Annotated in this window: 31 protein-coding genes (1 of these 31 running past the window's edge); 24 read left to right on the top strand and 7 right to left on the bottom strand. The window is 71.4% G+C overall.

The window, feature by feature from the left end; genetic code table 11:
* On the bottom strand, positions 1-3,092 hold the 5' end (the start) of the coding sequence (locus ACZ52C_RS21295; protein WP_469076196.1) for an actin cross-linking domain-containing toxin. The gene continues 8,992 nt to the left of window position 1, outside the view; 3,092 of the gene's 12,084 nt are visible here — the first part of the coding sequence; the start codon lies at positions 3,090-3,092; its stop codon lies off the left edge, out of view.
* Between the two features lie 250 nt (positions 3,093-3,342).
* On the opposite strand from ACZ52C_RS21295, the gene ACZ52C_RS21300 reads away from it, so the two are divergent.
* The 7 genes from ACZ52C_RS21300 (at position 3,343) to ACZ52C_RS21330 (ending at position 15,338) form a co-directional block, all read left to right on the top strand.
* A complete protein-coding gene (locus ACZ52C_RS21300; RefSeq protein ID WP_469076197.1) occupies positions 3,343-5,586 on the top strand; it encodes a coiled-coil domain-containing protein in 2,244 nt (747 codons plus the stop codon).
* 89 nt (positions 5,587-5,675) lie between these two features.
* A complete protein-coding gene (locus ACZ52C_RS21305) occupies positions 5,676-5,975 on the top strand; it encodes a hypothetical protein (protein ID WP_469076198.1) in 300 nt (99 codons plus the stop codon).
* Between the two features lie 403 nt (positions 5,976-6,378).
* A complete protein-coding gene (locus ACZ52C_RS21310) occupies positions 6,379-6,930 on the top strand; it encodes a sigma-70 family RNA polymerase sigma factor (protein WP_469076199.1) in 552 nt (183 codons plus the stop codon).
* The gene (locus tag ACZ52C_RS21315; RefSeq protein ID WP_469076200.1) at positions 6,927-8,222 is read left to right on the top strand and encodes a hypothetical protein; all 1,296 of its coding nucleotides are present in this window, start codon (positions 6,927-6,929) and stop codon (positions 8,220-8,222) included. The genes ACZ52C_RS21310 and ACZ52C_RS21315 overlap by 4 nt, the downstream gene beginning before the upstream one ends.
* Positions 8,223-8,280: 58 nt before the next feature.
* Positions 8,281-12,921 carry an FtsK/SpoIIIE domain-containing protein gene (locus ACZ52C_RS21320; RefSeq protein ID WP_469076201.1) on the top strand — a complete coding sequence of 1,547 codons (4,641 nt, stop codon included), beginning with the start codon at positions 8,281-8,283 and terminating at the stop codon, positions 12,919-12,921.
* A gap of 54 nt (positions 12,922-12,975) precedes the next feature.
* On the top strand, positions 12,976-14,502 hold the full coding sequence (miaB, locus tag ACZ52C_RS21325; RefSeq protein WP_469076202.1) for a tRNA (N6-isopentenyl adenosine(37)-C2)-methylthiotransferase MiaB: 1,527 nt from the start codon (positions 12,976-12,978) through the stop codon (positions 14,500-14,502).
* 125 nt (positions 14,503-14,627) lie between these two features.
* Positions 14,628-15,338, top strand: a complete 711-nt coding sequence (locus ACZ52C_RS21330) for a class III extradiol dioxygenase subunit B-like domain-containing protein (protein ID WP_469076203.1) — start codon at positions 14,628-14,630, stop codon at positions 15,336-15,338.
* Between the two features lie 67 nt (positions 15,339-15,405).
* On the opposite strand, the gene ACZ52C_RS21335 is transcribed toward ACZ52C_RS21330, so the two are convergent.
* Both ACZ52C_RS21335 and ACZ52C_RS21340 read right to left on the bottom strand, forming a co-directional pair.
* Positions 15,406-15,702: an antitoxin gene (locus ACZ52C_RS21335; protein WP_469076204.1), complete on the bottom strand. Its 297-nt coding sequence runs from the start codon at positions 15,700-15,702 to the stop codon at positions 15,406-15,408.
* A 23-nt stretch (positions 15,703-15,725) separates the two neighbouring features.
* Positions 15,726-16,013 carry a hypothetical protein gene (locus ACZ52C_RS21340; RefSeq protein ID WP_469076205.1) on the bottom strand — a complete coding sequence of 96 codons (288 nt, stop codon included), beginning with the start codon at positions 16,011-16,013 and terminating at the stop codon, positions 15,726-15,728.
* Positions 16,014-16,194: 181 nt separating this feature from the next.
* Between ACZ52C_RS21340 and miaA the strand changes: the two genes are divergently transcribed.
* The 6 genes from miaA to hflX all read left to right on the top strand — a co-directional run bounded on the left by miaA (position 16,195) and on the right by hflX (position 24,582).
* Complete coding sequence (gene miaA / locus ACZ52C_RS21345) at positions 16,195-17,133, top strand: tRNA (adenosine(37)-N6)-dimethylallyltransferase MiaA (protein WP_086803219.1); 939 nt, start codon at positions 16,195-16,197, stop codon at positions 17,131-17,133.
* Positions 17,134-17,235: 102 nt separating this feature from the next.
* Complete coding sequence (locus ACZ52C_RS21350) at positions 17,236-17,766, top strand: hypothetical protein (RefSeq protein ID WP_469076206.1); 531 nt, start codon at positions 17,236-17,238, stop codon at positions 17,764-17,766.
* A gap of 117 nt (positions 17,767-17,883) precedes the next feature.
* Complete coding sequence (gene dapF, locus ACZ52C_RS21355) at positions 17,884-18,753, top strand: diaminopimelate epimerase (RefSeq protein WP_469076207.1); 870 nt, start codon at positions 17,884-17,886, stop codon at positions 18,751-18,753.
* Positions 18,754-19,050: 297 nt separating this feature from the next.
* A complete protein-coding gene (locus ACZ52C_RS21360; RefSeq protein WP_469076208.1) occupies positions 19,051-21,219 on the top strand; it encodes a RelA/SpoT family protein in 2,169 nt (722 codons plus the stop codon).
* Positions 21,220-21,379: 160 nt separating this feature from the next.
* Positions 21,380-22,861, top strand: coding sequence for a M1 family metallopeptidase (locus ACZ52C_RS21365; protein ID WP_469076209.1), 1,482 nt, complete (start codon positions 21,380-21,382; stop codon positions 22,859-22,861).
* A gap of 221 nt (positions 22,862-23,082) precedes the next feature.
* Positions 23,083-24,582, top strand: coding sequence for a GTPase HflX (gene hflX, locus ACZ52C_RS21370; protein WP_469076210.1), 1,500 nt, complete (start codon positions 23,083-23,085; stop codon positions 24,580-24,582).
* A 21-nt stretch (positions 24,583-24,603) separates the two neighbouring features.
* Here hflX and ACZ52C_RS21375 read toward each other — a convergent pair whose 3' ends face one another.
* Entirely contained in the window at positions 24,604-24,873 is a 270-nt protein-coding gene (locus ACZ52C_RS21375; protein WP_469076211.1) for a hypothetical protein, read from the bottom strand.
* Positions 24,874-24,986: 113 nt separating this feature from the next.
* On the bottom strand, positions 24,987-26,219 hold the full coding sequence (locus tag ACZ52C_RS21380; RefSeq protein WP_469076212.1) for a trypsin-like serine peptidase: 1,233 nt from the start codon (positions 26,217-26,219) through the stop codon (positions 24,987-24,989).
* Positions 26,220-26,674: 455 nt separating this feature from the next.
* Between ACZ52C_RS21380 and ACZ52C_RS21385 the strand changes: the two genes are divergently transcribed.
* The 5 genes from ACZ52C_RS21385 (at position 26,675) to ACZ52C_RS21405 (ending at position 35,370) form a co-directional block, all read left to right on the top strand.
* A complete protein-coding gene (locus ACZ52C_RS21385) occupies positions 26,675-27,493 on the top strand; it encodes an SAM-dependent methyltransferase (RefSeq protein WP_469076213.1) in 819 nt (272 codons plus the stop codon).
* A 267-nt stretch (positions 27,494-27,760) separates the two neighbouring features.
* Positions 27,761-29,263: a diaminobutyrate--2-oxoglutarate transaminase family protein gene (locus tag ACZ52C_RS21390; RefSeq protein ID WP_469076214.1), complete on the top strand. Its 1,503-nt coding sequence runs from the start codon at positions 27,761-27,763 to the stop codon at positions 29,261-29,263.
* Positions 29,264-30,223: 960 nt separating this feature from the next.
* A complete protein-coding gene (locus tag ACZ52C_RS21395) occupies positions 30,224-32,143 on the top strand; it encodes an IucA/IucC family protein (RefSeq protein ID WP_469076501.1) in 1,920 nt (639 codons plus the stop codon).
* A 136-nt stretch (positions 32,144-32,279) separates the two neighbouring features.
* Entirely contained in the window at positions 32,280-33,029 is a 750-nt protein-coding gene (locus ACZ52C_RS21400; protein WP_469076215.1) for a GNAT family N-acetyltransferase, read from the top strand.
* Positions 33,030-33,342: 313 nt separating this feature from the next.
* A complete protein-coding gene (locus ACZ52C_RS21405) occupies positions 33,343-35,370 on the top strand; it encodes an ATP-dependent DNA helicase (RefSeq protein WP_469076216.1) in 2,028 nt (675 codons plus the stop codon).
* A gap of 218 nt (positions 35,371-35,588) precedes the next feature.
* Here ACZ52C_RS21405 and lexA read toward each other — a convergent pair whose 3' ends face one another.
* On the bottom strand, positions 35,589-36,365 hold the full coding sequence (gene lexA, locus ACZ52C_RS21410) for a transcriptional repressor LexA (protein ID WP_045561107.1): 777 nt from the start codon (positions 36,363-36,365) through the stop codon (positions 35,589-35,591).
* 537 nt (positions 36,366-36,902) lie between these two features.
* Between lexA and nrdR the strand changes: the two genes are divergently transcribed.
* Both nrdR and ACZ52C_RS21420 read left to right on the top strand, forming a co-directional pair.
* A complete protein-coding gene (gene nrdR / locus ACZ52C_RS21415) occupies positions 36,903-37,466 on the top strand; it encodes a transcriptional regulator NrdR (protein ID WP_469076217.1) in 564 nt (187 codons plus the stop codon).
* Between the two features lie 159 nt (positions 37,467-37,625).
* Positions 37,626-40,517: a vitamin B12-dependent ribonucleotide reductase gene (locus tag ACZ52C_RS21420; protein WP_469076218.1), complete on the top strand. Its 2,892-nt coding sequence runs from the start codon at positions 37,626-37,628 to the stop codon at positions 40,515-40,517.
* Positions 40,518-40,671: 154 nt separating this feature from the next.
* Here ACZ52C_RS21420 and ACZ52C_RS21425 read toward each other — a convergent pair whose 3' ends face one another.
* Complete coding sequence (locus ACZ52C_RS21425; protein ID WP_469076219.1) at positions 40,672-41,205, bottom strand: TerD family protein; 534 nt, start codon at positions 41,203-41,205, stop codon at positions 40,672-40,674.
* Between the two features lie 153 nt (positions 41,206-41,358).
* On the opposite strand from ACZ52C_RS21425, the gene ACZ52C_RS21430 reads away from it, so the two are divergent.
* The 4 genes from ACZ52C_RS21430 (at position 41,359) to ACZ52C_RS21445 (ending at position 45,613) form a co-directional block, all read left to right on the top strand.
* Complete coding sequence (locus ACZ52C_RS21430) at positions 41,359-41,964, top strand: YdbC family protein (protein ID WP_469076220.1); 606 nt, start codon at positions 41,359-41,361, stop codon at positions 41,962-41,964.
* Positions 41,965-42,104: 140 nt separating this feature from the next.
* Complete coding sequence (locus tag ACZ52C_RS21435; RefSeq protein WP_319100584.1) at positions 42,105-42,764, top strand: histidine phosphatase family protein; 660 nt, start codon at positions 42,105-42,107, stop codon at positions 42,762-42,764.
* Positions 42,765-42,776: 12 nt separating this feature from the next.
* Entirely contained in the window at positions 42,777-43,679 is a 903-nt protein-coding gene (locus tag ACZ52C_RS21440; protein ID WP_469076221.1) for an ADP-ribosylglycohydrolase family protein, read from the top strand.
* Positions 43,680-43,963: 284 nt separating this feature from the next.
* Positions 43,964-45,613, top strand: coding sequence for a DUF4153 domain-containing protein (locus ACZ52C_RS21445; RefSeq protein ID WP_469076222.1), 1,650 nt, complete (start codon positions 43,964-43,966; stop codon positions 45,611-45,613).
* Positions 45,614-45,748 lie beyond the last annotated feature (135 nt).

The following is a 45,748-nucleotide window of genomic DNA, read 5'->3' on the forward strand; positions in this document are numbered from 1 at the left end:
GGGATCCACTCCAGCAGGTTCTGCTGGGCGTCCATCCGGTACGCGCCCCGGATGAACTCGGAGGCGATACCGCCGGGGAAGGCGATCTCGTTCTCCGCCGCCCAGCCCGAGGCACGCCAGGCATCGGTGCCCATGGAGCGCTCGAAGGTCCGTCCGACGTCGATGCCGCCGGACGCCTCGATCTCGAACTTGTAGATCCCGTCCCAGACGAGGTTCCGGTCGGTCGTCGTGCTGACGAACGCGGACGGCTGACCGGTCCTGACCATGACGTCGAGGTTGGTCTCCAGCGGATCGCGGACGGTGAACCCCTCGCGGAAGATCTGGTCGAGGGGCCGTCTGCCGCCGATGCGCCACAGCGTCTCGTCGGTCGCACGCCAGACCGGGGCCGGGGTGATGGCCCGGATGTCGACGGACCGGTCGGCGGCGAAGGCCAGCCGGTCCGGGAGCCCGGCGGCGCCGAACCGGGTGACGGCACCCTCGGGTCCGGTGACGGTGAAGCCCCCGTCGACCATCCGCACCTCGACGTCGGGGACGATCCCGGCGTCCGTCCTGAGCACCCAGGTGACGTTCCGGCCCGGTTCCATGGTGATCCAGCGGCCGGTGGGCGTCCCGAGGTCGTCCAGGAGCCGCAGTTCACCGGTGGGCAGGGCGGCGACCAGGCCGTCGGTCCGGGCCGTCATCACCACGACGTCCCGGCGGACCGTGTCCAGGTTCATCCCCAGCCGGTCGAACGCGATCCGGGCCCGGTCGAGGTCGAGTCGCGCGGCGCTCAGGTCCAGCTCCGCCCGCGCGCGGCTGAGCGGCGGGACGTCGGTCAGCCCGTCGAGGTCGCCGAGCCTGCGCCCCGCGGTGTCCAGCTGCAGTTGGGCGTCCTGGGCGCGCAGCCAGGTCTGGAAGCGCTCGGTGGCGAGTCTGCCGGTGGCGCCGCCGGTGACGATGTCCCGCAGGGTCAGCGCGGTGAAGGGCCTGGTGGCCGGGGGAGCGGTGACCTCGGTGCGGACCGGGCCCAGGCCGAGCAGGTCGCGGGCGGTGCGGGAGCCGTCGCCGGTGTCGGGCAGCAGCCGGGTGAGGTCGTCGAGCTTGATGCCGAGGTCGTCGAGGCCTTCGGCGCCCTTCGTGGCGTTCCAGGTGGGGACGCGGGGGTCGGCAGGGCCGAGGGCCTCGATCGTCACCCCGTCCTTCAACCCCACCCGGACGTCGATCGGGTCGGTCTTCCCGATGCGCAGGACCACCCCGTCGGGGGTGACGCGCACCAGATCGATCTCGCCGTCCAGGACCTGACGCACCTGCGTCTCGGTCAGTCCGCCCAGCCTGCCGTCGAGGCTCAGTCCGGCCAGGTCGTCGAGGGGGCGCAGCAGACCGGCCGGGGTGCGCTCCATGCCGGTGAGGGCGTCGAGGTCCCGCAGTTCGTCGAGCACGGTGGGCGGCGGCAGCAGGTCGTCGCCGACGCGGTCGGTCACCGGGTCGAGCAGCCGGAGGCGCTCGTTCACGGGGGTGAGCAGGCCGAGGCGCTGTCCACCGGGGACGGTGCCGACCGGCAGGCCCACCGTGTCGAGGTTGTCGAGGACGTTGAGCCGTACGCCCACGTCGTCGAGGCGGCCCGGCGTCCGGACGGGGGCCGGGCCCGGCAGCGAGCTGAAGCCCGGGGTGCGGGGCGCGGTCACCGGGGTCACCGAGATGTCGGCCAGTTCGTCGAGGGTGTCGTTGAACTCGGGTGTGCCGGGGACGGCGAGCCTGTCGGAGCCGGTGCGGTCGAACGGGCGCAGGGTGCCGCCCCGGTCGAGGTCGCGGCCCGGCAGGTCCAGCAGGTCGCCGGTCAGGGAACCCCCCCTGCTGAGGAGGCCGGCGCCTCGGGGGGAGAAGTGCAGACCCCGGTCGATGAATCCCATCCGGGCCGCGCCCCGGTAGCCGAACCGGGCGATCTCGGAGTACCGCATCGGCAGCAGCGCCGAGGTCGTGAGCCGGCCGAGGCCCATGACCGTGAAGACGCCCAGTTTGCTTCCCAGGCCGCCGGTGACGAACGCGGTCGACTGGTAGAAGTCGCGGCTCAGCGCGGACCAGCCCTGCCGGACGGTGCCGCGGGCGAAGCCGCCCATGAACCGCAGGGCCGACCCCAGCATCGCGGGCGTCTTCGACAGCAGCCGGGGCAGCGCCGTCAGCCCGCTGCCCGCGCGACTCGCCAGCGCTCCGCCGAACCGGACCAGCCCCTGTCCCGCCAGCGACAGCAGGCGGCCGGGGGAGGACATCAGCGCCCTGCCGCCGCGGAACAGCAGACGCCCGCTCGCGGAGAGGGCGCCGCCGAGGGCCTTCCCACCCGAGGAGCCCAGCCGGAGCAGTCCGCCGAGGGTCGTCAGGCCCTTCGTCGAGGGGAACAGGATGCCCAGGAACGCGAGGCCGAGGCTCAGGGCGTTGCCGTTGCCCGTGGCGTAGTCGACGAGGGCCTTGGCGAAGAGCACCGCGCCCAGTGCGAAGGCCACCAGCCCCAGCGGGCCGCCGATGACGGCCGCGACGAGGGTGATGACCAGCGCGACGATCTCCAGCACCTTGAAGAACGTCGACACGAACCGCTTCCAGAAGCCCTTCTTCGGCTTCTTCACGGGCTTCGACACCAGCCGGGACGCCTCGTGCAGGGCGTCCTCCAGGATCTTCGCCTCGGCCTGGACGGCGTCCCGCTCCGCGTCGACCTCGCCGCGGGCGCGGGACATCTCCGGATCGTTGTCGGCCAGCGGCGAGCCGCCGACCCGCTCCAGGGCGGCCACGGTGTCCGCCGCGTTCTCGGCCCGGTCCTGCGCGTCCCCGAGGGCGCGGGCGTAGCGGGCGGTGGCGTCGGCGGCCATCTCGAACGAGCGGTTGATGTTCGCCATGTACGTCTTCAGCTCGTCCTTGACGTACGTCCGCAGCGCGTCCGCGGTCCGCCCCTCGAAGCCGCCGTCCTCGGCCTTGGTCAGCAGGGTGTCGAGGCCGGCGCTGACCCGTCCGGCCAGATCGCCGAGGTCGCGCAGCTCCTTGCTGATGCCTTCGAGGACGCCCGGGTTCCCGGTCACCGGATTGCCGGTGAAACCGACTCTGCTCCACTCGTCGGAGGTGGCCAACGAATCCTCCACGCGGTCCGGGACTTGGGGTACCGAAAGCAGACGTACCTGGGTGGCTTGAGAGTTCAAGAAAGTGGCGCACGCCACATTTCCCCCGGTCAGGGCGGTGCGGCCGAAATTTTTTTGAACCATCCGGGCCCGGCGCCTCGTCTACAGGGCGGCTCGGCACCGAACCCCGGCACGGGCCGCGGAATCGTTCCCGGCGCCCGGTCGCCTGCCACACGACCGCTTCGAGGAAAGGACGGCGGACATGGTGCGCGTCTCCTACGACTACGACCTGATGACCCTCCTCGCGCGGCATCTGTGGCACCTCCGCGACGAGCTGGACGTCACCTCGCAGACGGACAAGACGTTCGCCCCCGGGGACATCGGCCCCCGCCGGGAGACGGCCGAGGCGCTGGAGGACTTCTACGGGGCCTGGAAGAAGTCGTTCCAGGAGGGCTGGCAGGCCATGACCGACCTCGGCAACCTCCTCGACCGGGCCGGCAAGGCCTTCTACGACCAGGACGCCGCCCACGCCGCCGGCGCCGCCCAGCAGGTCACCTCCCAGGTGCGTGACGAGGCGACCCGGCAGAACGAGGTGCGCAAGCAGACGCTGGACAGTAAACGGCGCGCGTCGCTGGCCCGCCGTCTGGAGGCCGGCTACCAGAGGGAGCGGGCCCGTCTGAAGAAGGAGCAGGAGGCCCTCGTCGAGAAGCGGAACAAGCTCGACGAGCGGATCGCGGCCCAGGACAAGCGGCAGCAGGAGCTCAACCGGCAGCAGGAGGAACTCGCCGCGAAGCGGGAGCCCCTGCTCAAGCGGCAGGACGAACTCGAGGCCAGGCAGCGCCAGCTGTGGCAGGAGGAGAAGGAACTCCTCAGGCAGCGCGAGGAGAAGCTCCAGGCGAAGCGCGACGAACTGCAGAAGCAGTCCGACGCCCTTCGTGCGGAACAGGAACCCCTGGTCAAGCGGCAGGAGGAGCTCCAGCGCAAGCAGCAGCAGCTCTGGGAGGACGAGAAGGCCCTCCGCGCCGAGCAGGAGGCGGCGATGGAGAAGAAGGTCACCGCCCTCGAACAGGAGCAGAAGGCCTACGACGCCAAGCAGGACGCCCTCCAGGAGCGGCAGGAAGCCCTCCGGCGCAAGCGGGAGGCCCTGCTGGCCGGGGACGGTGTCACCCAGGCCGACCTCGACGCCTGGCAGCGCGAGCAGGACGCCCTCGACAAGGAACGTGAGGCCCTGTGGGAGTCGGAGGGCAAGGGCCTGGAGGCGCGCTGGGACGCGCTGGAGCAGGAGCAGCGCGACCAGCTGAAGGCGTTCGACCCGCTGAACGAGCGGCAGAAGGAGATCGACGCCGAGCGCGACGCGCTGGCCGCCGACCAGAAGCCCCTCGCCGAGCGCCAGGACGAGCTCCAACGGAAGCAGAAGGACCTCTGGGCCGTGGAGCGGTCCACCCAGCAGGAGGTCGAGGACGCCATGAAGGGCAAGCAGGACGCCCTCGACGCCGACCGCGCCGACCTCCAGTCGCGGCTGGCTCCCCTGGACCGGGAGGCCGCCGACCTCCGGACCCGCCAGCAGGAGCTGTGGGACGACCAGGCCGACACCGAGGACGAGCAGACCCGGCTGACCGAGGAGGAGAAGCCCCTCCAGCAGCGGCAGCAGGACCTCGAGGAGGGCTTCGGCAAGGCGTACGACGAGATCCGCGACCGGGACTTCGACAAGGACGAGGACCTCGGCCAGCTCCGGGGCATGCGCGGCGAGCTGGACGATCTGCCGCCCGAGGCCTTCGTGCCCAAGGGCTACACGATGGAGGACGAGAACAGCACCACCACGGTGTCGTTCCAGCTCGACGAGAACGGTGAGATCAAGGTCGACGCGAACGGTGACCCCGTGGAGACGACCACCACCGTCACCAACAAGAACACGGGCCTGTCGTACTCGGAGACGTACCACCCGCTCTCCGGCGAGGGCGACTCCGTGACGACGATCCGCAGCTCCGACGGCACCGTCACCAAGGTCTACACGGACGTCGACGCCGACGGGTCCGCGACGCGTTACGTCACCGACGCGACCGGCCGGGACACCCAGCAGATCTGGAGCAAGACGGCCGACGGCGACTGGGTGCTGCGGATGGACAAGGAGACCTACCTCGACTCCGAGGCCGGCAAGGAGGACGACCAGCAGTTCCTGGACCGTCCCCCCGCCTACCTGACGGTGGAGAACCCGGTCGTCGACGCCGACGGCCACCCGTCCCAGAACTCCTCCGCCCCGGGGACGACGACCCAGGTGCAGGACGGGGTCACGCGGACGAACTACACCGAGCCGGACGGCTCCGTCCTGAAGGTCGTCACCGACGAGAACTCGGGACAGCGCTTCGTGGCCGGAGAGAACAACGAGATCCAGGAGATCTGGCAGCGCCGCGAGGACGGGACCTGGTACCTGAAGGAATCCGTCACCCAGCACGAGCGCTACGGCGACGAACCTCCCCTGGGGACGCTCGGCGAGAACTGGCGCTGACCCCCCGCGGGTGCTGCGGCGCCCGCCCCGAAGCTCCCCGGGCGCTCTTCCCGCGCTGCCGGGTCCATCAACAGAGAACGAGGTGCACCATGCCGAAGAACGTCATCGACGACGAGGAAGTCGAGCGGACCGCCAAGAAGCTCGACTCCGCCGTCAGCGACACCCTGGTCCCCCAGCTGTCCTCGCTGCAGGCCGACGTAGAGAGCCTGCTCCAGGGCGGCCTGCTGCTGACGGCCACCAGCCCGAAGATGCAGACCTCCTACGCCAACTTCAACAAGTCGTTGACGGAGGCAGTGAACAACATCACGCAGTTCTCCAAGCAGTTCCGTGACATCTGCAACGCGGTGAACAATCTCGACTCGCAGATCGCGGGCGGCATCCCCGCCTGATCCACCCCCGAGACAGGGTGCCGGCCCCTCAACTCCCCCTCCGCCGGCACCCGTTGGGCAGGGGCGCCGGTCCTTCCCCCGGACCGGCGCCCCTGTCGCTTTTCACCCCGTCGTTCGACGAATCGAACCCCTCGGCCGCCGCCGGTTCTCCGGCCATCCGCCAGGAATGTTTCCTTCCCGTCAGTAACCTCAGGTTCTTCTCAGGAACCCTTGAAACATCCGGAAGCGCTCATAGACTCCCAGCGGAACCTCACCTTCCACCCATGAACCGTGAGGTCACCCGGGTACCCGTGCTCAGCTCCTTAGTCAGCCAACGCCGCCGCCGCGGCGCCCGACCGGACCGGCCCAGAGATCCACGCCGGCCCTGGGGGAATCCATGAGAACGCCCAGACCCAGTACCGCCATGTCCGGGAGCACCCCGGATTCCGGCGAGGCCACGCCCTCCTCCCACGACGGTTCCGTCCGCAAACTCTACGAAGAGCACCACGGCCCCCTGCTGCGCTATGTGGCGGGTCTCATCCGGGGGGACCGCCAGCGGGCCGAGGACTTCGTCCAGGAGACCCTGGTCCGCGCCTGGTTGAGCACCGCGACCCAGCCCCCGGGCTGGTCACCGTCCCGGGCCTGGCTGATGAGGGTGGCGCACAACCTGGTCATCGACTGGTCCCGCCGCGAGCGCGTGCACACCGACATCCCGCACGAACACACCCTGGACAAGCACCTCGAACCGGTGGACCCGATGAGCCAGGCCGTCCAGCGCCGTTTCATGGTCCACGCCCTCTCCCGGCTCTCCCACCCCCACCGCGAGGTCCTCTTCTACGTCTACGTCCTCGGCTGCACCGGAACCGACGCCGCCGACGCCCTCGGCATCCCCCCGGGCACCGTCAAGTCCCGCACCCATCACGCGATACGGGAACTGCGCCGCCGGCACCCCGAACACGCCCTGGCGGCGGCGTGACCGGGCCCGTCGCGACCGGCGCCGACGTGACGGCACACGGCAGCCGGCTGGTCGCGATCGGCAAGCCCGGCGACTCGGTCCTCACCGTCGTCATCGTCGCCGCGGTCGTCCTGATCCTGCTCGTGCTGCTGCTGCGGCACCTGATCCGCAAGCGGGGCGGCTGGCGCCGGTTCCGGCGCGGCGTCGGCCGGGAACTGACCCTCACCCGGCGGGCCTTCGGCGAGCCGCTGCGCGCCTACCGCCGCCACCGCCGAGGCGTCCGGGCCCTCGCCCGGCAGCTCTCCGACCCCCGGGGCGGACTGCTCGTACGACGGCTGTTCGACGCGGCGGCGGCCGCCCTCGCGGATGTCCCCGGCGCCGTGGCGCACGCCGTGCGGCTCGAACCCGGCTGGGCCTCCGTGCAGATCGCCGCCCGCCGGCTGCCGGAACCGCCCGCGCCGTGGGAGACCGCCGTCGAACCCGGCCCGCAGCGCTGGGAGCTGCCGTCGGACGAGGCGGACGCACTGCCGCAGGGCCGCACCCGCGCCGGTGCGGCCAGGCCGCTGCCGGTCGCCGTCGGGATGGCGGACGACGCCTGTGTCCACGTCGACCTGGCCGCCGGACCACGGCTGATCACCGTCGAGGGCGACACCGCCGCCCGCGGCCTGCTGTTCCAGGCACTCGCCGCCCAGCTGGACCGGCCCGGCAGCGGAGCCTCGGTGGTCGTCGCCGACGGGGTCCATCCGCAGCACCGGGGCCGACGGCTCGACGCGCTGCTGACGGAGCTGGAGACGGCCGCCGCCCCCGACGGTCGGAGCGCCGCCGAAGCAGCCGCAGCCCGGGAGCCCGACGACATCGGGGAGCCGGGACGCGCCGCCACCACCGTGGTCGTCTGCGCGGCCCCCACCCCGGACCAGGCCCGCCGGCTCGCCGCCCTCGCCGCCTCCGGTGCCGTCGTCTGTCTGGTCGACGGCCGGGTCGCCGGGCACACCTGGGCCCTCCGCGTGGACGGCCGGGGCCGGGTGACCGCGCCGGAGCTGGACCTGGACGCCGACTCGGGCCCCCTGGGCCGTGCCGTCGTGGCCGCCGTGCGCGCCGACCGGCGCCGCCTGCGCCGCGAGCCGCCGCCGGCCCGCCCGCGCCCGAGCCGCCCCGAGGAGCCCCGTCCGCACCTCCTGGACGAGACCACACCCCTCCGCGAACAGCCGGCGGAACCCGTCGTGCCCACCACCACCGGCACCGACCTGCTCGCGGAACCGGCCACCGCCCGCGAACGCCCCACGGCGGCCTCCTCCACCACCAGGGACGACTGACCGACAGGCCAGCTCCCGCACCATCCCCCCGCCCCCCGAACCACCCGCAAGGGGAGAAGTGAAACTCCTCATCACCACAGTCGACGGCGGCGATTCCCGCGGCAGCCAGGACGTTCTGCTCACCGCGTCCGGCAGCACCCCCGTCGAGGACGTCGCCGCGCACCTGGCAAGGCTGCGCGCCGGGGACACGGACGCGACCGACGGCGCGTTCCCCGCGCCCGGCCCCGCCCCCGCCTGCTTCCTGGGCGACGAGCCCCTCGCACCGGGCACCCCGCTCGCCGAAACCCGCCTCATGGACGGCAGTGTCGTCGCCCTGGGGCACCCGCGGGCCCCGGCCGTCACCGCGTACGGGCCCGAGCGCGACGCGATGCCGCAGCCGCACCGGCCGGACCACGCGGCCGTGGTCGAACTCCAGGTGGTGGGCGGCCCCGACGCCGGACGCGTGTACGCCCTCGGCCTCGGCACCCACGGCATCGGCCCCCTGGAGGACGCCGCCGTGCCCCTCGAAGGCCGCGGCCTGCCCGCCGAGGGCATCCGGGTGACCGTACGCCCGGACGGCTCGGCCGTCGTGGAGCTCCGCGAGGGCGGGCCCGCCCGGCTGTCCGTGCCGGAACCGCCGGAGCACCGGGGGCGGCCCAACACCCCGCTGCTGCCCCTGGCGGAGCAGGACGAGGAGGACGAGGGCGAGGACGCCCGGCCCGAGGAGGACACCGAGAACCCGGCACTCCCCGACGGCTGGCAGCCGTGGGCCGTCGGGGCCGAGCTGTCGGTCGGCGAGTATCTGCTGCGGCTGACCGAGCCGACCCCCAGGGACGCCGCCGTGGTGCCCTCCGAGGGCGGCGGCGGCCTCGACTACAACCGGCCGCCGCGCATCCTGCCCCACCTGGCACCCGAGCGGTTCCGGCTGCCCGGCCCGCCCGACCCGCCGGCCCGCAGACCGATCCCGCTGATGGTCTCGCTCGCCCCGATGGTCTTCGGCGTGGCCATGATGCTGTTCTGGAACTCGTACTTCTATCTGCTCTTCATGTTCCTCTCGCCGGTGCTGATGGCGGCGAACTACCTCAGCGGACGGCGCCAGGCCCGCAAGGACTACGAGGAGCGGTCCCGCGTCTACCGGCAGCGCCGGGCCTCCCTGGAGGAGGACATCCGCGAGAAGGTCGCCACCGAACGGCGGCTGCGCACCGAGAGCGCACCCGACCCGGCGGTCGCCGGACTGTGGGCGGTCGGCCCCGGCCGGCGGCTCTGGGAGCGCCGGCGCGGCGACCCGGACCACCTCGCCCTGCGCATCGGCACCGCGCCCCAGCCCTCGCTGCTCGGCATCGACGACACAGCCCGCGAGGACAACCACACCGCCGTCCACTGGACGATCCCGGACGCCCCCGTGAGCGTCGGCCTGGTCGACAGCGGCGTGGTCGGGCTGGCCGGAGCGCCCGGACCCGTGCAGGCGCTGGCCCGCTGGATGACGGCCCAGGCCGCCGTCCTGCACACCCCGCGCGACCTGCGGATCGTCGTCCTCACCGACAAGGGTTCCCAGGACTCCTGGAACTGGGCCCGCTGGCTGCCGCACTCCCGCGACGGCCTGCCCGGCACCCGCGGCGGCGCCGTCACCCTCATCGGCAACGACCCCGAGACGGTCGCCAACCGTGTCGCCGAGCTGGTCTCCACCCTGCGCACCCGCCAGCGGGCCGCCGAGTCCACCATGAGCAAGGCGCTGCTGAGCGAGCCGGACGTCCTCGTGGTCATGGACGGCGCCCGGCGACTGCGCGACGTGCCGGGTGTGGTGTCCATCCTCAGGGAGGGCCCCGGCGTGCGGATCTTCCCGCTCTGCCTGGACCAGGAGGAACGGCTCCTGCCGGAGGAGTGCACCGCCGTCGTCCGCCACGAGAACCACCGGCTGACCCTGCGCCGCACCGGGCTGCCCGACATCCCCGACATCCGCCCCGACCTGGTCGAGCCCGACTGGTGCGAGCGCGCCGCCCGCGGCATCGCCCCGATCCGTGACGTCACCCCGGACGCCTCCGAGGGCCTGCCCGGCGAGGTGGGGCTGCTGGACCTGCTCGGACTGCCGCAGCCGGACGCCGCGCTGATCACCGCCCGCTGGGCGCGGCGCCCGGCGTCCACCGGCGTCCTGCTGGGCGCCGGCTACGACGGACCGGTCGCCTTCGACCTGGTCAAGGACGGACCGCACGGACTCGTCGCCGGCACCACCGGCTCCGGCAAGTCCGAACTGCTGCAGACCTTCGTGGCCTCCCTCGCCGCGATGAACCGCCCCGACGAGCTCACCTTCGTGCTCGTCGACTACAAGGGCGGCAGCGCCTTCAAGGACTGCGTCGACCTGCCCCACACCCTCGGCATGGTCACCGACCTCGACAGCCACCTCGTGCAGCGCGCGCTCACCTCGCTCTCCGCCGAACTCACCCGCCGCGAGCACCTCCTGGCCGAGGCCGGCGCCAAGGACCTGCCCGAGTACCAGGGCATGCGCCGCCGGACCCCCGAACTGGCGCCGGTGCCCCGACTGGTGATCGTCATCGACGAGTTCGCCACCCTCTACCGGGAGATCCCCGACTTCATCCCGGGCCTCGTCAGCATCGCCCAGCGCGGCCGCTCCCTCGGCATCCACCTGATCCTGGCCACCCAGCGCCCCGCCGGGGTCGTCAACTCCGACATCCGCGCCAACACCAACCTGCGCATCGCGCTCCGGGTCACCGACTCCTCGGAGAGCATGGACGTCATCGACACCAAGGACGCCGTCAGCATCTCCCCGGCGACCCCCGGGCGCGCCCTGGCCAGGCTCGGCCACGGCACCGTCGTCCCCTTCCAGACCGCGTACGCCGGCACCCCCAGGCCCGTCGCCGAGCCCTCCGCCGAGGCCCGGGCCCGCCAGGAACGGCAGGCGGCCGAAGAGGCCCGGATCTGGGGCACCGCACTCCACTGGCAGCGCCTCGGCCGAGCCGTCGCCCGGCCCGGAGGCCCCGAGGGGGAGCAGGGCCCGGACCCGGTGGACCTGACGGCCGAGGAGGCGCCCACCGACCTCAACGCCCTGGTGGAGGCCCTGTCCGAGGCCGCACGGCTCGCCGACTGCGTCCCGCAGCCCAGCCCCTGGCTGCCCGCGCTCGGCCAGCAGGTCCTGATCGACGACCTGCCCCAGCCGGACACGTCGGGCGGCGCCCGCCCCGCCCCCGTCTCCTGGGCGCTCTCGGACATCCCCGAGGCCCAGGCACAGCTGCCGGTCCGGCTGGACCTCGCCGAATTCGGACACCTGTACGTCGTCGGGGTCCCGCGCTCGGGCCGCTCCCAGGTGCTGCGCACCATGGCCGGAGCACTGGCCCGCGCCCACTCCAGCGCCGACGTCCACCTCTACGGCGTCGACTACGCCGGCGGCGCGCTCACCGCGCTGGGCGTGCTCCCGAACACCGGGGCCGTGGTCCCCCGCGGTGACGTCGAGCGCCTGGAGCGGCTGTTCGCCAGGCTCGACACGGATCTGGAGCGCCGTCAGGAACTGCTCACCCGCCACCACGCCGGCAACCTCACCGAACTGCGCGAACTGGTCGCCGCCGGGGACCGCCCGGCGCACGTGATGCTGTTCATCGACGGCTGGGACGCCCTGATCGAGGCCGTCGCCGACCACAACGGCGGACGCCTGGTCGAACAGCTCAACCGCCTCCTGCGGGAAGGTGCCGCGGCGGGCATCCACCTCGTCGCCACCTCCGAGCGCGCCCTGCTGTCCGGGCGGGCCACCGCCCTCAACGACAACAAACTGCTGCTGCGCCTGAACGACCGCACCGACTACCACGCCGTCGGCAAGCGGGCCCGCGACATCCCCGACCTCGTCCTGCCCGGCCGCGGCTTCACCTCCGACGGCGGCACCGAGATCCAGGTCGCCCTGCTCGCCCCCGGCGCCTCCGGCCAGGAGCAGGCGGAGGCACTGCGCCGGATCGGAGCCGAGGCCACCCGCCGTGACGCCGGACTCCCGGCCGACCGCCGCCCCGCCCGCATCGGCACCCTGCCGGTCAAGGTCACGTTCACCGACGCCTACGAGAAGGTGGGGGAGGAGCTCCGCCGGCCGATGTGGGGCCTGCTGGGCCTCGGCGGCGACGACGTCTCCCCGGTCGGCGTCGACTTCGCGGACACCTCGCCCACCTTCTCGGTGGTCGGCCCGCCCGGCTCCGGCCGCAGCACGACCTTGGCCGCCCTCGCCGTCTCCCTGCTGGCCGCCGGCACCCGCCTGGTGATCCTCGCCCCGCGCGAGTCGCCGCTGCGCACCCTGGGGAGCCACCCCGGCGTACGGCTGATCACCGCGACGGAACCCACGGTCGAGGAGTTCACCGAGGCCCTGGAGGCCGGCGGCGGACCCCGGGTGGTCATGGTGGACGACGCCGACCTGTTCGTCCTGCCGGACATCGACCAGAACCTGCGCTCGCTGGCCCAGTCCGGCCGGGACCACGGCATCGGCATCGTCATCGCGGCCACCGCCGAGACCATGACGGGCGCGATGGGCTGGCTCAGCGCCCTGAAACGGCACCGCAAGGGCGTCCTCCTCGGCCCGCAGAGCGTCCTGGAGGGCGACTTCGTCGGCGCCCGCCTCGCCCACGCCCACCTGCGCGGCCGCAAACCCGGCCGGGGCCTCACCGTCGACCAGCGCACCGGCGAACTGATCAACGTGCAGATCCCGGAGACCGTGCTCGACGCGGACCACTGAGACCGCGGCGCCCGGGGGACGAGGGCTCCCCGGGCGCTGCCTTAGGCTTACGGAGTGACCAACAGCAGCGACCGGAGTCAGGCAGTGGACGTCAGGACATACGAAGTGCGTACGTATGGATGTCAGATGAACGTCCATGACTCCGAACGCCTGTCAGGTCTCCTGGAGGACGCCGGCTACGTCCGCGCCCCCGAGGACGCGGGCGAGGGCAACGCGGACGTCGTGGTCTTCAACACCTGCGCCGTACGGGAGAACGCCGACAACCGCCTCTACGGCAACCTCGGCCGCCTCGCCCCGATGAAGACCGCCCGCCCCGGCATGCAGATCGCCGTCGGCGGCTGCCTGGCCCAGAAGGACCGGGACACCATCGTCAAGAAGGCGCCCTGGGTCGACGTCGTCTTCGGCACCCACAACATCGGCAAGCTGCCCGTCCTGCTGGAGCGCGCCCGCGTCCAGGACGAGGCCCAGGTCGAGATCGCCGAGTCCCTGGAGGCCTTCCCCTCCACGCTGCCGACCCGCCGCGAGAGCGCCTACGCCGCCTGGGTCTCCATCTCCGTCGGCTGCAACAACACCTGCACGTTCTGCATCGTCCCGGCCCTGCGCGGCAAGGAGAAGGACCGCCGTACCGGCGACATCCTCGCCGAGATCGAGGCCCTGGTCGGCGAGGGCGTCTCCGAGATCACCCTGCTCGGCCAGAACGTGAACGCCTACGGCTCCGACATCGGCGACCGCGAGGCGTTCAGCAAGCTGCTGCGGGCCTGCGGGAAGATCGAGGGCCTGGAGCGCGTCCGCTTCACCTCCCCGCACCCCCGCGACTTCACCGACGACGTCATCGCCGCCATGGCCGAGACGCCGAACGTGATGCCGCAGCTGCACATGCCGCTCCAGTCCGGCTCGGACACGGTCCTGAAGGCGATGCGCCGCTCGTACCGCCAGGAGCGCTACCTCGGGATCATCGAGAAGGTCCGCGCGTCCATCCCGCACGCGGCCATCACCACCGACATCATCGTGGGCTTCCCCGGCGAGACCGAGGAGGACTTCGAGCAGACCATGCACGTGGTCCGCGAGGCCCGCTTCACGCAGGCGTTCACCTTCCAGTACTCCAAGCGCCCCGGCACCCCCGCCGCCACCATGGAGGACCAGATCCCCAAGGCGGTCGTCCAGCAGCGCTACGAGCGCCTCGTCGCCCTCCAGGAGGAGATCTCCTGGGAGGAGAACAAGAAGCAGGTCGGCCGCACCCTGGAGCTGATGGTCGCCGAGGGCGAGGGCCGCAAGGACGGCGCCACCCACCGCCTCTCCGGCCGTGCCCCCGACAACCGTCTCGTCCACTTCACCAAGCCGGACCAGGAGGTCCGCCCCGGCGACGTGGTGACCGTCGAGATCACCTACGCCGCGCCGCACCACCTGCTGGCCGAGGGCGCGGTCCTGGACGTACGGCGGACGCGGGCGGGCGACGCCTGGGAGAAGCGGAACGGCCTGCCGGCGGAGAAGCCGGGGGGTGTGTTGCTCGGGCTGCCGAAGATCGGGGTTCCGGAGCCGTTGCCGGTGGCCACCACCGGTGGGTGCGGGGTTTCTCGGTAGCGGGTTCGGTTCGGTTCGTCCGGTTGTTCGCGGGCTGCCGGTGAGTGGGGGTTGTTCGCGCAGTTCCCCGCGCCCCTTCAGGGCGCGGGTGTCACCCCCGGGCTGCGGAAGTTACCCTGCGCACCATGCTTGTCGCCGCCGCCGTCTGCCCCTGTCCGCCGCTGCTCGTGCCCGAGGTCGCCGCCGGGGCCGCGCCCGAGCTGGATCCGGTGCGGGACGCGTGCGCGGACGCGCTCGGAGTGCTCGCAGCCGCCCGGCCGGACCGGCTGGTGGTCGTGGGTCCCGCCGGGCAGGAGGCGTCCTACCCCGAAGGCACCCCTGGCTCGTTCCGGGGCTTCGGCGTCGCTCTCGACGTCCGTCTGGGGCGCGACGGCGGCACGACGGCCCCCGCGGCGCGGCTGCCCGCCTCCCTCGCCGTCGCCGCCTGGCTGCTCGGCCGCACGGGCTGGGCCGACGCCCCCGTGGAAGGGCTCGGGGTGGCGGAACCGATCACGGTCCAGCGGTGTATCCAGGTCGGAAGGGAAACCGCCGGAGTGGCCGAGCGGGTGGCTCTGCTGGTGATGGGCGACGCCAGTGCCTGCCGCACGCTGAAGGCCCCGGGGTACCTGGACGACCGCGCGGCCGGTTTCGACGCGCGGGTCGCGCGGGCGCTCGCCGACGCCGACACCGAGGCCCTGAAGGGGCTGGACCCCGGGCTCGCCCGCGAACTGCAGGCCTCCGGGCGCGCTCCCTGGCAGATCCTCGCCGGCGCCGCGCAGGGCACAGGCCTGGGCGGCAGCCTGCTCTACGACGACGCGCCGTACGGCGTGGGCTATCTGGTGGCTGCCTGGTCGTAGACCTGGGACCGGACGCGGCGGACGGCCGGGAGCGCCTGGCTCCGCGGCCGTCCGACGAGATGCGTGTTCAGGAAGCCGGCGGCGGGGGTGCGGTGCCGCCGCCGGGGGGCGGGGGTGTGGTGCTGCCACCCGGGGACGGGGGTGTGTGACCGCCGTCGTGGTGCGCGAGTCGGTCCATGGCGTGCTTCGCCCTGCCCGTGCCCGACTGGATCCTGTCGCTGTACTTGCCCTTGGTCTTCCTGTCGACCGTGTGCGCGGCCTTGTCGAGACCGTGCTGGATCTTGCCCTCGTGCTTCTGCGCGAGGTGCGCGACCCTGTCCCTGGCCGGGGAGAGTTTGGATTTCACGTTATCCAGCAGGTGCATGATTCACCTTCCCGCGCGGGCAGTCACTTGCGGGCGTTCTCACTGGACTCGTTGTCCGCCGCCTGGTCGGCCGTCTGCTGCTTCGGGATCTCCACGTCGTCCGCCGCGTCGACGGTCTCCGCCGCCGGCTCGGCCGCGTCGTCCTTCGGCTCGGCCTCGGACGTGCTCCCGGCCTCCGGGCGGGCGGACTCGGTGGCTCCCTTCGCCTCCTCCGGCTCCTTCGCCTCCGTCTCGGCGTCCGGCTCGGGCGCCGTCACGGCGGCCTCGTCCGCGTCCTTCGCCTTACGACGGAACAGTGAGAAAACGCCCATATCAACCTCAATGCTAATCATGCGGGCTAATTCCCGCCCTCTCCCGGAGCGTCCGATTGCGTCATCCGGGTCGCCGGCACTCGAAACCGGCGCTGCGAACACGCAACACGCAACGACTCCGGCCCTCCCGCGTCACGTAGCTCGTTCGAGAATCGGGCCCGGGATTTGCGAGACTGGGGCGGTGAGCAACGCAGTTCCCCCATCGCGGGTCATCGCCGTCGTCGGACCCACCGCGGCCGGAAAGTCCGATCTGGGCGTCTTTCTGGCGCAGCGCCTCGGCGGCGAGGTCGTCAACGCCGACTCCATGCAGCTCTACCGGGGGATGGACATCGGCACCGCCAAGCTGACCCCCGAGGAGCGTCGCGGAGTCCCGCACCACCTGCTGGACATCTGGGACGTCACGGCCGCCGCCAGCGTCGCCGAGTACCAGCGGCTCGCCCGCGCCCGCATCGACGCCCTGCTCGCCGACGGCCGCTGGCCGATCCTGGTGGGCGGCTCCGGGCTGTACGTCCGGGGCGCCGTCGACAACCTGGAGTTCCCCGGGACGGACCCCGAGATCCGCGCCCGGCTGGAGGAGGAGCTGACCCTGCGCGGCTCCGGCGCGCTGCATGCCCGGCTCGCCGCCGCCGACCCCGAGGCCGCCCACGCGATCCTGCCCAGCAACGGCCGCCGCATCGTCCGCGCCCTCGAAGTGATCGAGATCACCGGAAAGCCGTTCACGGCGAACCTGCCGGGCCATGACGCGGTCTACGACACCGTCCAGATCGGCGTCGACGTGGCACGGCCCGAACTCGACGAGCGCATCGCCCGCCGGGTCGACCGCATGTGGGACGCCGGACTGGTCGAAGAAGTGCGCTCACTGACGGCGCAGGGGTTGCGCGAGGGGCGTACGGCGTCGCGCGCGCTCGGCTACCAGCAGGTCCTCGCGGCACTGGCCGGGCAGTGCACCATGGACGAGGCGCGTGCCGAGACCGTCCGTGCCACCAAGCGCTTCGCGCGCCGCCAGGATTCATGGTTCAGGCGGGACCCTCGGGTGCATTGGCTCAAGGGAGGGCTCGCCGACCTGACGGAACTCCCGCAGCTCGCACTGGCGTTGGTCGAACGACCGGTCACAGCCTGATCACGTCATGGCATCGGGTCGCCCCGCCGGTCATCCGGGCTCGCGGGAGCGTGCCATCATCGAGCTTCGATCGACCAAGTGGAGTCCGAGTTGGGAGGGCGCGTGGCGATGGAGGCCGGCCCTCGCGACACCGCACAAAGTACGGAGCAGGGCACCGCGCAGGACGCGGACCAGCTGGTTACCGAGGGGTACGCACTGGATTCCGAAGGTGATCCGCTGAGCCCTGACGGGCCGGAGGACCAGAGTCCCGGCGGCGTCAGCGACGACGGACCGGAACCGGACGACATGACCGGTCCGGAGGTCGAGGTCGAGCTGCGCCCCCAGCGCAGGCTGCGGCTGTGGCAGCTCGCCCCGATCGTGGGCCTCGGCGCGGTCGGCTCCCTGATGTTCGCCTTCCCGCTCGCCTTCGAGTTCGGGGACGGCGGCGCCGTGGTCGCCATGCTCGGTCTGCTGATCTGCGCCACCGCGGCCGGCTGGGGCATGATGGCCGCCCGCCGGGTCGGTTACACGTGGCCCGGGCTGCCCGCCCGCGGCTCCGGCCGCCGCCCGGACTGGCGCCTCGTCCTCGCCTACGCCCTGGTCGTCGCCGCGGTCGCCTTCCTGGCCGTCTGGCGAGTGGCGCGGCTCCGTTAGAGCGCCCCGCAAGGGGCGCGGGGAACTGCGCGACCAGCCACGATCGACCCGCGCGGCCCCTCCACACGCAAGCCCGCCCCCGGCCCTCCGAGCGGAGCGCTCCCGTACGATCGGGGCATGAGCACGCGGATCGCCTTCCTCAAGGGGCACGGGACCGAGAACGACTTCGTGATCGTCCCGGACCCCGAGAACGCCATCGACCTCTCCCCGGCCGCCGTCGCCGCCCTGTGCGACCGCCGCGCGGGCATCGGTGCCGACGGCGTGCTGCACGTCGTCCGGTCCGCCGCCCACCCCGAGGCGCGGACGCTGGCCGCCGAGGCGGAGTGGTTCATGGACTACCGCAACGGCGACGGCTCGATCGCGGAGATGTGCGGCAACGGCGTCCGGGTCTTCGCGCGCTACCTCCTGCACGCCGGGCACATCACCGAGGGCGACCTGACCGTCGCCACGCGCGGGGGCGTGAAGAAGGTCCACATCGACAAGGGCGGCGACGTCACCGTCGGCATGGGCAGCGCCCGTCTCCCCGAGGGCGACGTGACGGTGAGCGTCGGCGAGCAGAGCTGGCCCGCGCGCAACGTCAACATGGGCAACCCGCACGCGGTGGCGTTCGTCGACGACCTCGCGGACGCCGGCGATCTCCTCGCCGCGCCCCCCTTCAGCCCCGCCTCCGCCTACCCGAACGGCGTCAACGTCGAGTTCGTGGTCGACCGGGGCCCCCGGCACGTGGCGATGCGCGTCCATGAGCGCGGCTCCGGCGAGACCCGCTCCTGCGGCACCGGCGCGTGCGCCGTCGCCGTGGCCGCCGCCCGGCGCGACGGCGCCGACCCGGCGGTCACGGGGACCCCGGCCACCTACACCGTCGACGTGCCCGGCGGCACGCTGGTGATCACCGAACGGCCCGACGGCGAGATCGAGATGACCGGCCCCGCGGTGATCGTCGCCGAGGGTGAGATCGACGCCAAGTGGCTGGAAAACGCGGTGCGTTGAGATGTGATAGGGCTTCAGATCAAGGCGTCTGGGGTGCCGACGCTGTAGGGATCCAAGCCCACCATGTGTTCAGGGGTGCGAATCCATGGCGCACCCCAAGTGGGGTGGCCGAAAACCGTAAACCTCGGAACCTTCGCTCGAATGGGTGATCCGTTTCACGCTCGGCGAGAGGCGGTCGGACGGGCGTGATGGGCTCGGTAGCATCAAGCACCGGCACGGACGGGGGAACGACACGATCCCCGAGCCGCCGCACGCCCTGGGGCACCCGTCCGCCGGTCCACGCAGCCGGAGGTGCCCATGAGCGCGGAGGCCACGAACCCCGCCGTATCGCCCGCCCCTGCGCCGCCGCCAGCGCACCGCAGGAAGGGCCGACCTCGAATCGACCTGCGCCGTCTGGGCCGCGCCGCACTCCTGGGCCCGACGACCCGCGACCGGTTGCCCGACGCGATCAGCCATGTCGCCGAGGCGCACCGCGCCCACCATCCCGACGCCGACCTGGAGCCGTTGCGCCGGGCGTACGTCCTCGCCGAGTCCTCGCACCGCGGCCAGATGCGCAAGAGCGGTGAGCCGTACATCACCCACCCGCTCGCCGTGACGCTGATCCTCGCCGAACTGGGCGCGGAGACCACGACCCTGACGGCCTCTCTGCTCCACGACACCGTCGAGGACACCGAGGTGACCCTCGATCAGGTGCGCGACGAGTTCGGCGAGGAGGTGTGCTTCATCGTCGACGGCGTCACCAAGCTGGAGAAGGTCGACTACGGCGCCGCCGCCGAGCCCGAGACCTTCCGCAAGATGCTCGTCGCCACGGGCAACGACGTCCGCGTGATGTCGATCAAACTCGCCGACCGGCTGCACAACATGCGCACCCTCGGCGTGATGCGCCCCGAGAAGCAGGAACGCATCGCCAAGGTCACCCGGGACGTCCTGATCCCGCTCGCCGAACGACTCGGCGTGCAGGCGCTCAAGACGGAGCTGGAGGACCTCGTCTTCGCGATCCTGCACCCCGAGGAGTACGCCCACACCCGCGAACTCATCGCGGACAACGCCGCACAGGCCACCGACCCGCTCGCCGAGATCGCCGACGAGGTCCGCGGCGTTCTGCGCGAGGCGGGCATCCAGGCCGAAGTCCTCATCAGGCCGCGCCACTTCGTCTCCCTGCACCGCGTCTCCCGCAAACGCGGACGGCTGCGCGGCACCGACTTCGGCCGGATCCTGGTCCTCGTCGGCGAGGACGCCGACTGCTACGCCGTCCTCGGCGAACTGCACACCTGCCTCACGCCCGTGGTCTCGGAGTTCAAGGACTTCATCGCCGTACCGAAGTTCAACCTGTACCAGTCGCTGCACACCGCCGTCGCGCGCGGCGACGGCCAGGTCGCCGAAGTCCTCATCCGCACCCACCGGATGCACCAGGCCGCCGAGGCCGGTGTGGTGGCGCTCGGCAATCCGTACGCCGCTCCCGCGGAGGAACAGCCCGAGGGGCGGCGGACCGACGGCGAGGGCGAGCGCATCGACCCCACCCGTCCCGGCTGGCTCTCCCGGCTCCTCGACTGGCAGGAGGCGGCCCCGGACGCCGACATGTTCTGGTCGACCCTGCGCGAGGACCTCGCCCAGGACCGGGAGATCACCGTGTTCCGGCCCGACGGGGGCACGTTGGGGCTCCCCGAGGGCGCCAGTTGCGTGGACGCGGCGTACGCGCAGTACGGCGAGGACGCCCACGCCTGTATCGGCGCCCGCGTCAACGGCCGTCTGGCGACGCTCAGCACAGTTCTGAAGGACGGTGACACCGTCCAGCTCCTGATGGGCCAGGACCCGGCCTCCGAGCCCTCCAGAGAGTGGCTGGAGCACGCCCACACGCCCGCCGCGCGCATCGCCATCCAGCGCTGGCTCGCCACCCACCCGTCACCCGCAGCCGAAGAGCACCAGGAGCGCGAGAGCGCCCGCGAGGACGAGACACCCGCCCTGCGCCCCGCCCTCGACGAGCCCGCCACCTCCGGCTCCGACTCCGTCGGCGCCGTGGTCGTCGTCGACCGGCCCGAGGCGACCGTCCGGCTCGCCGGCTGCTGCACCCCCGTACCGCCCGACGAGGTCACCGGGTTCGCCGTGCGCGGGGGAGTGGTGACCGTGCACCGCGTCGAATGCGCCGCCGTGACACGGATGAAGGGGCTGGGGCGCCCCGAGATCGACGTGCGCTGGGGCGACACCACCGAGTTCCGGGTCACCCTCGTCGCCGAGTCCTTCCAGCGCCCCCATCTGCTGGCCGACCTCACCGAGGCCATCGCACTAGAAGGCGTCGACATCGTCACCGCCACCGTCGAACCCCCGACCCAGCAGCGCGTCCGCCACACCTACACCCTGCAACTCCCGGACGCCGCCCATCTCCCCGCCCTGATGCGCGCCATGCGGAACGTGGCCGGCGTGTACGACGTGGGCCGGGCCCAGCACCAGGCGGTGGCCGCCCACTGAGCCGAGCGGGACGGGCGGGGGCGGTCCGGCGGACGGGGGCGGTTCGGCGGACGGGGGCTGTTCGGCGGACGGGCGGCTCGGAGGACCGTGAGCCGCTCGTTCGAGTGGGCCCGCTGCGCGTCGGCCGCACGGAGCGGGAGCGCGCTGGTAGCGGTGGTCCATGCCGCTCACCCCACGCTTCAGGAGCCGCCGCGTCCAGGCCGCGCTGCTCGCCTCCGCCGTCTCCGTCTGCCTGATCGCCGCGAGCGCCCCGTCCCCCGCCGTCCCGCTGGGCGTCGGCGACCGGCTCTTCCCGCACCTCGGCAACCCGGGGTACGACGTGCGGTCGTACGACCTCGACTTCACCTACCCCGGCAGCAACAGCCGGCCGCTCACCGCCGTCACCACCATCGACGCCCTGACGACCTCCCCGCTGGAGCGGATCAACCTCGACTTCGCCCACGGCAAGGTCGACTCCGTCGAGGTCGACGGGGCGCCCGCCGCCTTCACCGGGGCGGGCGAGGACCTGGTGATCACCCCCCGGGAGCCGCTGCCCGAGGGGAGCCGGACACGCGTCACCGTGCGGCACACCAGCGACCCGGTCTACACCGGCGACACGGAGGGCGGCTGGGTACGGACCGCCGACGGACTGGCGATGGCCAACCAGGCGGACGCGGCGCACGTCGTCTTTCCCTGCAACGACCACCCCTCCGACAAGGCCATGTTCACCGTCCGCGTCACCGTCCCCGACGGCTACACGGCCGTCTCCAACGGTCTCGCCACCGGCACCGACCGCGCCGCCGGCACCACCACCTGGACGTACCGCACCCAGCACCCCATGGCCACCGAGCTGGCCCAGGTCTCCATCGGCCGCTCCGCCGTCCTGCGCCGGACCGGACCCCACCGCCTGCCGGTGCGCGACGTGGTCCCCGCCAAGGACCGCGAGAAGCTCGAACCGTGGCTCGCGAAGACCCCTGCCCAGATCGAGTGGATGGAGGGCAAGGTCGGCCGCTACCCCTTCGAGACGTACGGGGTGCTGATCGCGGAGGCGCAGACCGGGTTCGAGCTGGAGACACAGACACTGTCGCTCTTCGAGCGGGCGCTGTTCGTCCGGCCCGAGTACCCCCGGTGGTACGTCGAGTCGATCATGGTCCATGAGCTGGCCCACCAGTGGTTCGGCAACAGCGTCAGCCCCCGCACCTGGTCCGACCTGTGGCTGAACGAAGGGCACGCCACCTGGTACGAGGCCCTGTACGCCGAGGAGACCGCCGGCCGGCCCATGGCCGCGCGCATGAAGGCCGCGTACGGAGCCTCCGACCGCTGGCGCGCTGCCGGAGGACCCCCGGCCGCGCCCAAGAAGCCCAAGAACGGTCAGAAGATCGGCATCTTCCGGGCGAACGTCTACGACGGCGCCGCCCTCTTCCTCTACGCCCTGCGCCAGGAGATCGGCGCCTCCGCCTTCGGCCTGCTGCAACGGGCCTGGGTGACCGTCCACCGGGACGGCGTCGCGTCCACCGCCGACTTCCAAGACCTCGCATCCCGGATCGCCGGACGCGACCTGGGCGACTTCTTCCACGCCTGGCTCTACGAGGTGCGGACACCGCCCATGCCGGGGCACCCCGACTGGACGTCGGCCCCGGTGGAGGCCCCGGCCCGGCGATGACCCGGATCCGCACGGGTGTGACCCCCGTGCGGACGGGAAATAACCCGGGTGACGAGACGGGGCGTGCCGTGCGACCATCATCGGGTCGACGACGGCGAACTCCGGGAATCCCCGGACGGCCCCGGACGTTGTCACCGGTGACGGATCGGAATCCGTGACGAACGGATCGGGATCATGAAGATCCGCCGCCCTTCGGTATCCCCCATCGACGTAAGGACCCAATGACCTCCTCTTCTTCCCCTTCCCAGGCCGCGCAGCGCGCCTTCGCGCAGAACAACCCCGAAGGTCTTCGGGCCGATGCCCTGATGGAAGAGGACGTCGCCTGGAGCTTCGAGATCGACGGAGAGCGGGACGGCGACCAGTTCGACCGCTCCGACCGCGCGGCCCTGCGCCGCGTGGCGGGCCTCTCCACCGAACTCGAGGACGTCACCGAGGTCGAGTACCGACAGCTCCGCCTGGAGCGCGTCGTGCTCGTCGGTGTCTGGACCACGGGAACCTCGCGGGACGCGGAGAACTCGCTGGCCGAGCTCGCCGCCCTCGCGGAGACCGCGGGCGCGCTCGTGCTCGACGGCGTGATCCAGCGCCGCGACAAGCCGGACGCGGCCACCTACATCGGCTCCGGCAAGGCCAACGAGCTGCGGGACATCGTCATCGAATCGGGCGCGGACACCGTCATCTGCGACGGTGAGCTGAGCCCGGGCCAGCTCATCCACCTCGAAGACGTCGTCAAGGTCAAGGTCATCGACCGTACGGCCCTGATCCTCGACATCTTCGCCCAGCACGCCAAGTCCCGGGAGGGCAAGGCGCAAGTCGCGCTCGCGCAGATGCAGTACATGCTGCCGAGGCTGCGAGGCTGGGGTCAGTCGCTGTCCCGTCAGATGGGCGGCGGCAAGGGCGGCGGCCTCGCCACCCGTGGTCCCGGTGAGACCAAGATCGAGACTGACCGGCGCCGGATCCGCGAGAAGATGGCGAAGATGCGCCGGGAGATCGCGGAGATGAAGACCGGCCGCGAGATCAAGCGCCAGGAGCGCCGACGGAACAAGGTGCCCTCGGTCGCCATCGCGGGCTACACCAACGCGGGCAAGTCCTCCCTGCTCAACCGGCTCACCGGCGCGGGCGTCCTGGTCGAGAACGCCCTGTTCGCGACCCTCGACCCGACCGTGCGCCGGGCCGAGACCCCGAGCGGGCGGCTGTACACGCTGGCGGACACCGTCGGCTTCGTACGCCACCTGCCGCACCACCTGGTCGAGGCGTTCCGCTCCACGATGGAGGAGGTCGGCGACTCCGACCTGATCCTGCACGTGGTCGACGGTTCGCACCCCGACCCGGAGGAGCAGCTGGCCGCCGTGCGCGAGGTCATCCGTGACGTGGGCGCCACGAACGTGCCCGAGATCGTGGTGATCAACAAGGCGGACGCGGCCGACCCGCTGACGCTCCAGCGGCTGCTGCGGATCGAGAAGCGCTCCATCGCGGTCTCGGCCCGCTCCGGCCAGGGCATCGAGAAACTGCTCGCCCTCATCGACGACGAACTGCCGCGCCCCTCGGTCGAGATCGAGGCGCTCGTGCCGTACACCCACGGCAAGCTCGTCGCCCGCGCCCACACCGAGGGCGAGGTGATCTCCGAGGAGCACACCCCGGAGGGCACCCTGCTCAAGGCCCGGGTGCACGAGGAACTGGCGGCCGACCTGGCACCGTACGTGCCGTCGACGACCACGGCCTGACCGCCGGGCCGGGCCGGACCGTCAGGCGGTTGAGCTGACTGTTCGGCCGCGCCGTTCGCGCAGGCGTACCCGCAGGCCCGCACCCTCCGCCGAGGGGCGGGCCTTCGGTTTGTGCGGGGGCACCGGCCGCTTGGTGCCCCCGCGCACCCCACGTCCGTCCCCCGTACTACGGGTCTTCTCCTCGACCTCGTAGCCGGGGGAGGTCTCCAGCTCGCTCTCGGCCATCGAGCGGGGCACGACGTCCCCGTCGTGACCGTCCGGGCCGCCCTCACCGCCGAACTCCGCTGTCACGCCCACTATGCGGGGGCGCCGGGGGACGGTCGGAGGGCGCGCGACCGGAATTTCCGAGGGGCGCCGCCCCGGTGCCGCCCCTCCCGGGGCGGCACCACCTGATCAGCCGGACGTCACTGCGACGCGAACTTGTCGCTCACCGCCCGGTACACGCCCTGGGCCTCCTTGCCCAGCCGCGGCCCTGCCAGCCAACCGGCGCTCACCGGGCCGATGGAGGTGTTGGACACCAATGCGGGCTCACCGTCCGCACCGGTCGCCACCCAGCCACCACCGGAGGAGCCACCCGTCATCGAGCAGCCGATGCGGTACATCGTCGGGTCGGACTCGACGAGCGAGAGCCGCCCCGGCTTGTCCGTGCACTGGTACATCGTCTCGCCGTCGTACGGAGCCCCGGCGGGGTAGCCGGTCGCCGTGATGCTCTCCACCTGCGCGACGGCGGGCGCGTCGAAGTCCACCGGCAGCGCCGAACCGACCATCTCCTCCAGCGACTTGCCCCCGCTGCCCTCCTCCGGCGTCACATGGATCACCGCGAAGTCGTACGGCGCCCCGTCCCCGCCCGTCTGACCACCCTGCTCGATCCACTGGTCCGAGGTCTGCGCCCAGTCACCCCACCAGACGCCGTACGGGGCGACCTCTTCCTTCGTGGCCGTCTGCGACTCCGACGCCGCCATGGCACTGTCGTTGTACGAGGGCACGAAGGCGATGTTGCGGTACCAGCCGCCCGACTTGCCGGCGTGCACACAGTGACCAGCGGTCCACACGAGGTTGGACTTGCCCGGGTTGGCCGGGTCCTGCACCACCGTCGCCGAGCAGACCATCGTGCCCTCGGGCGCGTCGAAGAAGACCTTGCCCGCCTCGGGCACGTTGGCGTGGTACTGCGCCGCCACCGCCTTCGCGTCGACGGGCTCCGGCGCGGGGTCGGTCACGCCCTGGTCACCGGTGAGGTCGCCCTCGTCGACCTCCTTCTCCGGCTCCTCGGCGTCCCGCATCCGGTCCGGGTCCCACAGGTCCTTGATGATCGGGTTGACGTAGTCCTCGGCCTCGCGCAGCCAGTCGTCCTTGTCCCAGTTCTTCCAGGCCCCGCCCCGCCACTTGTCGAGGTCGATCCCGTGTTCCTTGAGCTTGTCCTTGATGTCGTCCGGGATTCTGATCTTGCCGTCGCCCCCGCTGCCGGTGTCCTGAGCGGACGCCGACGCCTCCGCGTTCGCCGTCGTGTCACCCGAGCCGCACGCGGTGGCGGTCAACGACAGAACCGTGGCCAGGCCGACCGCGGCCAGAACGTGGGGAGTCGTGCGGCGCGTGCTCCTCCCACGACGAGCGGCGAAGAGCGGTCGTATGGGTCGCATGGTTTGAACTCCCCCTGGGGCGTATGAGTCTGTGGTGCCGAAACGGACAGTGCGCGACTCCTCCGCGCGCCGGCCGCCTCCTTGTACGTAGCCGACACGTCATTCGCGCGGCTCCGCACCTCTGTTTCTTCGTACGTATCTGCGTACGCAGTGCCGTCCCCGGCCTGGTGTCAGCCACCGAGCCGCGTCCTTCGGAACGGCACCACACACTATGCGGTCGTTGTGGGGGACATCCGATGGAACGGCAACGGTTTCGCTACGAGCCGACGCATACGCGGAACCGAGCGCGGCCACATGTCCTGGGTGTTCTCCTTGGCGGCCGTCCGCCACCTCACCGCCGTCAGGCGGGGCGGCGACCGATCTGGTCAAATGACCTTTCCCCTGCGGTAGTTGAACGACTGTGCCTAGGTTGGGGACGGAACTCGTCGCTCATGTTTCGAAGGAGACCACGCCGCATGTCCGACCCCTCCCACCGGGACGAAAGTGGCGTACGCACCAACCCGATCCGCACGAACGTCAGCCATTCCGCGCGGATCTGGAACTACTGGTTGGGAGGCAAGGACCACTACGAGGTCGACGAGGAGGTCGGCGACCAGATCCTCGGCTTCGTGCCCGAGCTTCCCCGCTCCGCCATAGCCGACCGCCGCTTCCTGGCCCGCTCGGTCCGCTTTCTGGCCGAGGAGGCGGGCATCCGGCAGTTCCTGGACATCGGCACCGGTCTGCCCACCGCGGACAACACCCACGAGGTCGCCCAACGCGTCGACCCGACATGCAAGATCGTCTATGTCGACAACGACCCGATCGTCCTCGCGCACGCCCATGCTCTGCTCAACAGCACGCCGGAGGGCGCCACCGACTACATAGACGCTGACGTCCATGACCCCGACACGATCCTCAGGGGCGCCGCGAGCACCCTCGACTTCGATCAACCGATCGCGATCACCATGCTCGGCGTCCTGAACTTCGTCATGGACACCGACCAAGCGGTCGCCGTCGTACGGCGGCTCGTGGACGCCGTACCGTCCGGCAGCCACCTCGTCATCTCCCATCCCACCACCGAGGTCGACGGCGAAGCGATGACCCAGGCGGTGGCCTACTGGAACGGACAGGGCTCGGCGCCGATGACCCTGCGCAGCCATGCCGACCTGGTGCGTCTCTTCGGCGACGTCGAGGTCCTGCCCCCGGGCATCGTCTCCTGCTCCCGCTGGCGCCCCGAAGCCGGCGACGAGGACGTTGACGTCACGCACTTCGGCGGCGTCGGACGGAAGCGATAACCCACGGCGGGAGCCCAGCCGTAGTCCACGACCGTGCTGACCCGGCCGCGGTGGCACCGCCCGTGGCCCAGTCGGAGGGGACAGGGACGGGACAGAGACGGGACAGAGGCGGATCGGACCGCACACGCAGCCTTTGTGCCGAGGCACAGATTTTCGTCCTACCCGCTTCCCCTTACCGGTCGCGTCGTTGGTACGTGCGGGGGACCCGCCGATGTTCGGTGACCCCTGCCGACTTGCCTCTGATGAGCCGTGGGAGGAAGTGCAGCAGTGGCGGTGACCGAGTCTGCTGTGGCGCCGGTGGGGCGTGAGCCCGAGCGTGCGCGTTCGGGACCCGAGAGCGAACGTGCGCGCCCACGACGGGAGCCCGCCTGGGCGCGCGCGGTGGGGTCGGGGCACAGGGGGATCCCACGACCACAGGCCGCCCGCGACTCGGCCGCACGCACCTATGCGCGGTCCCTTCCCGTCGTGCCCGTACGCGCACGGGGGCTGACCATCGAGGACGCCGACGGCCGCCGCTACCTCGACTGTCTGTCCGGCGCGGGCACCCTGGCCCTCGGCCACAACCACCCCGTCGTCCTCGCGGCGATCCGCAAAGCGCTCGACTCGGGCGCTCCCCTGAACGTCCTCGACCTCGCCACCCCGGCCAAGGACGCCTTCACCACCGAACTCCTCCGCACCCTGCCGCCAGAACTCGCCGCCCGCGCCCGCGTCCGCTTCTGCGGCCCCTCGGGCGCGGACGCCGTCGAGGTCGCCTGCAACCTGGTCCGGGCCGCGACCGGACGCTCCGGCCTGCTCGCCTTCACCGGCGCCCACGCGGGCCCGACCACCGGGCCTCTGGAAACGCCCACACCCGCCCGCGACATCCGGTCGGCCCGCCTGCCCTACCCGCAGGACTACCGCTGCCCGTTCGGTATCGGCGGCGAACGGGGTGCCGAACTCGCCGCCCGCTGGACCGAGTCCCTCCTCGACGACGCCGAACTCGGAGCACCACTGCCCGCCGGCATGATCCTCGAACCCGTCCAGGGCGAGGGCGGTGTCCTTCCCGCGCCGGACGGCTGGCTGCGCCGTATGCGCGCGATCACCGCCGCACGCTCGATCCCGCTGATCGCCGACGAGGTCCGGACAGGCGTGGGACGCACCGGACGCTTCTGGGCCGTCGAGCACAGCGGCGTCGTCCCCGACGTCATGGTCCTGTCCCAGGCCATCGGCGGTAGCCTGCCGCTCGCCGTCGTGGTCCACCGCGATGACCTCGATGTATGGCGGCCCGGCACCCACGCGGGCACCTTCCGCGGCAACCAGCTCGCCATGGCCGCGGGCGCCGCCACCCTCGCCCACGTCCGCGAGAACGGCCTCGCCCGACGCGCCGATACCCTGGGCGCCCGCATCCTCGCCCAACTCCACCCCCTCACCGAGCGCTTCGCCTGCGTCGGTGACGTCCGGGGACGGGGGCTGATGATCGGCATCGAGATGGTCACCCCGGACGCGCCCCCCGGCTCCGACGACCACGGCCCGCCTCCACCCGCCCCCTCCCTCGCCACCGCGGTCCAGCGCGAGTGCCTTCGCCGAGGCCTGATCGTCGATCTCGGCGACCGCCACGCCGGTGTCGTACGCCTCCTCCCGCCCCTCACGATCACCGACGAACAGACGAACGCCGTGCTCGACCGTCTGACGGACGCGATCGCCTCGGTGGCGGCCACGGCATCGGCGCGAGTCGCAGCACCCCCGCCTCTGGCCCGAGCCGGAGGGCTCGCACGCAGCTCGGGTGGATGACCACCACCCCCACCCGAGCAGCCGCCCACCCCGCCACGTCCGCACCAGCCCCGCACGCAGGGCATCGCCCCGCCACCGCCCGGCACGCCCGTCCGACACCGCACTCCACATCACCACCGACCCACACCCCTTCCACACCAGCCCCACCCCCGCTCGCCCGCACACACCCGCGACTGCCCTCCCGCACGAGCAACCCCAGGAACCGCCGTGAACCCGCCGCCCACCCCCGGGGCCCCCACCCACCGCCAGGCCCCGGAAGCCGAAACCCTCCAGCGCCCCGGCCAGTTCAGTGCTGAACCACCCCCCGGCCGCCCTGAACCATCGCCCGGCCGGAGCGAGCCGGGACAACAGTCGCCCGATCACGCCGAGCCGCAACAGCCTGAACCCAGCGAAGGGCAACCCGGGCCCGGCCAAGGCCAGGTTGGGCCCAGCCAGGACGAGCCCGGGCCCAGTCAGGGGCAGCTTGTCCCCAACGAGGACCAGCCTGGACTCAGCCAGGGCGAGCCAGGGCCCAGCCAGCACGAGCCGGTGCCCAGCGAGGGCGAGCCGGGGCCCAGCCAGGGGCAGCTTGTCCCCAGCGAGGATCAGCCTGGACTCAGCCAGGGCGCGCCGGAGCTCAGTGAGGGCGCGCCGGGGCTAAGTAAGGGGCAACTTGGGCCCCGCCAGGACGAGTCAGAGCCCAGCCAGGGCCAGCTTGGGCCCAGCCAGGACCAGCCTGGACCCAGCCAGGACCAGCCTGGACCCAGCCAGGGCGAGGCGTTGCCCCGTCAGGTCGAGCGGGGTTCCGATCTTCTGGAGTCGGGGTTCAGCCCGGTCGAGCCGTCGCAGCGCCCAGCCGGCCCCCGCTCCGGTGGGCCCGCGCGGCTCCCGCGCCCCACTCAGCCATTTTCTCGACGATCCGCGCTTCCCCACCTTCCGACTGAGCCAAGCCATGAGCGCGGTCGGCCCGCCCCTCACCCAATCGCTCACAGCACCCAGGCCACCGAACTCTCGCCCGCCCCCGGCCTCGACGCCGACCCCCTGCACCACCCCGACCCCCACACGGCCGCCCAGGCGGCAGCGGTCGATAACCTCCTGCGCTGCTGGGTACGCGAACACGACCTCACCCCTCCCCAAGACCACGGCGGCATCCTCGCCATCCCTCTCCCCGCCACCGGCACGACCCTCCTCGCCCCGGTGCACTACTGGTCCCCGACCGGCTGGCACCGCTTCGGCCTCCCCCTTCTCGCCGGCACCCCCGACGCCGCACCCCCTGTCGACGCGGTCACACTGGCGGCCCTCCTGGCCCGCGAAGCGACCACACGAGCCCCACAGGGCACAGCACCCCACCCCCACCCCACAGCCGAGCCCACCCAGCCCACCGGGACCGTCCAGCCCGTCGGGCCCACCCAGCCCACCGGGCGCCTTCAGCGTGATCAACCGGACCTGATCGGCAGGGTCGCCGACTCCGCCCGCCGCGTCGCCGTGTTCATCACGGAGCGCCGAGCTCGCCCCGCCGACCACCCCGATGGATTCCTGGCCGCCGAACAGTCCCTCCTCCTCGGCCACCCCCTGCACCCCACCCCCAAGAGCAGAGAAGGACTCTCCGAGGCCGAAGAGCGGCTGTACTCACCCGAGTTGCGTGGCTCCTTCCCTCTGCACTGGATGGCGATCGCCCCCTCCGTCCTGTCGACCGACTCGGCGTGGACCGAGCGCGGTCGTGTCGTCCCCGCCGGACAGCTGACCGCCAGGCTCGCCGGCCCGGCATTGCCGCTGCCCGACGGCTTCACCGCTCTGCCCCTGCACCCCTGGCAATTCCGCGAGGTCCGCCACCGCCCTGCCGTAGCCGCTCTGCTCGACGCCGGACTGCTGCGCGACCTGGGTCCGCACGGCGCCGCCTGGCACCCCACCTCCTCCGTTCGTACCGTTCACCGCACCGGTGCCCCCGCGATGCTGAAACTCTCGCTGGGCCTGCGCATCACCAACTCCCGTCGTGAGAACCTCCGCAAGGAACTCCACCGCGGCGTCGAGGTGCACCGCCTGCTGCGCACCGGCCTGGCCGAGCAGTGGCGGGCGGCCCACCCCGGGTTCGATGTCGTCCGCGACCCGGCCTGGTTGGCGGTCACCGCACCCGACGGCGACCCCTTGGCGGGCTTGGACGTGGTCATCCGGCACAACCCGTTCGGCCCTGCGGACGACGTGTCCTGTATCGCCGGCCTCGTGTCCCCCAGGCCGTACCCCCATGACGAACGCCATCCCGGCGACGACGAGCCTCTCCTCATGCGGTCGCGGCTCCAGGAGGTCGTCACCCGCCTTGCCGGGCGCACCGGGCGTCCCCGTAGCGCCGTGGCCATCGAGTGGTTCCTGCGTTACCTGGAGCAGGTCGTGCGGCCCGTGCTGTGGCTCGACAGCGAGGCCGGGATCGCTCTCGAAGCACACCAACAGAACACGCTCGTCCTTCTGGACCCCGACGGCTGGCCCGTCGGCGGGCGGTACCGCGACAACCAGGGCTACTACTTCCGCCAATCCCGCCGCGCGGATCTCCGCTCCCGGCTGCCCGGCATCGGAGAGCGCAGCGACACGTTCGTCTCCGACGAGGTCACCGACGAACGCTTCGCCTACTACCTCGGCATCAACAACGTGCTCGGCCTCATCGGCGCGTTCGGCTCCCAGCGTCTCGCCGACGAGCGCGTTCTTCTCGCCGCCTTCCGCCGCTTCCTCACGGACGTGGCCACCGGCCCCGCCCGGCTGAACACCACCCTGCCGGCCCGACTGCTCGACTCACCCGTCCTGCGCTGCAAGGCCAACCTCCTGACCCGTCTCCACGGCCTCGACGAACTCGTCGGCCCGGTCGACACCCAGTCCGTCTACGTCACCGTCACCAACCCCCTCCACCCATGACCGGCCACTCCGCCCCGCCTCGGCGCAGCCGTCCGGCCCACTCGTCCGCGTAAATGCGACCCACTCGTCCGCGTACTTCGACTCCCTTCAGCCCCGAGGAACATGACCCACCCGATCTCCTGAGAGGAGCGTCGCCGTGCCTTCCACCGACGCGAGCACCCACGCGAGCACCGACACCGGCACTGCCTCTGCCCCCAGCAACGAGGACACACTCGAACTGCGCCTGACCGACGACTTCCTCGCGCTCCTGTCCGAGGACACCGACCCCTGCGGCGGCAGCACCGAGGCAGGTCAGACGGAACCCCCGGCCAATGGCGAGTTGCTCGACCACCTCGCGAACTGGGGGCCGGTCGTCACCCCGGCAGGCACCCTGCATCTGGTCCCGGTGCGCCTCGAACGGGACCTTCCGCTGATCTCCCGCTGGATGAACGACTCAGCCGTGGACTCCTACTGGAAGCTCGGCGGCACCGAGGACGTGACCGCGCACCACCTACGGACCCAGCTCGGCGGAGACGGCCGCAGCATGCCCTGCCTCGGACTGCTGAACGGCACCCCGCTGAGCTACTGGGAGATCTACCGGGCGGATCTCGACCCCCTCGCCCGCCACTACCCCGCCCGCCCCCACGACACCGGGATCCATCTGCTCATCGGACCCGTGGCCGAACGAGGGCGCGGTCTCGGCTCCACCCTGCTCCGCGCCGTAGCCGATCTCGTCCTCGACAGAAGACCCTCCTGTGCCCGCGTCGTCGCGGAACCCGACCTTCGCAACTTTCCCTCCGTCTCCGCATTCCTCAGCGCCGGCTTCCGGTACTCCGCGGAGGTCGACCTGCCCGACAAGCGGGCCGCCCTCATGTGCAGAGATCGGCTGCTGCGCGATCTGATGTAGACCCGACCTAAATCGGACCTGGATGGGACCTGGAACCCCACCTGGGTCCAGGATGGATCTGCCGTGGTCCTGCTGTGGTCCTGTGTGGTCCTGCTGTCGATCTGCTGTGATGCCGTCATATCTGGTACACCGCCCGAGCCGATCCGGTTCCCGGTCGAACCGACTCGATGTCCGGCGAATCGACTCGGTGTCCAGGCTCCCCGAGACCCCTCCCACCCCGTCGAAGAGAACACGTCTTGATTCCGCCTCCCAGATCCCATGCGTCCGCCGCGATCACACGTTTGTCAGTCGTGACCCGTAGGGTGGTCGCGCTATGACGAAGCCCTCACTCCACGAACTCCTGCATGCCGCCGTCACCGCTGTCGGCGGCACGGAGCGCCCCGGCCAGGTGACCATGGCCGAAGCCGTCGCGGAGGCGATCGACGACGGCTCCCACCTGCTGGTCCAGGCAGGCACCGGCACAGGAAAGTCCCTCGGTTACCTGGTGCCCGCGCTCGCCCAGGGCGAGCGCGTCGTCGTCGCCACGGCGACCCTCGCCCTCCAGCGGCAGCTCGTGGAGCGGGACCTGCCGAGAACGGTCGACGCGCTGCACCCCCTCCTGCGCCGCCGCCCGGAGTTCGCGATGCTCAAGGGCCGGTCGAACTACATGTGCCTGCACCGGCTGAACGAAGGCGTGCCGCAGGACGAGGAGGAGGGCCTCTTCGACCAGTTCGAGGCGGCCGCGCCCAGCAGCAAGCTGGGCCAGGACCTGCTGCGGCTGCGGGACTGGTCGCAGGAGACCGAGACCGGCGACCGGGACGACCTCACCCCCGGTGTGTCCGACCGTGCCTGGGCCCAGATCTCGGTGTCGTCGAGGGAGTGCCTGGGCGCCACGAAGTGCGCGTACGGCGCCGAGTGCTTCGCCGAGATGGCCAGGGAGCGGGCCAAGCTCGCCGAGGTCGTCGTCACCAACCACGCGCTGCTCGCGATCGACGCCATCGAGGGCGCTCCGGTGCTCCCGCAGCACGAGGTCCTGATCGTGGACGAGGCGCACGAACTCGTCTCCCGGGTGACCGGCGTGGCGACCGGCGAGCTCACGCCGGGCCAGGTCAACCGCGCCGTGAAGCGGGCGGCGAAGCTCGTGAACGAGAAGGTCGCGGACCAGCTCCAGACGGCCGCCGAGGGGTTCGAGCGGATCATGGAGCTGGCTCTGCCGGGTCGGCTGGAGGAGATCCCCGAGGATCTGGCGTACGTCCTGATGGCGCTCCGCGATGCCGCCCGCGCGGTGATCTCGGCGATCGGCAGCACCCGCGACAAGTCCGTCCAGGACGAGGACGCCGTCCGCAAACAGGCACTGGCGGCCGTGGAGAGCGTGCACGACGTGGCGGAGCGGATCAGCAACGGCTCCGAGTGGGACGTCGTCTGGTACGAACGCCATGACCGTTTCGGCGCGTCCCTGCGCGTCGCCCCGATGTCCGTCTCGGGTCTCCTGCGGGAGAAGCTCTTCGCGGACCGCTCGGTCACCCTGACCTCCGCCACGCTGAAGCTGGGCGGCGACTTCAACGGCGTAGGGGCGTCTCTGGGACTGGCCCCCGAGGGCACCCAGGGGGACGACCTGCCGCAGTGGAAGGGCGTGGACGTCGGATCGCCGTTCGACTACCCGAGGCAGGGCATCCTCTATGTAGCCAAGCATCTGTCACGTCCCGCGCGGGACGGCGACCGGGCGGACATGCTGGACGAGCTCACGGAGCTGATCCAGGCGGCCGGCGGCCGGACGCTCGGGCTGTTCTCGTCCATGCGGGCCGCCCAGCTGGCGGCGGAGGAGTTGCGCGTCCGTATCCCCGAGTACCCGATCCTGCTGCAGGGCGAGGAGACGCTCGGCGAGTTGATCAAGGGCTTCGCGGCCGACCCGAAGACCTGTCTCTTCGGCACCCTCTCGCTCTGGCAGGGCGTCGACGTGCCCGGTCCCAGCTGTCAGCTGGTCGTGATGGACAAGATCCCGTTCCCCCGGCCCGACGACCCGCTGATGAGCGCTCGCCAGAAGGCCGTCGAGGAGGCGGGCGGCAACGGCTTCATGGCCGTCGCCGCCACCCACGCGGCCCTGCTGATGGCTCAGGGAGCCGGCCGTCTCGTACGGGCACAGGGAGATCGTGGCGTCGTGGCCGTACTGGACCAGCGGCTCGCGACCGCGCGGTATGGCAGCTATCTGAAGGCCTCGCTGCCCGACTTCTGGTACACGACGGACCGGAACCAGGTCCGCAGGTCGCTCGCCGCGATCGACAGTGCCGCGAAGGACAGGGAAGAGGCTGCACAGCAGGAAGAAGCGGCACAGCAGGGCGAAGCGGCGAAAGCTGAGGCATGACGAACGGCCGGTGGCCTGACCCCATGCTGCATGGGGTCAGGCCACCGGCCGTAACGCGCACGGGCTCGGGCTCGCGCACCGGCACGGGCTCGGGTCTCGGGCCCGGCCGTGGAGCTCGGCCAGACCTTGGACAGCCCAGGGCCCCGGAACCGGCGCAGTGGATTCCGGGGCCCGGATCAGGGGCGGGAACGGCACGGGCGACCGTCCGCCGCGGGGCGTCAGACGCGGCGCAGCACGGCCACCACCTTGCCGAGGATGGTCGCGTCGTCACCCGGGATGGGCTCATAGGCGGCGTTGTGCGGGAGCAGCCAGACATGGCCGTCCTCGCGCTTGAAGCGCTTGACGGTGGCCTCGCCGTCCAGCATGGCGGCCACGATGTCCCCGTTCTCCGCGACGGGCTGGCGGCGGACCGTCACCCAGTCACCGTCACAGATCGCCGCCTCGATCATGGAGTCACCCACGACCTTCAGGACGAAGAGCTCGCCGTCACCCACCAGCTGGCGGGGGAGCGGGAACACGTCCTCCACGGACTCCTCGGCGAGGATCGGGCCACCGGCCGCGATCCGGCCGACGAGCGGCACGTAGGAAGCGGCCGGCTTGCCCGCCGTGTCCGTCGGCTGCGCCGAGGCCTGGTCGGAGCCGCGTACCTCGTACGCACGCGGACGGTGCGGGTCGCGGCGCAGGAACCCCTTGCGCTCCAGTGCCATCAGCTGGTGCGCCACGGAGGACGTGCTGGACAGGCCGACCGCCTGGCCGATCTCCCGCATCGACGGCGGGTATCCGCGCCGCTGCACCGAGTCCCTGATCACCTCGATGACCCGGCGCTGCCGGTCGGTGAGCCCGGAGCTGTCCGCCCTGATGCCTGGAGGTCGGCCGGGCAGGGCGCGCTTGGGCCCTTCATGGTTCGTGGCTTCGTTCATCGCATGCACCGGCTCGAGTCGGCTCTGGGAGCGGTCCTGGGCAGTGATGGTGGCACTGTCAGCGGTGGTGGTCACGTCGGCCCCTCTCGATGGTCTCCCGTGCAGCACAACGGTAGTTGCTTTCGAAAGGTTGCGCCAAACACACGTTCGAGTGAAAAACCGTGGATTTCGTGACGTGACCATGTGCCGGGGTGTAGGGCGACGGCTCCGGCGGACAAAAGTGATGATTGCTGTACTCTTCACCGCCGGGGCGAGGGCCTTGTGGGCCGCTGTCGCTGCGTGGCCCAGTCTGCCATCCGGTACTCCGCCGCCCGGGTACCGACCCCTTTTTCTTGGCGCCCCCCCCGCGCCCGCGTCCGCTCCGCAACGGCTCGGACGCGCTCCGCGACGGACTCTCCGTCTGGCACATGCCGATACGTGCGCGACACGCGCGCCGTGGGGGGATTTACGCGTCTAGCCCTACATCTAGTGCTTGGATTGCCGCAACGGCCCAGAAGTTGTGGTCCCCCGGGTCCTCGGGCCCATGGTCATCCCCTATGCTTGGGGCTGCTTCCGCGGGGCCCGAGTGGCCCGTGGGGCGTATTGAGTCGTGCTGTGAGGAGGGTTGGAGTTATGCACTGTCCCTTCTGCAGGCACCCCGACAGCCGCGTCGTCGACAGTCGTACGACGGACGACGGCACGTCGATCCGCAGGCGCCGCCAGTGTCCCGACTGCTCCCGTCGTTTCACGACGGTGGAGACGTGCTCGCTGATGGTGGTCAAGCGGTCCGGCGTGACCGAGCCCTTCAGTCGTACCAAGGTCATCAATGGCGTGCGTAAGGCATGCCAGGGCAGGCCTGTCACCGAGGACGCGCTCGCCCAGCTCGGCCAACGGGTCGAGGAGGCGGTGCGCGCGACCGGAAGCGCCGAGCTGACCACCCACGACGTGGGGCTGGCCATACTCGGCCCGTTGCAGGAACTCGACCTCGTCGCCTACCTGCGGTTCGCGAGCGTCTACCGGGCGTTCGACTCGCTGGAGGACTTCGAGGCCGCGATCGCGGAACTCAGGGAAGAGCAGGGGAAGCGCCTCGACGCGAACGACGAGGGCGTCGTGAGCGTGGTCGAGGGGCGCGTCGAGGGCGACCGCGGGTCCGGAGTGGCCACGCAGGTCCCGGTGCCCGCCAACGCCGCCGACTGACGGCGGGCCGCACCGCCGGACCAGTGGGTCCGGACGACCGGCGGCGATCCAGACCTGTCGCGAACGGCTGTGTCAGCCGGGTCGCGGCACAAGACAGAACACCGTGTCACGGGAACATCGTGGCACTTCAGGGCGTTTTCGCCCGTACAGGGAGGCGGCATGACAGAGACGGCGAGCGGTCCGGCACGGAGTTCCCGCGCCAAGGGCACCAAGGCGAGCAAGGGGCTGCGTATCGAGCGCATCCACACCACCCCCGGCGTGCACCCGTACGACGAGGTGGTCTGGGAGCGGCGTGACGTCGTCATGACCAACTGGCGCGACGGCTCGGTCAACTTCGAGCAGCGCGGCGTCGAGTTCCCCGACTTCTGGTCGGTGAACGCGGTCAACATCGTCACCAGCAAGTACTTCCGCGGTGCCGTCGGCACCCCGCAGCGCGAGACCGGCCTCAAGCAGCTGATCGACCGCATCGTGAAGACGTACACGAAGGCCGGCGAGGACAACAAGTACTTCGCCTCGCCCGCCGACGCCGAGATCTTCGAGCACGAACTGGCGTACGCCCTCCTGCACCAGATCTTCAGCTTCAACAGCCCCGTGTGGTTCAACGTGGGCACCCCGCAGCCCCAGCAGGTCTCCGCCTGTTTCATCCTGGCCGTCGACGACTCCATGGAGTCGATCCTCGACTGGTACAAGGAAGAGGGCATGATCTTCAAGGGCGGCTCGGGCGCCGGCCTGAACCTGTCCCGCATCCGTTCCTCCAAGGAACTGCTCTCCTCCGGCGGCAACGCCTCCGGTCCCGTCTCCTTCATGCGGGGCGCCGACGCCTCCGCAGGAACGATCAAGTCGGGCGGCGCCACCCGCCGTGCCGCCAAGATGGTCGTGCTGGACGTGGACCACCCGGACGTCGAGGACTTCATCGCCACCAAGGTGAAGGAGGAGGAGAAGATCCGCGCCCTGCGTGACGCGGGCTTCGACATGGACCTGGGCGGCGACGACATCACGTCCGTCCAGTACCAGAACGCCAACAACTCGGTCCGCGTGAACGACGAGTTCATGACGGCCGTGGAGAACGGCACCGAGTTCGGCCTCCGCGCCCGTATGACCGGCGAGGTCATCGAGAAGGTCGACGCCAAGGCGCTGTTCCGCAAGCTCGCCGAGGCCGCGTGGGCCTGTGCCGACCCGGGCATCCAGTACGACGGTGTGATCAACAACTGGCACACCTGCCCCGAGTCCGGCCGCATCACCGCGTCCAACCCGTGCAGCGAGTACATGCACCTGGACAACACGTCCTGCAACCTCGCCTCGCTGAACCTGATGAAGTTCCTCAAGGACGACGGCCTCGGCCACCAGTCCTTCGAGGTCGAGCGCTTCGCCAAGGTCGTCGAGCTGGTCATCACCGCGATGGACATCTCCATCTGCTTCGCCGACTTCCCGACCCAGAAGATCGGCGAGAACACCCGCGCCTTCCGTCAGCTCGGCATCGGCTACGCCAACCTCGGCGCCCTGCTGATGGCGACCGGTCACGCGTACGACTCCGACGGCGGCCGTGCCCTCGCCGGTGCCATCACCTCGCTGATGACCGGCACGGCGTACAAGCGCTCCGCCGAACTGGCCGCGGTCGTCGGCCCGTACGACGGCTACGCCCGCAACGCGGACGCCCACAACCGCGTGATGAAGCAGCACTCCGACGCCAACGGCACGGCCGTCCGCATGGACGACCTGGACTCCCCCGTCTGGGCCGCCGCCACCGAGGCCTGGCAGGACGTCCTCCGCCTCGGCGAGAAGAACGGCTTCCGCAACTCGCAGGCGTCCGTGCTCGCCCCGACCGGCACGATCGGCCTCGCCATGTCCTGCGACACCACCGGTGTCGAGCCCGACCTGGCGCTGGTCAAGTTCAAGAAGCTGGTCGGCGGCGGCTCGATGCAGATCGTCAACGGCACGGTCCCGCAGGCCCTGCGCCGCCTGGGCTACCAGGAGGAGCAGATCGAGGCGATCGTCGCCCACATCGCCGACCACGGCAATGTGATCGACGCCCCGGGCCTCAAGCAGGAGCACTACGAGGTCTTCGACTGCGCCATGGGCGAGCGTGCCATCTCCCCGATGGGCCACGTCCGCATGATGGCCGCGATCCAGCCCTGGATCTCCGGCGCCATCTCCAAGACGGTCAACATGCCGGAGACGGCGACCGTCGAGGAGGTCGAGGAGATCTACTTCGAGGCCTGGAAGCTGGGCGTCAAGGCGCTCGCGATCTACCGTGACAACTGCAAGGTCGGCCAGCCGCTCTCCGCGAAGACCAAGGAGACGGAGAAGGCTGAGATCACGGAGAAGGCCGAGGAGACGATCCGGGCCACCGTCGAGAAGGTCGTCGAGTACCGCCCGGTCCGCAAGCGCCTCCCGAAGGGCCGTCCCGGCATCACCACCTCCTTCACCGTCGGCGGCGCCGAGGGTTACATGATCGCCAACTCCTACCCGGACGACGGTCTCGGCGAGGTCTTCCTGAAGATGTCCAAGCAGGGTTCGACCCTCGCGGGCATGATGGACGCCTTCTCGATCGCCGTCTCGGTGGGTCTGCAGTACGGCGTGCCGCTGGAGACGTACGTCTCGAAGTTCACGAACATGCGCTTCGAGCCGGCCGGTATGACGGACGACCCGGACGTGCGGATGGCGGCGTCGATCGTCGACTACATCTTCCGCCGCCTGGCGCTCGACTTCCTGCCCTTCGAGACCCGCTCCGCGCTCGGTATCCACTCCGCCGAGGAGCGTCAGCGTCACCTGGAGACCGGGTCGTACGAGCCGATCGAGGAAGAGGTCGACGTCGAGGGCCTCGCCCAGTCGGCTCCGCGCCAGTCCCTCAAGGCGGTCTCCGCTCCGAAGGCAGACGAGGAGGGCGCCAAGCCCGCTCCGAAGCAGGCCCACACCAGCGCCGAGCTGGTGGAGATGCAGCTGGGCATCCAGGCCGACGCCCCGCTCTGCTTCTCCTGCGGGACGAAGATGCAGCGGGCCGGTTCCTGCTACATCTGCGAGGGCTGCGGCTCGACGAGCGGCTGCAGCTGACCTGAGCGCCCTCCGGGCGTGAAGTGACGGACAGAGGCGGGGAGCCGGCGACATGCCGGCTCCCCCTTCTGCCGCCCGGGCACTGCCCGGGCGGAACCGCTGCTGCCCGGGCGATCGAGCCTCAGGACGCCGGTGCCCCGTCGGGGCGGGGGAGTCAGGGCTCTCGTGTGCCGCCCATGACGCGGGCGAAGGTCGCCGGGTCCTCGTCGAAGCCGATGACGCCCGGGTGGAAGGTCCATTCGCCGGTGGAGTCACGGACGAACTCGGCGACGGTCGCGGCCGTCGATCCGAGGACACCGCCGAAGTCGTCCTCCGTCAGGACGGTGTAGTCCTCGCGGATGCGCAGGGCGGGATTGGTGACGTCGCCGAAGGTCCTCGGACCCGATCCCTGCTGTATGGCCACACCGATCACGACCCGGCCGTACCGGCTGTCGAGGCGGTTCAGCTCGACCGTCATGACCTCGTCCCAGCCGAAGCCCTGGCCGGTCTTGCTGTCGCGGTTGAGGTTGATGGTGCCGTCGGGCGAGCGGCTGTCGAAGTGCACCACATAGGCGGGGCTGCCGTTCGGATCGGTCGCCAAGTAGGGGGCCGCGACGAGGTCGAGATCCGTCGGCGGCTGTCCGGCCGGACTCGGGTCCCACTTCAGCGACACCTCGACCTTGCGGATGCCCTTGTTGAGGCCGTTCAACAGAACTCCCTCCCCGTTCTTCTCTGCGTGCGGGCCGAACTGGTCGGCACTCCAGGCCAGTTGTCCATCCTCGCATGCGCGCCGAGGCGCTCGCCCGGGTGCAACCGGCCGGAGAGTGACCGCCGCCACGTTCCGTGGCCTTACCATGGCGCGGTGCTGGTCAAGTGGATTCGCTGCACCGTGGTGGACCGCCGCGGTTTCGAACGGGGGCAGCGAAAGTGGGCGGGGCTACTGGGGGAGCCGGGATTCCGTGGACAGGGCGGGGGTTGGAGCCGGGGGCGGGCCGGCGTGGCGCACATCTTCTCCTTCTGGGAGAGCCGTGCCTTCTACGACTCCTTCATGGCGCGCTCCCACGACCGGCTCGCCGCGTCGCAGTCGGGCACCTTCAAGGACATGCAGGCCAAGCTCTTCGACCACCGGTTCGACGTGAAGACCGGTTTCGAGCCGCGCTTCACGGAGGCCGATCTGGTGCGGGTGGCGCACTGCCGTGTCCACGAGGAGCGGGCCGAGCACTTCGCGCTGATGCAGGAGAAGGTCTGGAACCCCGCGATGGCGGGCTCTCCGGGCATGGTGCGCGGACTCTTCGGTGAGGCACCCGCACACGAGTTCCTGATCCTCTCCATGTGGCAGTCGGCCGCCGAGCACGGCAAGTACCGCGTCGAACGCATCGAACGCCTCGCCCTGAGGGCCCAGATCGAGGCCGACGTCGCCGCCATGACCGGCGACATCGTGGAACTGGAGCCGAGCTGGACCGTTTGAGATTCCATCTGCTCGAGATTCCATCTGCGGTGAGTTTGAGTCTCAAACCTCGATGGTGGGTGTGCGGAACCTGTGTGACCTACGCCGTATGCCACCCGGACGAGTGCTCGTTCCGCCCTCGTCCCCTTTAGGGTCTTGGCATGGCACGACCACGGCGCATCATCCTTGTCCGACACGGCGAGTCAACGGGCAATGTTGATGACACCGTGTACGAGCGCGAGCCCGACCACGCCCTCGCCCTCACCGATCTCGGCTGGCAGCAGGCCGAGGAGACCGGCAAACGCATCCGCGAGGTGCTCGGCAGCGAGCGCGTCAGCGTCTACGTCTCCCCTTATCGCCGGACGCACGAGACCTTCCAGGCCTTTCACCTGAACCCCGAGCAGGTGCGTGTGCGCGAGGAGCCACGGCTGCGCGAACAGGACTGGGGCAACTGGCAGGACCCGGACGACGTACGCCTCCAGAAGGCCTACCGGGACGCGTACGGCCACTTCTTCTACCGCTTCGCGCAGGGGGAGTCCGGCGCCGACGTCTACGACCGGGTCGGCAACTTCCTGGAGAGCCTCTTCCGCAGTTTCGAGGACCCCGACCACCCGCCCAACGTTCTGCTGGTCACCCACGGGCTCGCCATGCGTCTGTTCTGCATGCGCTGGTTCCACTGGACGGTCGCCGAGTTCGAGTCGCTGTCGAACCCCGGGAACGCGGAGATGCGGATGCTCGTTCTCGGGGAGGACGGCAAGTACACGCTCGACCGGCCGTTCGATCGCTGGCGGGACCCGGAATCGTACGGAGCCACCAGTTAGAGTGGCAGGGCGATGACCGCTGACTCCTCTTCCACCGGCCGCCTGGAGCGCGCCCTGTCCAGCCTGCGCGGCCTCGCGGTGGGGGACGCGCTGGGCTCGCAGTACTTCGTGCCCGTGAACTACCCGCTGCTCAAGCGCCGCGAGACCCCGCCCGGCCCCTGGCAGTGGACCGACGACACCGAGATGGCCTGCTCCGTCGTGGCCGTCCTCGCGGCCCACCACCGGATCGACCAGGACGAGCTCGCCCGCTCCTTCGCGGTGCACCACGACTTCGACCGGGGCTACGGCCCCGCGGTCAACCGCCTGCTGCGGCTGGTCCGCGAAGGCGGCGACTGGCGCCAGCTGGCCTCCGCGCTCTTCAACGGCCAGGGATCCTGGGGCAACGGCGCTGCCATGCGGATCGCCCCACTGGGCGCCTGGTACGCGGACGACCCCGAGCAGGCCACCCACCAGGCCGAGATCTCGGCGTACCCCACGCATCAGCACCGGGAGGCCGTCGTCGGCGCCATGGCCGTCGCAGCGGCCGCCGCCCTCGCGGCCGACCCCGCCGGACCGCCGAGCCCCGGGACATTGCTCGACGGGGTCGTCGCCCTCGTCCCGAAGAGCGCAGTCGGCGCCGGCCTGCGGCGCGCCCGGGACATGCTCGACTACGCCGACGCGGACACCGTCGCCGCCGTACTGGGCTGTGGGCGGCGTACGACGGCGCACGACACCGTGCCGTTCGCGCTCTGGTCGGCAGCACGCGCCCTCGGTGACTACGAGCGGGGTTTCTGGACGACGGCCCAGGTGGGCGGTGACGTCGATACGACCTGCGCCATCGTCGGCGGAGTGGTCGCCGCCGGGAAGGCCGGGGCGCCTCCCGAGGCGTGGACGCGGCAGACCGAGGCGTTTCCCGACTGGCTCCGGGTGGGGTAGCCCCCGGGGTACGCCTTGTGGCGCGCGGACCGGGGTAAGTCAGGACAAATGATTGAAGGGGTGCGCTTCCCTGGGCTCGTCCGCCCCATGCGCCTCAACTGTCACAGGAATGCCACAGTGCGCTTCTCGATCGGCGGTGCGGCCGTTCCTACGGCATACCCTTTCCGCCACGCCGTCTGTTGATCATGACGAGAGACGGCGAAGAGGTACCGGCGACGAGTCTTCTGCCGCAGCCGCGCGCTGCATACGGTGGGTGACGAGGGCCGGTCGGGGGAGGGGGTCCCATGTCCGAAACGCCGTCAGCTCCAGCCACGCCGGAACCCGAAAGCTCGCCGCCGAGGGCTCGTGCGGGGGCGGACAAGGACCGGTCCCGGCCGACGGCACCTGCCGACGCCGCAGCGGAGGGCAAGGCGGGCAGACCCGCACCCATACCGGGCGGACCGCCGCCCACACCGCCCGGACTGATCGATTTCGCGCCCGGCGATCCCGCGCCGATCCGTACCGCGACCCTGTGGGCGGCCCTGGCCACCGGTCTGCTCAGCATGTTTCTCCTGGGCGAGGGGCTGGCGGTCAACCTGGTCTTCGTCGCGGTGCCCACCACCCTCGCCGTGTACGCCGCCGGCCGCCGGGCGGGCCGCCGCCCTCGCCCGTGGGCCCTCGTCTGGGGTGCCGGGGGTCTGGCCCTGCTGACCGTGCCCGCACTGCGGGCCGCCGAGTGGCCCTCGTTCCTCGCCGTCGTCACCGCGTTCGCGGCGGGCTCGCTCGCCCTGCACGGCGGCCGCACCTGGCCGGGTGTCCTGCTCGGACCCGTCGGTGTCTTCACCTCGCTGGTCACCGGACCGGCCTGGGCCTGGCAGGGCCTGCGCGAGCGGATGGGCGGCAACCGCAACCGCCTGGCGCCCGTGCTGAGGGCGCTTCTCGTCGCTGCCGTCCTCCTCTTCGTCTTCGGGGCGCTGTTCGCCGGGGCCGACGCGGCCTTCGCCGATCTGCTCGGCGCTCTGGTGCCCGACGTCTCCGTGTCCGACGGTCCCTGGAGGTTGCTGCTCCTCGCCCTGGGCCTGTTCGGAACCCTCGCGGCGGCCCGCACGGCGGCCGCACCCGCCCGTTGGGACCGCATCCAGGTGCCGGCGGGGCGTGCCCGCGGCCGCGTCGAGTGGGCACTGCCTCTGGTCGGGCTCGTCGGGCTCTTCGCCGTCTTCAACGCCGTTCAGCTCGCCGTGCTCTTCGGTGGCTACGACGCGGTCCTGAAGGAGACCGGCCAGACCTACGCCCAGTACGCGCGCCAGGGCTTCTGGCAGCTGCTCATGGCCACGCTGCTCACCCTGGTGGTCATCGTGGTCGCCCTCCGCTGGGCCCCTCGCACTCGATCGAGTGACCGGACGCTCGTGCGTGGGGTGCTGGGAACGCTGTGCGCGCTGGCGCTCGTTGTCGTGGCATCCGCGGTGCGACGTATGGACATGTACGTGGAGGCCTATGGACTGACGCGACTGAGGATCTCGGTGCTGACCATGGAGCTCTGGCTCGGCCTGGTCATCGTGCTCATCATGGCCGCCGGTGTGTGGGGTGCCCGATGGCTGCCGCGCGCCGTCGCGGCCGGCGCCGTCGCCGTGGTGCTCGGGTTCGGGCTGGTGTCGCCGGACGGGCTGATCGCCGAGCGCAACGTCGAACGGTACGAGACCACGGGCCGCTTCGACCTGCCCTACGCGCGAGGGCTGTCCGCCGACGCGGTGCCCGCCCTGGACCGGCTGGAGGAGCCCATGCGGTCGTGCGCGCTGTGGGACATCAAGGAGGAGCTGGACGAGCGACAGCACGTTCCCTGGTACGCCACGAGCTGGGGCGAGGCCGAGGCCAGGCGCATCCTGGACGAGCGTCCGCCGGTGGGTGACGCGAGCGGACCGGCGTGCGGCGAGCTGGGGCCGGAGTTCTACCGCTGAGAGCCGTCGCGGCGGTGGGCCACCGTACCTTCGCTCGCCGCTCGCCGCTCGCCGCTCGCCGCTCGCCGCTCGCCGCTCGCCGCTCGCCGCTCGCCGCTCGCCGCTCGCCGCTCGCCGCTCGCCGCTCGCCGCTCG

The sequence above is a fragment of the Streptomyces sp. NPDC034049 genome, assembly GCF_055575575.1.

What these genes read in the sequence shown, in the direction of transcription:
- ACZ52C_RS21365 (WP_469076209.1), top strand. Translation starts at nt 21,380, where the DNA reads ATGCCGCTCACCCCACGCTTCAGGAGCCGCCGCGTCCAGGCCGCGCTG.
- ACZ52C_RS21440 (WP_469076221.1), top strand. Translation starts at nt 42,777, where the DNA reads ATGACCGCTGACTCCTCTTCCACCGGCCGCCTGGAGCGCGCCCTGTCC.
- ACZ52C_RS21330 (WP_469076203.1), top strand. Translation starts at nt 14,628, where the DNA reads ATGCTTGTCGCCGCCGCCGTCTGCCCCTGTCCGCCGCTGCTCGTGCCC.
- ACZ52C_RS21310 (WP_469076199.1), top strand. Translation starts at nt 6,379, where the DNA reads ATGTCCGGGAGCACCCCGGATTCCGGCGAGGCCACGCCCTCCTCCCAC.
- ACZ52C_RS21335 (WP_469076204.1), bottom strand. Translation starts at nt 15,702, where the DNA reads ATGCACCTGCTGGATAACGTGAAATCCAAACTCTCCCCGGCCAGGGAC.
- ACZ52C_RS21340 (WP_469076205.1), bottom strand. Translation starts at nt 16,013, where the DNA reads ATGGGCGTTTTCTCACTGTTCCGTCGTAAGGCGAAGGACGCGGACGAG.
- ACZ52C_RS21380 (WP_469076212.1), bottom strand. Translation starts at nt 26,219, where the DNA reads ATGCGACCCATACGACCGCTCTTCGCCGCTCGTCGTGGGAGGAGCACG.
- ACZ52C_RS21300 (WP_469076197.1), top strand. Translation starts at nt 3,343, where the DNA reads ATGGTGCGCGTCTCCTACGACTACGACCTGATGACCCTCCTCGCGCGG.
- ACZ52C_RS21360 (WP_469076208.1), top strand. Translation starts at nt 19,051, where the DNA reads ATGAGCGCGGAGGCCACGAACCCCGCCGTATCGCCCGCCCCTGCGCCG.
- dapF (WP_469076207.1), top strand. Translation starts at nt 17,884, where the DNA reads ATGAGCACGCGGATCGCCTTCCTCAAGGGGCACGGGACCGAGAACGAC.
- ACZ52C_RS21435 (WP_319100584.1), top strand. Translation starts at nt 42,105, where the DNA reads ATGGCACGACCACGGCGCATCATCCTTGTCCGACACGGCGAGTCAACG.
- ACZ52C_RS21420 (WP_469076218.1), top strand. Translation starts at nt 37,626, where the DNA reads ATGACAGAGACGGCGAGCGGTCCGGCACGGAGTTCCCGCGCCAAGGGC.
- ACZ52C_RS21305 (WP_469076198.1), top strand. Translation starts at nt 5,676, where the DNA reads ATGCCGAAGAACGTCATCGACGACGAGGAAGTCGAGCGGACCGCCAAG.
- nrdR (WP_469076217.1), top strand. Translation starts at nt 36,903, where the DNA reads ATGCACTGTCCCTTCTGCAGGCACCCCGACAGCCGCGTCGTCGACAGT.
- ACZ52C_RS21385 (WP_469076213.1), top strand. Translation starts at nt 26,675, where the DNA reads ATGTCCGACCCCTCCCACCGGGACGAAAGTGGCGTACGCACCAACCCG.
- ACZ52C_RS21405 (WP_469076216.1), top strand. Translation starts at nt 33,343, where the DNA reads ATGACGAAGCCCTCACTCCACGAACTCCTGCATGCCGCCGTCACCGCT.
- ACZ52C_RS21445 (WP_469076222.1), top strand. Translation starts at nt 43,964, where the DNA reads ATGTCCGAAACGCCGTCAGCTCCAGCCACGCCGGAACCCGAAAGCTCG.
- hflX (WP_469076210.1), top strand. Translation starts at nt 23,083, where the DNA reads ATGACCTCCTCTTCTTCCCCTTCCCAGGCCGCGCAGCGCGCCTTCGCG.